Raw genomic sequence first — 55,566 nt, 5'->3', positions numbered from 1 at the left:
CGCGGGCCGACGCGTCGCAGGCCGACGCGCTGCGGGCCGACGTGCTGTTCCCGGTGCGGCAGAAGCACCAGGACCTGCTGACGCAGCTGGCCGTGTGCGCGCAGGGATATCTGGCGATGGACGTGGTCCGGCGCAACAACGACGAGCTGATCAAGGGCGTGGACCGGGCGGCGACGACCACCGTCTCCGCCCTGCGGATCGCGGTGATGCTGGCATCGGCGCTGGACAACCAGCGCAAGGTGGTCGAGCAGGTCAACACCCTGCGCGACACCACGGAGGACCTGATCCGGGGCAATGCGGAGATGCTGGCGACGCAGAGCGGGGAGATCCAGCGGATCGCCGCGGATCCGGCGGTCGGGGCCGAGACGCTGCGGACGGCCTTCGCGCAGATCTACCGGACCCTCGACGCGATCGACACCTTCAAGGTGCGGGCCACCGAGAACATGGCCGTGACGGTGGAGTCCCTGACCGGCGAACTCCGTTCGGCCTCCGCGTACCTGGCCCGTACGCGCACCGCGAGCGCCCTGGAAGGCGGGAACGACCGATGAGCGTGCGGACGGCGCGGATGCGCGGAAACCTGGCGGCGGCGGTGGCGCTCGCCGCGACCCTGCTCGGGGCCTCGGCCTGCACCACCGGCGAGGACCGCTCGGCGGGCCCCGGGGGCTCCTCCGGCGGGCAGGAGAAGCCGGCGTACAAGGAGGGCCGGCTGCGGGTGCTGGCCTCCAGCGAGCTCTCCGACATGGAGCCGGTCCTGAAGGCCGCGAAGGCCGCCACCGGAGTGGGCGTCGATTTCACCTGGTCCGGGACCCTGGACGCGGTCGAGCAGGTCGCCTCGGGGAAGGCCGACGGGGCGTACGACGCGATCTGGCTCTCCTCCAACGACTATCTGCGGCTGCGGCCCGAGGCGGCCGCCAAGCTCGCCAACGAGACCCGCGTGATGTCCTCGCCGGTCGCCATCGGGGTCAAGCCGGAAGCGCTGGCCCGGCTGGGCTGGAAGCCGCAGGAGGTGACGTGGTCGGCGGTCGAGGAGGCCGTCGCCGCCGGGAAGCTGACGTACGGGATGACCGACCCGGTGCGCTCCAACTCCGGTTTCTCCGCGCTGGTGTCGGTGGCCTCCGGCCTGTCGGGGGCGCAGGCGGCGCTGACCGACGCCGATGTGCGCACGGCGCAGCCGAGGCTGAAGGGGTTCTTCGCCGGGCAGAAGCTGACGTCGGGCTCCTCCGGCTGGCTCGCTGCGGCGTACGCCAAGCGCGACGACGTGGACGCGATGGTGAACTACGAGTCGGTGCTGATGGCCATGAACGACCGGGCGAAGGCTCCGCTGACGGTGATCCGCCCGCGCGACGGAGTGGTCACGGCGCACTACCCGCTGACGCTGCTGACCTCGGCTCCGGCCGGGGCGCGCGAGTCGGGCCGGATCCTGACGGAGTACCTGCGGGGCGCCGGCGCGCAGAAGGAGATCACCGAGAAGACGTTCCGGCGCCCGGTGGCGGCCGGGGTGGCGCCGGCGGCCGGGCTGGACGTTTCGGTGCGCCGCGAGCTGCCCTTCCCGGGCTCGCGGTCGGTCGCGGACGGGCTGCTGGCCTCGTACGAGAACGAACTGCGTCGGCCCTCCCGCACGGTGTACGTACTGGACACCTCCGGTTCGATGGCGGAGGGTGACCGGATCGGGCGGCTGAAGTCGGCGCTCAACGACCTGACGGGGACGGCTGGTTCGGGAACCGGTCAGCGGTTTCGGGACCGCGAGGAGGTGACGCTGCTGCCCTTCGGTGACAAGGTGAAGAAGGTGCTGACGCACGTCGTCGAGCCGGGCGATCCGGGGCCTGCCCTGGAGGGGATCCGGAGTGATGTGAAGTCCTTCCGGCCGGAGGGTGGCACGGCCGTGTACGGCAGCCTGAAGGCGGCGTACCAGCACCTGGGGAAGGGGAACGCCGACGCGTTCACCTCGATCGTACTGATGACGGACGGGCAGAGCGGCGACCAGGTGCGGGACTTCGACTCCTTCTACGCCGGACTGCCGGAAGGGCAGAAGCACACGCCGGTCTTCGCGGTGCTGTTCGGCGACTCGGACCGCAAGGAACTCACCCACATCACGGAGCTGACCGGCGGCCGGCTCTTCGACGCGACCGACGGGAACGGCTCGCTGGACGGGGCATTCGAGGAGATCCGTGGCTACCAATAGGGCGCCGGGGCGGGCGCCGGCCGCCCGCGCCCTGGCCTACCTGGAGTCGAAGAAGAACCTGGCCGGCAGCGCCTGCGGCGTGGCCGGGCTGGGCCTGACCCTGGCCGGTGTGGCGGGCGCGTACTGGCCGGTGGTGATCGCGGGCCTGTACGGGGCGGGTGCGCTGATCGCCCCGCCGGAGCGGGTGCCCCCGCCGCCTCCGCCGCCGCCCGCCGAGCAGTTGGGCGTACTGCGGGAGAACCTGGGCGGGCTCAAGGAGTACCTGGCCGGGGTGGAGCTGCCCGCGGCGGCCGTGGGCAAGCTGTCCGAGCTGATGGAGCTGTACGCGGCGCTGCTGGATCCGGGGTGGGTGGCGGACGTACTGGCCACCGAGCCGGAGGCCGTGCACGTGCTGGACCGGGCGATCCGACTGGACGTGCCGGAGTGCGTGGACACGTACAGCCGTACGCGGTGGTGGACGCGGCTCACGCCGGGCGGCCAGTCGCCCGAGCGGCACCTGGAGCGGCAGTTGGCGGTCCTGTCCCAGGAGGCGGAACACGTGACGGCGGGCCTGCGCGAGGTGGAGGCCCGCCGTCAGCAGACGCACACCACCTACCTGGAGGACCGGGGCCGCTCCTGATGGTCCAGCCGGTCCTGATGGTCCAGCCGGGCGGAATGGTCCTGCCGGTCCTCACGGTCCTGCCGGGCGTGATGGTCCTGCCGGTCCTCATGGTCCTGATGGTCCCGACCCGCCCTGATCAGCAGGAAGGCCGGTACGAGCATCAGGATCATCGGCGTGGGTTCCATGATGACCGCCCCTACGAGCCCCCAGGCGCCGAGCGTCCAGCCGACGAACGGCGGCACGGTGACGCCGCGCCGCGCCAGGCCGAGGACGAGCGCCCCGAGCACCATCAACGGGACGGCGAAGCTGCCGAACGAGGCCCAGAAGGCGCCGGCCGCGCCGCCGGGGTGGATGAACTCCTCGCGCGGCAGGTTCCACAGTCCGCCGGTGAACCAGTCGTCGAAGTACTGCGTGTTCTGCGCTCCCAGCACCACCAGATGCAGCGTTCCCAGGAACAGCAGGATGCGTCCAGCCCAGCGTGTCACGACACGCCCCCTTACGAGACCGATAGTTCCGAAACTCTCAGTACCGTAATATAGCCGCATGGCACGCCCCAGAGATACCCGCGTCGACGAGGCGATTTTGAGCGCCACCCGCGAACTGCTGGCGGAGGCCGGATACGCCGGGCTCACCATGGACGCCGTGGCCGAGCGCGCGCGGATCGGGAAAGCCGCGATCTACCGGCGCCACGCCACCAAACAGGAGATGGTCTTCGCGGCGGCCGTGCATGGCACCGACCTGCCCGACCCTCCCGACACCGGCACCCTCCTCGGGGACCTGACCGCCCTGGTCCAGGAGATCGTGGACCACCTGACCAACCCGGCCGCGGCCGCCGCGATCCCCGGGCTGATGGGTGACCTGCGCGGCTCACCGGAGCTGGCCGCCCGCTTCCACGACGTCCTCGTCTCGCGCCAGCAGCTGGGCATCGGGCACCTCCTCGACCGGGCGGTCGCGCGGGGGGAGCTGCGTACGGCGCCGGATGTGGCCCTGGTGCACGCCTTGGTGTCCGGGCCGGTCTTCGCGGTGATCTACGTACAGAACCGCTCGACGGAAGGGCTGCCCGAGCAGCTGGGCGCGGTGATCCACTCGGCGCTGACCGCCGCCGCGTCACGGAACGCGTAACAGCGGGCCTCCGCGCAAGCAGAGGCCCGCTGTCAGCAGACGCACACGACCCTGTTGAGGCCGCTGAGGAATCCTTGGTCGGGAACTCCCGCGTCAGTTCACGGGGGTGTGGGTTCAGCCCAGGCGCTCGACCAGCGCGTGGTACTGGTCCCACAGCTCCTTGGGGGTGTGGTCGCCGTAGGTGTTCAGGTGCTCGGGGACCAGGGCGGCCTCCTCGCGCCAGACCTCCTTGTCGACCCTGAGGAGGAAGTCGAGGTCCTCGGCCGGGAGGTCCAGGCCGTCGGTGTCCAGGGACGCGACGGTCGGCAGGATGCCGATGGGGGTCAGGGCGCCCTCGGCGGTGCCTTCGAGGCGCCCGACGATCCACTTCAGGACGCGGCTGTTCTCACCGAAGCCGGGCCACACGAACTTGCCCGCGTCGTTCTTGCGGAACCAGTTCACGTAGTAGATCTTCGGGAGCTTCGACTGGTCCTTGTCTGCGGCCACCTTGACCCAGTGGGCCATGTAGTCGCCCATGTTGTAGCCGCAGAACGGCAGCATGGCGAAGGGGTCGCGGCGCAGCTCGCCGACCTTGCCCTCGGCGGCGGCGGTCTTCTCGGAGGCGATGTTCGAGCCGATGAAGACGCCGTGGTTCCAGTCGAAGGACTCGGTGACCAGCGGCACGGCGGAGGCGCGGCGACCGCCGAAGAGGATCGCGGAGATCGGGACGCCCTTGGGGTCCTCCCACTCGGGGGCGATCGTCGGGCACTGGGAGGCCGGGACGGCGAAGCGGGCGTTGGGGTGGGCGGCCGGCGTCCCGCTCTGCGGGGTCCAGTCGTTGCCCTTCCAGTCGGTGAGGTGGGCGGGCGCCTCCTGGGTCATGCCCTCCCACCACACGTCGCCGTCGTCGGTGAGCGCGACGTTGGTGAAGACGGTGTTGGCGTACATCGTCTTCATGGCGTTGGCGTTGGTGTGCTCGCCGGTGCCGGGGGCCACGCCGAAGAAGCCGGCCTCGGGGTTGATCGCGTAGAGGCGGCCGTCCTCGCCGAAGCGCATCCAGGCGATGTCGTCGCCGACGGTCTCGACGGTCCAGCCGGGGATCGTGGGCTCCAGCATGGCCAGGTTCGTCTTGCCGCAGGCGCTCGGGAAGGCGGCGGCGATGTACTTCGCCTCACCCTCGCCCTGCGGCGGGGTGAGCTTGAGGATCAGCATGTGCTCGGCGAGCCAGCCCTCGTCGCGGGCCATGACGGACGCGATGCGCAGGGCGTAGCACTTCTTGCCGAGCAGGGCGTTGCCGCCGTAGCCGGAACCGTAGGACCAGATCTCGCGGGACTCCGGGAAGTGCGAGATGTACTTGGTGGTGTTGCACGGCCACGGGACGTCGGCCTGGCCCTCGGCGAGCGGAGCGCCGAGGGTGTGGACGGCCTTGACGAAGAAGCCGTCGGTGCCGAGTTCGTCGAGGACGGCCTTGCCCATGCGGGTCATGGTGCGCATGGCGACCGCGACGTAGGCGGAGTCGGTGATCTCGACGCCGATCGCGGAGAGCTCGGAGCCGAGGGGGCCCATGCAGAAGGGGACGACGTACATCGTCCGGCCCTTCATCGAGCCGCGGAAGATGCCGTCCTGGCCCGAGAAGACGGCCTTCATCTCGGCCGGGGCCTTCCAGTGGTTCGTCGGGCCCGCGTCCTCCTCCCTCTCGGAGCAGATGAAGGTCCGGTCCTCGACGCGCGCGACGTCGGAGGGGTCGGAGGCGGCGTAGTACGAGTTCGGGCGCTTCGCCTCGTCCAGCTTCTTGAACGTGCCCTTCTCGACGAGCTCCTCGCACAGCCGCTCGTACTCGGCCTCGGAGCCGTCGCACCAGACGACGCGGTCCGGCTGCGTGAGGGCTGCGATCTCGTCCACCCAGGAGATCAGCTCCTGGTGGGTCGTCGGCAGGGTGGTGGGAGCCTTGTCGTTCCCGGTGAGCACAGCGTCGCGCGCCACGATTGCTCCTTGTTGAGGGGTTTGTTTGGTGTATGCCCCGTGGGGGCTGCGACCCGGACGCTTCGCGCTCCGCTCATCCGGTGCCGACCGCACTCATCTGATCATCCGGTGCGTGTGCGCATATGTCCAGAGGGCCTCTCACGTGAGCATTGCCACGTCCGTCAATCTTCCGTAAAGAGGACTAACGGAAACCTACGGACCCGTAGATAGCATGTCGGTCATGACTTCTGACGCCGCCGCCGTACCGGCTGCTCCGGAGGCCAAGCCGCTGATGCGCGGCTGGCTGCACACCGGAATGTTCCCCGCCGTGGTGGTCGCGGGCCTGGTGCTGATGACATTCACCCACTCGACCAGGGCGCGGGTCGCCTGCGGGGTGTACATCCTCACCGCCTGCCTGCTCTTCGGCGTCAGCGCCGTCTACCACCGCGGCACCTGGGGACCGCGCGGCGAGGCCATCCTGCGGCGGCTCGACCACGCGAACATCTTCCTGATCATCGCGGGCACCTACACCCCCCTGACGGTCCTGCTGCTCCCCGACTCCACCGGGCGGACCCTGCTGTGGGCGGTGTGGATAGCGGCCGCGGCCGGCATCGCCTTCCGCGTCTTCTGGGTCGGCGCCCCGCGCTGGCTCTACACCCCCTGCTACATCGCCATGGGCTGGGCCGCCGTCTTCTTCCTGCCCGACTTCATGCGCACCGGCGGCATCGCCGTGCTGGTGCTCGTGATCGTCGGCGGTCTGCTCTACAGCGTGGGAGGGGTCATCTACGGAATGAAGCGACCCGACCCCTCCCCGCGCTTCTTCGGCTTCCACGAGGTCTTCCACTCCCTGACGCTCGCCGCCTTCGTGGCGCACTACGTCGGCATCTCGCTCGCCGCCTACTCGCACTGACGAAACGGGGAGGGGGGTACGGCCGCAGCCACGGCCGTACCCCCCTCCCCGTCTTTCTTCAGCAGGTGTAGCCGTCGCCGTCCGGGTCCAGACGGAGGGGGTCGCTGCCGTTGACCTTCATGCGCTTCGGGTACTGGTGGGCGGCCAGCCAGTCGCAGCGGGCTTTGGTGGTCTTCTTCACCTCCGCCGGGAAGTTCGTCGGTACGCAGAGGCTCGCCGAGCCGTAGTGGCGGTCGCAGCCGGCCACCGTGGGGGCGACCGGGGCCGAGTCCCGCGGCGCCGGATTCCGCTTCGGGGCGGCGAGCTCGTTCGCGAAGGTGTGCTCGTGCGCGGCCGGCTGCTCCTGGGCGGCGGCGAGCGCCGGGGCTCCGCCGAGGTGGATCCAGGTCGCGAGCGACGGGATGCCGTTCGCGTCGACCCCGAAGAGCATGTACCAGCCGGGCGGCGCCAGGTTCGGGTTGCTGGTGACGTTGAGGTCGATGGTGGTGCCGTTGACCACCGTCATCGGCAGGTCCACGAAGCGCTGGTTGGGGTCGGAGGAGTGGGTGACCGCCGCCGGGCGGATCAGTTCCGCCTTGGCGATCGGCCGGTTGACGGTGATCCGCTGCGTGTCGCCGTACACCCACCGCGTGTCGAGCACCGAAGTGAGCTGCGGGCGCGCGCCCTTGAAGAGGTAGGGCGGGCTGTAGATCGACACCGCGTGGTTGTACGTGCCGTTGCCGGGGTTGTCGCCGACCGACATGACCCGGCCGTCGGGCAGCAGGAACGATCCGGAGTGGTACGTACGCGGGATCGGGTCGGCCGCGAGGCCCGCCTGGTACGTGTTGCTGACGGGGTCGAAGAGGGAGGCCTCGAAGACCGGGTCGGCGCGGTCGTGCAGGGCGCCGCCGGTCTCCAGCACCTTCCCGTCGGGCAGCAGCACGGCCGAGACGTACATCTTGCCCTCGGCGCCGGTCTGCGGGCGTTTGCCCGCGCCCTGGTCGACCAGGCCCTGCGGGAGGTCGGGTCCGGCCGTGTAGGCGGGGCTCGGCTGCTTCAGGTCGATGATGTCGGTGAGCCGGTGCGCCGCCGGGTTGGACTCGTTGTTGCCGCCGCCGACGGTGAGGACCCGCTGGTCCTGGGCGGGGGGCAGCAGCACGCTCGCCGACTCGTCGCGCTCGTCCTTCTTGCGCAGGCCGGGCACGTCGGTGATGGTGTTGGCGTCGTAGTCGTAGACGGACGCGCCGGTGCCGGGCGTGCCGTTGCCGAAGGTGTGGCTGCCGGAGTAGAAGAGCCGGCCGTCCTGCATGAGGATCATCGAGGGGTAGAGGCCCCAGTACGACCAGGTCTGGTTGACCTGGTTCATCGGCAGCCAGGCGCCCTGCGCCGCCGAGAACTTCTCCGCGGTGACGTTGCCGGTGGAGTCCTCCTTCAGCCCGCCGAAGGAGATGACGTCGCCGTTGCCGAGGACGGTGGCCGACGGATACCAGTGCCCGCCGTTCATGTCGTTGGTCTTCGTGTACTTCTCGGTGGCCGGGTCGAAGATGTACGAGTCCTTCAGGCCCTGGTAGCCGACCGTGCCGTCGGCGGACGGATAGCCCTTGTTGCCGCTCATGACCAGCACCCGGCCGTCGGCCAGCTGCACATGACCGGAGCAGAACATGTCCACGGGCGTCGGGATCGTCTTGAAGCTGCCGCCGGCGGGGTCGTAGACGGCGGAGGTGAAGGTGCCCGCGTTGAACTGGGCGATGTCGTTGCCCGAGCCCGCGATCAGCAGCACCTTGCTGTTCTTCAGGACGACGGCGTGCATCGAGCGGACCGGGTTCTGGGCGGGTATGACCTGCCACTTTCCCTTGGCGCACTCCTCGGCGGTTCCCGTGCAGGTGGGCTGCGGCGGGAGCGCCCCCACTTCCTCCAGCGCGTAGTCGTCGCTGGTGACGGTGCCCACCCCGTACACCGACAGGCCCCACGCGATCTTGTCGGTGTTGGGCGGGACGGCGGGCGTACGGACCTCCGTACGCGCCCACGCGGCGCTGACCGGCGGATTCTGCAGGTCGGTCCAGTACTGCCAGCCCGCCGTGGTGTCGTGGCGGAAGACGGTCACCGACACGTCGGGGGTGTTCGACTTGTACCAGGCGGACAGGTCGTACTGCTTGCCCGGTACGACGGTCGGGGCGCAGGAGGCCGTCTCGGTGACCAGGGCCTTGCGGTCGCCGTCGACCCGGCGGGTGAGGGAGACCTTCATGGCCTTGGTGCCGCTGTGCGCGTCGGGGACGGTGGCGAAGGTGAAGTCGTTGTCGCCCCAGCCGGACTTGGACCAGCAGGACGGCATGTCGGAGCCGGCGGCGCCGGCGGTCTCGAAACCGGGATTGGTGAGCAGGTTGGGCGGTCCGGCCGTGGCCTGCTGCGGTGCGGTGAACAGCAGGCCGGCGGTCATCGCCCCGACGGCCAGCAGGGCGGCCCGGCGCCCTGTCCTCCGTCGGATGGTCCTTCGCATACGGGGGTCCTTTCGGTGCGGCTCAACTCCTGGCGGTGGGCGCCGCGCGGGATCCGTGCGGCAGGTAGACGAGGGTCTCGGTCGCGACGAAGCGCAGGACGAAGGTGGTGACCAGCGCGAGGGCCGTGGCGGGCAGTACGTCCAGGCCGAGCTTGCCGACGAACAGCGCGATGAGCGGGATGCGCAGCAGCAGATCGGCGTTGGCGAGCAGCGCGAAGCGGCCGAGGCGGTCCGCCCAGTGGCGGTGGCGGCGGCGGTCGCGGAAGAGGAGGGTCTCGATGAGGAGGAAGTTCCACAGCACCCCGGCCTGGTTGGCGAGGACCTCGGCGGGGAGGTAGTGCATTCCGGCGTGGGTGAGCAGCCAGAGCGCGAGCAGGTTGGGGACGAACCCGGTGAGCCCGATGAGGCCGAAGCCGATGAGCCGGGCGAGCCGGGTCGCCGAGCGCAGGGCGGCCAGGTGGGTGAGGAAGCGCAGCCCCTCGCGGGCCGTGGACTTCGACTCGCCCGCGTACCGGTCCTGGAAGACGAAGGGCACCTCGGCGACGCGCGCCGGGCGGCAGCGGACGGTCAGCTCCAGAAGGATCTTGTAGCCGAGGGGCCTCAGGGCCTCGGCCGTCACCGCCGAGCGGCGCATCGCGAAGAAGCCGCTCATGGGGTCGCTGATGCCGCGCAGGGCGCGCGGGAAGAGCCCCTTGGCCAGCCAGGTCGCGCCGCGGGAGGCGACGACCCGGTAGTTCCCGGCGAGCCCGGCCCTGCTGCCGCCGGGAAGGTAGCGGGAGGCGACGACGAGGTCCGCGCCGGTGCGTGTCCCCTCTGCGACGAGTGCGGGGACCAGGTGCGGCGGGTGCTGGAGGTCGGCGTCCATGACGACGATCCACTCGGACGCGGCCCTCCTCGCCGACGAACAGCGCACCCCTTCGACGACCGCCCCGCCGAGGCCGCCGTCCGCGCTCTCACGGTGCAGGACGGTCACCGGGAAGGGGCAGCCGGCGGCCGCCTTCTCGATCACGGCCGGGGTGTCGTCGGTGGAGTCGTCGACGAACAGCACCTCGACGGGCAGCCGGGCGGGCAGGGAGCCGGTGAGCCGGACCAGCAGCTCCCCCACGTTCCCCGCCTCGTTGAAGGTGGGGATGATCAGGGTGACACTGCCGGACCCCGGGGCCGGCGCGGGGGCGGCCTCCGGATCGTCCAGGGCATGCGGAGGCCACTGGTCCTCGCTCATCGTGGTTCAGCTCCCACTCTCGCGGTCGGTGCGTCGGATCTCGATGCGGTCCTCGCCCGTCCCGAAGACGGCCACCGCGGTCGAATGCTCCAGTGCAGCCTTCACGTTGGGCAGGTTCGCCGCATCGCGACGCACGGTGGGCGAGGAGACGACGTAGTCGATGTCCCGCCAGCCGCGCGGCAGGGTCTGGGTGACGGCCGGGTCGAGGTCCGCCTTGTAGAACCAGATGGCGCCCCTTCCCGGTTCGAAACCGTGGTGGACGGCGTCCAGCCACAGCGCGTCGTCGACGAGGACGCGCGTCCTCGCCGGGTCGGCGACCTCACTGCCGAGCCAGGCCGCGGCCTGCCGGTAGGGGCCGTTGGCGTCGACGGTCAGCGCGGTGCGGTTGCCGTCGTACCAGCGCGGCAGGACGTACACGGCGGCGGCCACGGCGAGTACGCCGACCAGCGCCCGGCGCCCGTGGACCAGCCCCCGCCGCTCCCCCGGCGTACGGCGGCGGCGCAGGACGGCGTGGGTGACGCTCGCCGCGGCGGCGGCGAGGACCAGGGCGAGGAAGGGCAGGGCCTGGATCACGTACATCGCCGGGAGGTAGCCGGAGGGCCGCATCGCGACGAGGGCGAGGATGACGGCGGCCAGCGCCGGTCCGGCGAGCGCGCGGGCGGTGACGGACCAGCGGATGGTGGCCAGCAGCAGCACGGCTCCGGCCAGGCCGCCGAGCGGCAGGACGGTGTCGTAGTACAGCCAGGACCGCAGGACGCCGTGCGAGCCGGAGCCGGGGTCGAGGATGAAGCCGGAGCCGGGGCGGCCCATCTGGTAGGTGATGCCGTCGACGAGGGAGACGTGCCCGGCGCCGGGCAGCAGCTCGCCGTTGAGCAGGGCGAACAGCGGGTACGACAGGCCTATCAGGGTGCAGGCGGTGACGGCTCCGGTGACGGCGAACTTGCGGGTGTCGGGGTGGCTGTGACGCCACATCGTCACCAGCAGCGCCGGGAGCACCACCAGCATCGTCTCCTTGGTCAGGACGGCGGTGGCCGCCGCCAGCCCGGACGCGAAGTGGTGCCACAGGTGGCGGCTGGGGGACGCGGCGAGGCAGAAGGCCAGCAGCATCCACATCACGGCGAGGTTGTCGAGGAAGATCTCCCGCTGGAGCACCACGGACAGCGGGGACAGGCCGAAGAGGCCCATCGCCAGCCCGGCCGCCCAGCGCGGCAGCCACAGCCGGCGCGCGAGGACGTAGATCAGCACGGAACTGGCGGCCGAGACGGCGAGCATCGAGAACCGCATCGGCGCCACGGTCATCGACTCGGGCACGAAGAGGGAGGGCAGGTACGTCAGACCCGCGACCTGTATCCAGCCGAGCGGCGGGTGGTCGTACCAGTACGTGTAGTGCGCCAGGCCGTCGCCCTGCTGGACGGCCCACGCCTGGGCGAGGTAGGTGCCCTCGTCGTCGCTCAGGGTCGGGAAGTTGGTGATGTTCCAGCCCTGGACGAGGACGATCACCAGCAGCAGGACTCCGCAGAGCAGCAGGTCGGGGCGCGAGGAGCGGAACCGGACGAGGGGGCGGGCGGGCGCGGGCGGCCGGACACCGAGGCCGCCGGGGCCGCGCGGGGCGGGGACGGGGGCCGTCGCCGCGGCCGTCTCGGCCGCGGTCGCGGCCTGCGGGTCAGTGGCCGTGGGCGTGGCCGTGGCCGTGGCCGTGGGCAGGGTGGCGGTCACGGGCGGCTGTCCTCTCGGATCGCGGTGGAAGCCGTCGCCCCGGTGAGGTGGGCGCCGGTGTGGCTGGTCAGTTCCCACTCGCCCTGGCCGCGCTGCTCGCGCCAGACCGCGCGGATCGCGGCGCCGGCCAGCATCACCTGGTAGAAGGGGCCGCCGACGACGAGCTTGAGGTAGTGCACGAACCGCACGCGCAGCCCGTACTGGCGGCCGAAGTCGTGCAGGCCGACGATCTCGAAGACGAAGGTCACCATCGCCGTGATCATGGGCAGGAAGGTGATGATCGCGATGCCGACCGGCACGTCGAGGAAGACGGCGACGGCGAAGTTGACCGGGATGATCACCCCGGAGGTCGCCTGCAGGAACGGCGTCATCAGGGTGTAGCGGGCCAGCCAGCGCTGGCCGCGGCCGGGCAGCCGCTGCCAGTCCTTCTTGCGGTAGACCTGGAGGAAGCCCTGGTTCCACCGGGTGCGCTGCTTGAGCAGGCTGATCAGCGAGCCCGGCGTCTCCTCCCGGGTCACCATGTCCGAGTCGTACGCGACGACCACCTTCTTGCCGACCGACGAGAGCCGTACGCCCAGGTCACAGTCCTCGGCGAGGCAGTTCCCGTCCCAGCCGCCGGCCTCGCGCAGCACCTCGGTGCGTACGAAGACGGTGTTGCCGCCGAGCGGGATGAAGCCCTTCTCGGCGTGCAGGTGCAGCCGGGAGCGGAACCAGAAGAAGTACTCCAGGCAGTTGCGCAGGCTGTACCAGCTGGAGTGGAAGTTGATGAGCTGGACGCCGCCCTGCACCACGTCCGCCTCGGTGGCGCGGAAGGCGTGGTCCACGTGGGAGAGCAGCTCCGGGTGGACCTGGTCCTCGGCGTCGAAGACCCCGACGATGTCGCCCCGGCAGTACGGGAGCGCGGTGTTGAGCGCCTTGGGCTTGTTCTTCTTCTCGTGGTGGTCGACGACGACGCGTACGCGGTCCGGCGCCCCGGCGGCGGCGCGCTCGGCCACCGCCGTCGTCTCCGGGTCGTCGTGCCCGACGATCACGATGATCTCGTAATCGCTGTGGCTCGATTCGAGCAGCCGGTCGATCGTGTGCTCCAGGACGGCCTGTTCGTGACGGGCCGGCAGGAGCAGCGAGAAGGCCAGCCGGCCGCCGCCGTCGGGGCGGTCGAAGCGGGTCGAGGCCAGCGTCTCCGGCGTGCGCCACGCGTGCATCTGCCACCACAGCGTGAAGGCGGCCATCCAGAAGAGCGCAAACGAAATGGCAGAAATCAGCACAGGAATGAACACAGAAGTGAACAAACTGTCCCCCACAGACATGCCGCAACCCCAGGCGGCGGTCGGCAAACCCCCGGAGGCGAACAGCGGGCCCCCCGGCCCGCCGCCTCCGCTTCCCCCCTCGCGCGCACCCCCCAGTGCGCCGCGTCTCTGTCAGTGCGCTGTGTCTCCGTCTCGGCGCAGCTCCCGAGGACATGAGACTAGGCAGCGAAAATGAAGCTGAGGCGCCGACCGGATAAAAACCACGTTTCCGAGTTGGTGTGCGACAACCGGAATTGACGGCACTCCGGCCGAATCAGGGACGAACCGCCCCCAACTGCTCCGCCAGCTCGATCGGTTCCGTCGTAGGCCGCGCGCAGACGAAGTGACGGCACACGTACGCCGTCGGAAGGTCGCGCACCAGTGTGCGCTCGGCCAGAAGGGGGAACTCCCCTCCACTGCCGTCCTCCGCACGCGGCAGACCGACCGCCACCACCGCCCCGGGAGCCGTCGCCAGCAACGCCGTCCGGTGCAGAGCAGCCAGCGCCGGATCCTCCGGATGGCCGACGACGGCCACCTCGCGCGGCCCGTCGACGAGCGCCTCGGCCACCGCCAGACCGTGCCCGATGAAGCGCGGAGCGCGCGGCCCGAGCGCGTGTACCACCCCGAGCGCCCGCTCCGCCGCCGTCCGGTGGGCCTCCGAGCCGGTGTGCGCGGCGTACGAGAGCAACGCGCCGGCCGCGGCGGTCCAGCCGGACGGCGCGGCGGTGTCGGTGGGGTCCTGCGGGCGCCGGATCAGCTGCTCGGCGTCGTGCGCGGTGTCGTAGAGGGAACCGTCCTCGGCGGTGAACCGGTCCAGGACCAGGTCGACGAGGAACCCGGCGAACTCCAGCCACACCCCCTCGCCGGTCACGGCCGCCAGCGCCAGGAACCCCTCGGCGACATCGCCGTAGTCCTCCAGCACGCCCGCGTTGGCGCCGACCCGCCCGTCCTTGCTGGTCCGCGCCAGCCGGGCCCGCCCGTCCATATGAACCCGTACGAGCAGATCGGCGGCCTCCGTCGCCCGCTCGATCAGATCCGGCCGCTCGAAGTACGCCCCGCACTCGGCGAGCGCGGCGATGGCCAGCCCGTTCCAGGCGGCGACGACCTTGTCGTCCCGCCCGGGCGCGGGCCGCCCGGCCCGCGCGGCGAGCAGCCGCGCCTTGATGCCGGCGATCCGCGCCTCGTCGGCGACGGGCCCCTCCTGCGGCAGCTGGAGCACGGACTTGTTGTGCTCGAAGGTCCCCTCCTCGGTCACCCCGAAGTACGCGACGGCCAGCTCCCCGTCGGCGTCCCCCAGCACCTCCCGCAGCTCGGCCGGGGTCCAGGCGTAGTACGCCCCCTCGACGTGCTTGCCGCTCAGCGGGTCCTCACTGTCGGCGTCGAGCGCGGAGGCGAAACCGCCGTGCTCGGTACGCAGCTCCCGGACCATGAAGTCGGCGGTCTCCAGGGCGACCCGGCGGGCGAGTTCCGCGAGGTCATCAGCGACTCCGTCGCGGGCGATGGCCCGCCACAGGTGCGCGTACACCCGGCAGAGCAGGGCGTTGTCGTAGAGCATCTTCTCGAAGTGCGGTACGACCCACTCCCGGTCCACGGAGTACCGGGCGAACCCGCCGCCGAGCTGGTCGTAGATCCCGCCCCGGGCCATGGCCTCACAGGTGTCGGCGGCCATCTGGAGCGCACCCTCCGACCCGGTGCGGGCGTGGTGGCGCAGCAGGAACTCCAGCACCATGGACGGCGGGAACTTCGGCGCCCCGCCGAATCCGCCGCGCGTGGCGTCGTACTCCCGCGTCAGCGCGAGCAGCGCCTGCGCCAGCTCCTCGGGACCGGGGGCGCCGGCCTTGCCGTAGTCGAGCTGCCGCCCGGCCAGGTCCCGCACGATCTTCTGCGCGACATCGGCGACCTCCTCGCGCCGCCCGACCCAGGCGGTCCGCACGCCTTCGAGGACCTGCATGAAGGAGGGCATCCCGTGCCGGGGCTCCGGCGGGAAGTAGGTGCCGAAGTAGAAGGGCTCGGCGTCGGGCGTGAGGAAGACGGTCATGGGCCATCCACCCTGCCCGGTGGCGGCCTGCACGGCCTCCATGTACACGGCATCGACATCGGGCCGCTCCTCGCGGTCCACCTTGACGTTGACGAAGTGGTCGTTCATGTACGCGGCGGTCAACTCGTCTTCGAAGCTCTCGATCGCGAGTACATGACACCAGTGACAACTGCTGTACCCTACACTCAATAGGACCGGCACGTCGCGTTCTCGCGCCTCAGCAAAGGCCTCGGGCGACCACGGCCACCAGTCGACAGGGTTGTCGGCGTGCTGGAGCAGATACGGCGAGGTCTCGTTCGCGAGGCGGTTCGACATGGACCCATCCTGCCGCACCGCTGTACGTACGGCTCATGACCGGGCCATCAGGCCGCCGGTTCGGCGGCCCGGATCCGATCAGCCCATTTCCATACCGGAACCACGCGCGAGTGGTCCCAGGTACTGCAGCCCTTCCTCCCCGGCTGGATCACGAGGTGGGTGAAGACCGAAGCAATGACCTTGCGCTTCTCGTCGAAGCCCATCCCGCCCGACAGCCACCGCAGCCGGATCGGCGCGGGAAGTCGGATCTTCCCTTGGCCGTCGGCCGGAAACAGCAGCCGCTCGATGGCCTCCTCGACCAGCGGTCCGCTAATGGCACACCGACCGCAGCCACGCCCGGCGGCGCCGTTGCAGATGTAGTTGTATGGGCTCTTATGGCTCCGGGCGCTCTTGCTGCCGCCCATGGGCCGGCCACACTCGCCGCCACCCTGGAACTCTCCCCCACAGCGCAGAAATCCGCTGGCGAGGTACTTCGGGCCGGCCTTGCGGTCGGTCAGTCGCGGGCTGAGGGGACCCCGGTGCATGTACAGGCTCCCGGCCGAGAACGTTGCGCAGACCTCCGTCCACCGCTCAGGCGTGACGATAGCCTGCCATGCCCCGACCAACGGCCTTCCCGTGGCCGGATCGATCAGCAGCTCTCCCCGGTTCGCGCGGAAACCGCACACCCTCGGAGCCGTGATGATCTGTGTGACCACCTGCGGGTTCGGGCGCCCCCCGCGCGTTCCCGTGATGCCCAGCTCGTCCCACTGTCGCGCAACCTGTCCTGCGGACATACCGGCAATGCGGTCCTCGATCGCCTTCCGTACCAGCTCGGACTCGACCGGGTGGAGCGTCCGACGGTCCTCCTGCCACCCAAACGGCCTCGGCCCGCTGTGCGGTCGGCCGTCCATCGCCCGCGACCAGTGCCAGTCCTGGACTCTGCGGCTTCGCATCTTCCCCTCGGCGACAGCCCCCTGAAGGGATTCGACACCCTGCAATACGCCGGCCTTGCTGTACGGATCGCGCAGGCCGTCCCGGTCCACGTACACCCTCCCCGGCGCGGCGGTGAGTGCCGCCATGAAACGGATGAAGTCCTCCGGCCGGCGATAGAGGCGGTCGTCCGCGACGGCGACGACACCCCGCAGCGGTCCGGCGGTGAAGGCGTGGCCGCGGTGGAGGTCGGTGAGCAGGTGGTCGAAGCCCGGACGCTCCCGGTCGTCCTTCGAGGCGCCGCGTGCATTGTCCGTGTACGTGGCGACGACGACGCAGCCGTGTTCGTGCGCGGCGCGTTCGTTGATGCGGTGCTGGTGGCGCACGCCGCGCGCGTCGCGCTGCGTCGAGTCCTGTGAGGTACGTGCGTACGAGGCGACCGGAATGAGGCGGTCCCTAGTGGCGTCTGACGTGGTGTCCATGACGCGCTCCCCCCTTCGAGAATTCGTCCTATGTCCGCCTTAACTGTCGACACGACAATGTGGTTACGCCTCGCGGCCGCATCGACCGGACAACGAAATCCGAAGCAACCGAGTGTTGAAATAGAGGATCTCAACACATGGACGAGGGGTGGTGCGAAGGAAACCGAAGCGGTAAGCCTTGTGTCCCCGCGCTGGCATGGGCAACGTCCAGGCGGTACGCGGCCAGAGAGGGCAGTCAGTGGGCAAGAGGGCCGGGAATGGTGGGGGCGGTCTGCGGGCCGGGGCTGTGGGGACGTTCGATTCCGTCGTCATGGCGGTCGCCGGATGCGGGCCGGCGTACACCGTCGCCGCGATGATCCCCGTGCTCGTCGCCACCGTCGGGGTCGCCAGCCCGGCCGTGCTGTTGTACTGCGCGATTCCGATGATCGGCATCGCGCTGGCCTTCCGTCATCTGGGACGGCTCGACGTCAACGCCGGTGCCAGTTACGCCTGGGTGGCGCGCGCCCTGCACCCCTTCCTCGGGTTCCTCAGCGGCTGGGCCCTCGTCGTCGCCGCCACCGCCTTCCTCGTCTCCGCCACGCTGCCCGCCGGCAGCGCGACGCTCGCCTTGATCGACCCCCGACTCGCCCAGAACGCCCCCTTGGCCACGACCGTCGGCGTCGGCTGGTTCCTGCTCATGGCCGTCGTGGTGGCTCAGGGCGCGCGGATCAGCCCGTACGCCCGGCGGATCATCACCGGCGCGCAGCTCGCGCTGCTCCTGGTATTCGCCGTCGCCGCCCTGGCCAAGGACGGGAACGCGGCCGAGTTCTCGATGTCCTGGTTCGGTTTCGGACACTTCGACGCGTCGCACAGTTTCGTCTCCGGAGCGCTGATCGCCGGGGTCGCCTACTGGGGCTGGGACGTGTCCAGCAACCTCAACGAGGAGACGCGCGGCAGCCGCCGCTCCTTCGGTCTCGGCGGGCTGATCGGCGTACTGACGTCCTTCGCGATCTTCGTCGTCTTCACCATCGCCACCAACGTCCTCATCGGTGCGGAATTCGTACGGAACAACCCCGACGGTTTTCTGTCCGTCCTCGGTGAGGCGGTCTGGCCGGGCTGGGGCGGCCGGCTGCTCGTGCTGGCCGTGATGCTGTCCATGGTCGCCACGCTGGAGACCAGCCTCCTCCAGGCCACCCGCACGCTCTTCGCCATGGGCCGCGACCCCACCATCCCCGCCGCGTTCGGCCGGATCCACCGGACCTGGCAGACACCCGCCGTCGCCACCGCCTCCGTGGCGGCCGTGGCGCTGGTGCTGGTCGTCGCTTCCGTCTGGGCGGGCTCCGGCGCGCAGTTCGTACGGGACGCCGTCAGCGGGATCGGCCTGCACATCGCCTTCTACTACGCCCTCGCCGGTCTGTCGGTGGTCGTCGCCCACCGCAAGGTGCTGTTCGCGTCCGCGGGAAACTTCGTCTTCATCGGGCTGTGGCCGCTCGGTGGTGCGCTCTTCATGGTCTGGATCTTCGCCATGTCGATTCCGGAGCTGACGGGCAGCGCCCTGGCCATCGGTCTGGGGGCCCTCGCCCTCGGTGTCGTGCCGATGCTGCTGTCCTGGTGGCGGGGCGTGTCGTACTTCCGGCCCCGGCCACTGGATCCCGAACAGGCCGGTGAGATCGAGGGGGCGTACGGCCGACCGGGCCTCGCGGCGGCCGGACGCCGGGACGGCGTCCTCACCGATTTCTGACGTACCGCGTCCCCGCCCGACCGAGGAGAGTCCATGTCAGCCTGGCTGCGCCGTCGTTCCGGAGAGCCGCTCTACGACCGGTCCTACGGCGACCGGGACCTGGAGGCGAGCTGCCAGGACATGGTGATGGGCCGTTGGGAGGGCGCCCGCGACCTCCTCGCCCAGCACCCGCGCGAGGACTGGGACCGGCGCGCGCACCGCGTCCGGCTCCTCGCGGACGCGGCGGCGGACCGGCGGACCGTGGACGTCTGGCACGCGTCGGATCCCGACGACCCGGACGCGGCCGTCCTGCGCGCCGACACCGAGGTGATGCGGATGTTCGCCGCCGCGCGCGGCGGGGCGATGCCCGCGCCCGACAGCCTGGATCACGTGGCGCGGCTCTGTCTGCGGGCCGGCGACCTCGCGCCGGCGGACCCGCATCCGTACGTCTGCCTGGTGACGCTCGCGCGGCTGTACGAGGGTGGCGACCCGAACATGGGCCACTGGTGGCGGGAGCTGCGGGCCCGGGATCCGTACCACCGCGAAGGCCATCACCAGACGCTGCGCTATTTCTCGGCCCGCTGGCACGGCTCCAACGGGGAGGCGTACAACTTCGCCTGGGACGCGGCCGCGTACGCCCCGCCCGGTTCGCCGCTCGCCGTGCTGCCGCAGGTGGCGCGGGCGGAGCAGTACCGGCACCAGCGGGAGACGGAGCGGCGTTCGGCGATCGGGCTGGCCACGCACTGGAGCGGTGAGCGGGCGCGCTGGGACCTGCGGGCGGCGCTGGCGCGCTGGATCGCCGAGCGCACCAAGGCGTACGCGCAGGATGTGGCCGATCTCAACTACCTGGCGCACGGCCTGGTCCACGCGGGGATGGAGCGCGAGTCGGCCGCGGTGTTCGCGCTGCTGGGCAACCGGGCCACCCTGGTCCCGTGGTCGTACAGCGGGGACGCGGAGGAGCTGTTCGTGCGGTGGCGGGACAAGGTGGCCGCCCTTACTTGAGCAGCGGGGCCCTGAGCAGCGGGGTGAGGTGGCGGGTCCAGGTGTCGCGGGTGCGGGTCCAGGTGGTGGCGCAGTCGGCGCGGGCGGCGGTGGCGAGGTCGGGGTGGCGGCCGGGGGCGGCTCCGTGGACGGCGCAGCGGTGGGATTCGGCGCGGGCGGTGTCCGGGGCGTGCGCGTCGGTGGGGTCCGGGACGGGGTCGGCGGCGGCTGCGAGGTCGTAGGCGCGGGCGGCGGTCAGGAGGGTCCGCTCGCCGTCCGGGCGGCCGTGTCGCAGCAGCATGAGCTGGGCGAAGCGGTCGGCGGCGTCCTCCTCGGCGCGGTCCCCGTCGTCGGGCAGGTCCAGCGCGTCGATGAGGGCGTGGCCGGCCTCGTGGTAGAGCGTCTCCTGTACGACGTCGGCCAGTTGTTCGTCGGTGGGGCGCTCGTCGGCGAGCTGTTCGTCGACGGGTTGTTCGTCAGCCCGGTGCTCTGCGGCGCGGGTGAGGAGTTCGCGTTCGTCGGTCAGGTCGTCGTAGCAGAGTTCGATGCGGTCGGTGTCCGGGTCGTAGCCGCTGCCCTCGCCGGCGCAGGAGCGGGCGACGACGATGACGCGGTGGGGCAGGCGGAGGTACGCGTTGAGGTCGAGGAGGGTCTGCTCGGCGGGCTCGCGGTCCCTGAGGAAGCGGTGGTCGTCGCGGTCGGCGGCCACCGGCTTCTCGTAGCGCAGGACGAACCCCTGTGCGGTTGGCTCCTGTTGGCAGCCGGTCGCGGTCAGCGACAGCAGTGCCGCGCAGAGTCCCCAGGTCCACCGATGTATGGTCACCGCTCCACCGTATGTGACCGTTTGGCCGCCAACTCCCTCTGATCTAGCTCAGATTGCCTCGCGCTCGCGGCTGTCCCGCAGGACACTTGGCGCACGTTGCCGGAGCTCTCCGAGGAGGATGCCGATGCGGGACAGCCATCGTGTCGAGGCCGAGCGGCTGCTGGCCCGGGCCGTCGAGGAGGAGGCCCGGCGCACGGGGGCGGGCGCACCGGTCGTGGTCGACGAGGAGGCGCTGCTGGCGCGCGGGCGCGAGGCCCTGGAAGGGCTGGCGGCTGCCGCGTCCGAGGAGTACGAGGCGTACGTGCGCGCCCTGGACGAGGTGGCGGCCGGGGGCCAGTCCCTGGGGGAGGCCTTCCGGCGCGGGAACACCTCGACGGCGTTGCTGGTGACGGCGGTCGCCGCCGTCGCGGCGGCGGGAGCGGACCTGGCCTTCGGTGTCGCTCCGGGGACGGCGATCAGCGCGGGCGTGGTGGTGGGCGTCGCGGGGGCGGCGACGACGGTGGCCAAGGTGACCGCCCTGCACCTGCCGGCCGCGAACCGGCGGGCCGGGGCGGCGGGCCGCCCGGGCGGGCCGGAACAGCTGAGGCTCCAGTGGCTGACGGCATTGGAGGTGCGCGGGATACGTCCCTTCCTGGAGCAGCAGCGCGTGGTGGCGGCGGCGGTACGGGTGCCACCGCGCGGCCGTACGGCGGTCAGCGGCGGGCTCGCGGGCGCGGGCGGGGCCGGGACGGGGGCCGGAGCCCCGGCCGGTGGGGTCGTGGTTCCTCGGCTGCGTGGCAGCGACCGAAGCGCGCAGGCCCGCCGTCGCAGCATGCTGGAGCAGTCCTTCGGTCAGCTCCCGGACGCGGGCGAGGCGTTCACGGGCCGACGCGCGGAGCTGACCCGTATCGCGCAGTGGGTCCAGGCGGCTCGGGCCAGTACCGAGACCCGGCCGGTGGTCGTGGTGCTGCACGGCGAGCCCGGCGTGGGCCGCACCGCGCTGGCGCTGCGGGCGGCGCACGCGCTGCGGGACCAGTTCCGCGGGGCGTGCGTGGTGGACCTGCGGGGCGGCTCCTCCCCGGTGGAGGCCCCGCTGTCGACGAGGGAGGCGCTGCTGCACCTGCTGAACCGGCTGGGCGCCCCGCGCGAGCAGTTGCTGTTCCGCGAGGGGGCGACGGCCGAGCAGCAGGTGCGGCGCCTGGGCGAGCTGTACCACCAGCACCTCCAGGGGCTGCCGGTGACGGTGGTGCTGGACGACGCGGTGGACGCGGCGCAGGTGCGGATGCTGGTGCCGGAGCGCTCCGAGAGCCTGGTGCTGGTGACGGCCCGGGAGCCGCTGGAACTGCCTGCGGACCTGGCGGCCTGGGTGTACCAGCTGCCGGTGGTGCGGCTGGCGGAGGCGGAGGCGGCGCAGGTCCTGCGGGCGGGAGCGGGCGCGGGGGTCGGGGCAGGGCCCGGGGCAGGCGCCGGGGCTGGGGCAGGCGCGGGGGTCGGGGCAGGCGCCGGGGCCGGTGCGGGGACGGGGGCTGGGGCGGCGGGCGGGACCCGGGAGGCCGGGCTGCTGGAGCTGGGCGCCGGGCTGCCCCTCGCGCTGCGCGTGCTGGCCCCGCTCGGCGACGGCACCCCGGCCGCCCCGGCCGCCGCCCCGGCTTCGGCGGATGAGGGCCCCGCCGGTTCCCTGGAGCACGTCCTGGACCTGGCCTACGTACGCCTTCCCGAGGAGCGCCGCCGGCTGCTGCGGCGGCTCACCCTGGCGGGCCGGGCCTCGCTCGGCGCTGCCGCCGCGGCGGCCCTGTGCGACGCCGACCAGGTCGAGGCCGGGCGGCTGCTGCGCGAGCTGGCGCAGGCGGGCCTGCTGGACCTCGTACGCGGGGAGCGGTACCGGATGCACGACGCGGTGCGCGCGTACGCGGCGGCGCGGCTGGCGGCGGACGAGGACCGGGCGGAGGCGGCGGCGGCGCACGAGCGGCTGATCCGCGACTACGCCCAGCTCGCGGACTCGGTGATCCGGCTGGTCGACGGGAAGATGTCCACCCGCGCGAACCACTTCGGGGGTCACGGCTTCGCCTCCCTCGACGCGGCGCTGCGCTGGCTGGACGACGAGTCGAGCTTCATCACGGCGGCGCTGCGGCACTCGGAGGGGGTGGACCAGCAGGCGGTGCTGGACCTGCTGGGCGCGCTGTGCGACTTCTGTCTGCTGCGCGGGGACCTGTACCGGCTCGGTGAGATCAACGAGCTGACGCGGGCCGTGGACCAGGGGCGCCTGGCGCGCTCGGTGCAGTGGCGTACGGGCATCGCGGCGCGCCAGCTGGGCGAGCTGGACAAGGCGCGCACCACCTTGTCCTCGGTGGTGGACCAGTACCGGGAGGCCGAGCAGGACGCGGGCGCGGGGATGGCCCTGGTCTCGCTCGGCATCACGCTGCACCACCAGGGGAACCTGCCCGAGGCCGCGGCCCGCATCCGTGAGGCGCTGGTGCTCCAGGAGCCGCAGGAGCTGGCGGGCGACCGGGCGTGGGGGCTGCACGCGCTGGCGGCGGTGGAGCGCGACCGGGCGCACCTGGGGGAGGCGATGGCGCTGCTGGAGCGGTCGCTGGCCCTGCACCGGGAGAACGAGAGCGTGCACGGCGAGGCGTGGGCGCACTTCCAGCTGGGCCAGGTGTACCTGCGGCTCGGCGAGGTGCCGCGCGCCGAGGCGGAACTGAACCGGGCCCTGGACCTGTACGGGCGCACGCGCGACGACCGGGGCCAGGCGTGGGCGCTGACCCAGCTGGGGCGGGCGCGGGTCGTCGACCGGGATCCGGGTCCGGCGCTGGAACGGCTGGGCGACGCCCTGGCCCGCCACCGGCTGGCGGAGGACGCGCGCGGCGAGGCGTGGACGCTGTACTACCTCGGGCAGGCGCTGGAGGAGGGCGGCGAGCGCGACAAGGCGGTACGGGAGCTGGAGCGCGCCCGGACGATGTTCTCGCGGATGCGGGACGTGTACGGGCTGGCGCACGCCCGCTGCCACTCGGGCCGGGTCACCCGCGACCAGCGGGCGGCGCAGACGGGCAACCTGCGCAACTCCGGCTTCGCCCGGCAGCTGCTGATGGACGCGCGGGCGGACTTCCGGCGCATCGGGCTGGCGCACGGCGAGGCGTGGACCTGCCTGGAGCTGGCGGTGGTGGACGCGGGCAACGGGCGGGTGGCGCAGGCGCTGGGGCTGTGCGAGGAGGCGGCGCGGCTGTTCGTCTCGTACGAGGACCGGCGCGGGGAGGACTGGGCGCGTTTCCTGCGCTGCACGCTGCTGCCGTACGCCGATGTCGCCGTCCCGGGGGACGCGCAGGAGGCGCGGGCCGAGCTGGCCCGGCTGGCGGCGGCACCGCATCCGCTGCGGGACGGGCGGCTGGAGGACTGCCTGGAGACGTACGGGGTGATCCTGGCGCGGGGCGTGGACCCGGCGGAGGGCTGGCAGGCGTGGCGGCTGGGGATGGTCCCGAACCTGCACTCGCGGGAGATCATGGGCGTCCCGGTGCCGGTGGCTCCGCCGGCGTGAGCCGGAACCGCCCGCGCGGAAGCCGCCGCCCGACCCCTGTACGGGTGGGCGGCGGTGTCGCGGCGGGCCCTAGGAGGCGGCCGTGGTGCCGTCGGCGGTCGGGGCCGCGGGCTTCGCCGGGGCCTCCTCGAAGTTCACCCGGCCCATGTGCCGGCTCATCGACTTCATCAGGCCCCACACCCCGAGGGCGAGGGCCGCGAACACCAGGAACCCCAGGATTCCGGGGGTCACCTTGTTCTTGTCGAAGGTGTCGGCGGCCAGGGGAAGGAGCTGGGTGACTGCTGCCTGCGTAGCGCTCATGACTACGCATTCTCCCGGATGCCCGCGAAGAGGTCGGACTCGGGGAGGGAAGTGTCCACGAGCGACTTCGCCAGTTCGTACTCCTCCGTGGGCCAGACCTCCCGCTGGACGGCCATCGGCACGCGGAACCAGCCGCCGTCCGGGTCGATCTGCGTGGCGTGCGCGATGAGCGCCTTGTCGCGGATCTCGAAGAAGTCCGCGCAGGGCACGTGCGTGGTCAGGGTCCGCTCGGTGCGCTCGAACTCCTTCCAGCGGTCCAGCCACTCCCCGTACGGGGACTCCATGCCGCGTTCCAGGAGCGCCTCGTGCAGGGCGACGGTGCGCGGCTTGTTGAAGCCCTGGTTGTAGTAGAGCTTCTGCGGCTGGTACGCCGGGCCGAAGTCGGCCTCCGGGTACTTCACGGTGTCGGCCGCTCCGTCGAAGGCCACCATCGAGATCTTGTGGGTCATGATGTGGTCGGGGTGCGGGTAGCCGCCGTTCTCGTCGTACGTGGTGATGACCTGCGGCTTGAAGGCGCGGATCTTCTTCACCAGCTTGCCGGCGGCCTCGTCGACGTCCGCGAGGGCGAAGCAGCCCTCGGGCAGCGGCGGCAGCGGGTCGCCCTCCGGCAGGCCGGAGTCGACGTAGCCGAGCCACTCCTGCTGGACGCCCAGGATCTCGCGCGCCTCGTCCATCTCGCGGGCGCGCACCTCGTGGATGTTCTCCTCGATGTACTTGTCGCCCTGGAGCTTGGGATTGAGGATCGATCCCCGTTCGCCGCCGGTGCAGGTCACGACGAGCACGGGCACCCCCTCGGACACGTACTTGGCCATGGTGGCCGCGCCCTTGCTCGACTCGTCGTCGGGGTGGGCGTGGACGGCCATCAGTCGAAGCTGCTCGGTCAAGACAGGATCCTCTGCGATTCGGCGCGACGGGCGGTTTCTATACTGACCGAACCGGGGGGCGGAAAATTCCAGGGGCCTCTGTCTTTCCCCCAGTGAAAGGAACGATCATGGGCGCGGTGCGCGAAGGGGTCCCCGAGGGCCGGTACGGCCGGGCGGCGGACGAGCGTGCCGACCGGAAGCTCAAGATCGTCGGGTCTGTGCTCGGGGTCGGGCTGCTGGCCGTGGTCGGGTGGATCGGCTGGGGCTACGTCGGCGGGAAGAGCGTCAGCGCCGAGGTGATCAAGTTCCAGGTCGTCTCGGACACCGAGGTCAAGGTGCACCTGGAGGTCCGCAAGGAGCCCTCGGTCACCGGTGTGTGCACCCTGAGCTCCCAGGACGAGGAGCACGGCGAGGTGGGCCGCGCCGACTTCACCTTCGCCCAGCCCGAGCAGCGGGTGGACGAGGTCGTCGTCCTGAAGACGACCGGCCGCGCCACGGCGGTCGAGCTGGTCGGCTGCCAGGAGGCCGGCTCGGCGCGCTGAGCCGCGGCGCGGGCGGCCTTCCCGGCCGGGCGACTTGGGTCGTGATCATGGCGGTGTCTAGCATGTGCACGCCACCTGCCCGTGTACTGCTCAGCCGACGGAAGCCACCCATGCGCCTCAAGCGGACACTCGCCGCGACCGCCGTCCTCGCCTCGCTCACGACGCTCGCCACGGCCTGCGAGGACCCCGCCGGGGCCCGCCCGCCCGCCCCGGGGCCCACGGCGGCGGCCTCGGGGCAGGACGGAGCCGCGAGCGCCACCCCGACCGCGACCGCGACCGGCAACGGCGCCGCGCCGGCCTCGCTGGCCGAGGCGCAGACGTACGTGCAGAAGTTCGCCTCGTGCGCGGACATGAGCACGGACCCCAAGGACGGTCGGCTGCCGCTGAGCGACTTCACGACCGTCGGGAAGTGGTCCGTCACCGAGCGCGGCGTGTGCTCGGACAAGAACGAGCGCGGCGAGATCATCTTCTACATGGCCTCGGACATGAAGGCCTTCCAGCAGGGTTACAAGGACCACACCATGGCGCGGATCACGGCCGGCGAGGGGGCCTACGGCCTCTCCAGCCGCGTGATCGTCGGCAGGAACTTCGCGATCACCCCGACGAAGACCAGGACGGCCGTCGCCCTCGTCGACTCGGACCTGCGCATCCTCACGTGCAACCCGTCCGCCCGTGTGCCGGACGGCTACAAGCGGGAGAAGGCGCTGGTCGACGACTGTACGCTCACCGACTTCGTCAGCAGCGAGGACGGCCGGGGCAGCACGAACCACGAGGCTCCCAGCGACCCCGCCACGGAGGGGCCCGAGAAGGCGGGCCAGCCCGCCACGGGCAGCCTGGGGCTCCCGAGCGCGGGCAGCCTCGCCGAACTGAAGAAGCTCGTCCACCCGCACACCGTCGACTGCACGAACATGTCCACCGCCGACGCCGACGTCTCGTCGATCGACTACCAGCCGGTCGTCAAGGGCGACCACCGCGCCTGGGGCGTCAAGGACCGCGCGGTCTGCGGCACCCTCGGCGGGGCTCAGCGCGCGCACGACCTGAACTGGTTGGACGTCGTCACCGACATGAGGACCCTGCAGCTCAGGGCCAAGGAGGCGCAGCTGGCCGACCTGAAGGACGACGGCCGCCTCAAGGCCACCGCGAGCAAGCTGCTGGTCGGCACGAACATCGCCGTGGAGACCAACGACAAGTCCGCCCGGCACGGTCTGTACCAGCTGCAGTTCCTGTACCTGAACTGCGAAACGGCCTTCACCGCCCCGGCGGGCTACCGGCTGGAGAAGTCGCTGGTCGAGGGCTGCGTCCTCACCAATTTCGAGCGCTGAGCGACGGGCGCGGCGCGGGATGGCGCATGGGGAGCCGGGATGCAATGACACACTTCATACACAGGGTGTCCTCCCCCTTTTCTTCCCGAATTGTTAGGCTCGTGGTTTCGCCCGCCGCTGGCGGCTTTGTAGTCCCTGTACCGACGAGGAGCACCCGTGACCCAGACGAGCGAGAGCGTCACCTGGCTGACCCAGGCGGCGTACGACCAGCTGAAGGCGGAGCTGGACTACCTCTCTGGTCCCGCACGCACGGAGATCGCCACGAAGATCGCAGCCGCCCGCGAAGAGGGCGACCTGCGTGAGAACGGCGGTTACCACGCGGCCAAGGAGGAGCAGGGCAAGCAGGAGCTCCGGGTGCGCCAGCTCACCCAGCTCCTGGAGAACGCGAAGGTCGGCACGGCGCCCGCGTCCGCCGGCGTGGTCGCCCCCGGCACGCTCGTCACGATCGCCTTCGACGGCGACGAGGACGACACGCTGGAGTTCCTGCTGGCCTCGCGCGAGTACGCGTCCTCGGACTTCGAGACCTACTCCCCGCAGTCCCCGCTGGGCAGCGGTGTGATGGGCAAGAAGATCGGCGAGGACGCCGAGTACGAGCTCCCGAACGGCAAGAAGGCCGCGGTCAAGGTCCTGGCCGTCAAGCCGTTCACCGGCTGATCACCCCTGCGGGCAGACCGGCTCGCGTGAGCCCCCGTCCGGACGAGATCCGGGCGGGGGCTCACGCGTAGGCGGGTCGGGCCGGGGGTCAGGCCGACGGGTCGGGCCGGGGGTCAGGCCGACGGGTCAGGCGGTCGCCGAGCGGTACTTGCGGACCGCGAGGGTGCGGAAGACCACGATGATCAGCAGCGACCACAGGACGGACGCGAGGACCGGGTGCTGCATGGGCCAGGCCTCGGGGACCGGGTAGCCCTGCGGGAGGTTGCCGAAGAGCTCGCGGGCCGCCTGGACGGTGGCGCTGAAGGGGTTCCACTCCGCGATGTGCCGCAGGAAGGCCGGCATGTTCTCGGAGGGGACGAAGGCGTTCGAGATGAACGTCAGCGGGAAGAGCCAGATCAGCCCGCCGGAGGTGGCCGCCTCGGGGGTCCGTACGGAGAGCCCGATCAGGGCGCCGATCCAGGAGAACGCGTAGCCGAGCAGGAGCAGCAGGCCGAAGCCGGCGAGCACCTTGCCGAGGTTCTCGTGGGTGCGCCAGCCGACGATCAGGGCCACGACCGCGAGGACGACCACCGTCAGCGCGGTCTGGACGAGGTCGGCGAGGGTGCGGCCGGTCAGGACGGCGCCGCGGGCCATGGGCAGCGAGCGGAAGCGGTCGATCAGGCCCTTGTGCATGTCGTCGGCGATGCCCGCGCCCGCTCCGGCCGTGGCGAAGGTGACGGTCTGGGCGAAGATGCCCGCCATCAGGAACTCGCGGTAGTCGGCGGGCGAGGTGCTGCCGCCGACGCTGATCGAGCCGCCGAAGACGTAGCTGAAGAGGACGACGAACATCACCGGCTGGATGACGCCGAAGATGATCATCTCGGGGATCCGGGACATCCGGATCAGGTTGCGCTTGGCGATCACCAGGGAGTCCTTGACGCCTTGGGTGACGCCGCCGCGCGGCCGGGGTGCCGCGAGCTGCGGGACCGGAGAGGACGGAGAGGTCGTGGTGGTCACTTCGCCGCCTCCTTGCGCGCGCCCTTGCGGCCCTTGGGCCCGCCGTCGCCCTCGCCGTTCTCCTGCGCCTCCTGCTCGGCCGTGTGGCCGGTGAGGGAGATGAACACGTCGTCGAGGGTGGGGCGGCGCAGGCCGATGTCGTCGATCTCGATGCCCCGCGCGTCCAGCTCGCGGATGACCTCGGCGAGCAGCTTGGCGCCGCCCGCCACCGGGACGGTGAGCTTGCGGGTGTGCTCCTCGACCGTGGTCCCGCCCTTGCCGAATCCGGCGAGCACCTCGCGCGCGGTGGCGATGTGCTCCCGCTCGTGGACGACGACCTCGACGCGTTCGCCTCCCGTCTGCGCCTTGAGCTGGTCGGAGGTGCCGCGGGCGATGACCTTGCCGTGGTCGACGACGCAGATGTCGTGCGCGAGGTGGTCGGCCTCCTCCAGGTACTGGGTGGTGAGCAGCAAGGTGGTGCCGCCCGCGACGAGTTCCTGGATGATCCCCCACAGCTGCTGGCGGTTGCGCGGGTCGAGTCCGGTGGTCGGCTCGTCCATGAACATCACGGGCGGGCTGACGACCAGGGCGGCCGCGAGGTCGAGGCGCCTGCGCATGCCGCCGGAGTAGGTCTTGGCGATGCGGTCGGCGGCGTCGCCGAGGTTGAAGCGCTCCAGGAGTTCCGCGGCCCGGGCCTTGGCCGCCTTGGCGTTCATCTGGTAGAGCTGGCCGACCATCTGGAGGTTCTCGCGGCCGGTGAGGTACTCGTCGACCGCGGCGAACTGGCCGGAGAGGCCTATGGAGCGGCGGACCTCGTTGGGGTGCTTGAGCACGTCGATGCCGGCGACGACGGCCCGGCCGCTGTCGGGCTGGAGGAGGGTGGTCAGGACGCGCACGGTCGTGGTCTTGCCCGCGCCGTTGGGGCCGAGGAGGCCCAGCACGGTGCCTTCGGGGACATCGAGGTCCACGCCGTCCAGAGCCCGTACGTCGCCGAAGGTCTTGACCAGACCTTCGGCGTAGATGGCGCCTGGCATATGGGTTCTCCCAGTGCGGATCGGGCCAGCAGAAACTGGACTTTCCTACGCAAATCCTAGGGTTGCCGGGCAGGCCGCACCCGACACTGGGCACGGTAACGCGCTATATCGCGTCGCGCCACGCAGTTTCGGGAACCGGCCCTGCCCGCGAGCCCGTCCGGGAACCCCGGCTCGCAACCCCGGCCGGGACGGACCGTCAGCTCATCACCCTGTACCCCGCGCTGTGCAGCGAACGCGCGACCTCCGCACAGTGTTCCGGCCCCTTCGTCTCCAAGTGCAGCTCCACCTCGACCTCCGTGAGCCCCAGGCGCGGGTCGGTCCGTACGTGGCTCACGTCCAGCACGTTGGCGTCCACCAGGGACAGCACCCCGAGCAGGCCCGCCAGCGCCCCCGGCCGGTCCGCGACGCGCAGCCGCAGCGACAGGTAGCGGCCCGCGGCCGCCATGCCGTGGCGCAGGATCCGCTGGAGCAGCAGCGGATCGACGTTCCCGCCGGACAGGACGGCCACCACCGGGCCGCCGCCGTACAGTTCAGGCTCGCTCAGCAGGGCGGCCACCGGGCTGCACCCGGCCGGCTCGACCACCAGCTTGGCCCGCTCCATGCACAGCAGCAGGGCGCTGGACAGGGCGTCCTCCGACACCGTCCGTACGTCGTCCAGCAGTTCGCCGATGATGGCGAAGGGGATGTCGCCGGGGCGGCCGACCTTGATGCCGTCCGCCATCGTGTTCGGGTTGTCGATGGACACCGGGTGGCCGACCTTGAGCGAGGGCGGGTACGCGGCCGCGCCCGCCGCCTGCACGCCGACGACCCGCACGTCCGGGCGCAGCGCCTTCACCGCGACCGCGATGCCTGCGGCGAGCCCGCCCCCGCCGATGCCGACGAGGATCGTGCGCACCTCCGGGCACTGCTCCAGGATCTCCAGACCCACCGTGCCCTGGCCGGCGATGATGTCGCGGTGGTCGAAGGGATGGATGAACACCGCCCCGGTACGGTCCGCGTAGTCCTGGGCGGCGGCGAGCGTCTCGTCCACGACCTGCCCGTGCATGCGCACCTCGGCGCCGTACTCCTGGGTCGCGGCCACCTTCGGCAGCGGCGCCCCGACGGGCATGAACACCGTCGAGCGGACCCCGAGGAGCGAGGAGGCCAGGGCCACGCCCTGCGCGTGGTTGCCCGCGCTCGCCGCCACCACACCGGCCGCGCGCTGCTCGGGGCGCAGGCCCGCGATGCGTACGTAGGCCCCGCGCAGCTTGAAGGAGCCGGTGCGCTGGAGGTTCTCGCACTTGAAGTGGACCGGGGAGCCGGTGAGGGAGGAGAGGTGACGGCTGCCTTCCATCGCGGTGACCCGGGAGACTCCGGACAGCATCTTCTGGGCTCCCCGGACGTCGTCGAGGATGACCTGCGGGACGGGCTGGGGCACGCGGTAGTTCATGCCGCCAGTCTCGCAGCCCACGGGGATCGGGGCTCGGGCCGTCCGCGGGCCGGGCGCGGACCCGGGGACGGGCGTCGGGCGGGCATCGGGCGGGCGTCGGACAGGCCCGGGGTCGGCCCGGGGTCGGCCCGGGGTCGGCTCGTGGGCGGCTCGTGGGCGACTGCCGCACGGGGCGAAATCTCGCCATCCGGGACAGCCCCGGGGCGGCCGGACGCATGGGCCGTACCAGTTCTCGTACGCGGCGTACGAGCCGCCCCACGGCCGCGTACTGTGTCCCCCATCCTTGTCGGCCCCACGCGAAGAGAGCCCACGGCCATGCCCTCCATCCCGGCCAGTTCCGACCTGCCCCCGGCGGCCGAAGCGCCCGCCGGAGCCGGTCTCCTCGACGCGCTCCAGCACCAGGTGGCGGTGTTCGCCCGCCGGGCGGAGCAGACCCGCCTGGGCGGCGTCGGCCAGGCCCGCAACTCGATGGACCGCGCCGCCTACCTCCTGCTGAACCGGCTCGATCTGGAGGGCCCGATGGGCGTCAAGGCGCTCGCGGGCGGGATGGGCATCGACTCGTCCACCGTGACCCGCCAGGTCGCCCCGCTCGTCGACAGCGGTCTCGTCAAGCGCACCTCGCACCCCGAGGACGGCCGGGCCGTGGTCCTCGCGCTGTCCCCGCGCGGGCTGGCGCGGCTGGAGGAGGTCCGCGCGTCGCGGCGCGAGCTGATGGCCCGGGTGACCGACGGCTGGACGCCGCAGGAGCGCGAGGTCTTCACCGAGCTGCTGACCCGGTTCAACGTTTCGCTGTCCGAGCTGATGTCCGCCGCCGCCGAGGGCGGCCCGGCTTCCTGATTACGCCGCGTCCCGAGGTGTCCGACCCCTTGACCGGGGTGGTGCCACCGGCCGCACCATGTGGACTGTGGACCGGCGTTCGGGGCGCTACCCGGAGTTCGAGGCCTTCGTCGCGGGTGCGGCGGGGCGGCTCCTGCACGTCGCGGTGCTGCTGACGGCCGAACCGCCGTCCGAGGCGGCCGCCGCGCGCCGGCTGCTCGCGGGCGCGCTGGCCCGTACGTACGCCCACTGGCACCGGCTGCGCGGCGACGACCCGTACGACCACACCCGCCACGAGCTGTGCTCCGCGTACGCCCGCACCGCCTGGCGCCACGGCGGCGGTACGGGCGTCCTCGCGCGGCTGAGCCCGCAGGAACGCCTCGTCCTGGTCATGCGGGTCTACGAGGGCGTCGCCGAGGAGGTCACGGCCGCGCAGCTGGGGCTGGCGCCCGAGCGGGTCGAGGCGCTGTGCAACCGGGCCGTGGCCGCGATGCGTTCCGACCCCGCGGCCGGGCCTGAGGGGCGTGCCGGGCGTGCCGGGCGCGCCGGGTATGACGGGCGTGCCGGGCGGGATGCCGCATGAACCCCCTCGACCGTAAGGAAGCCCAGGTCAAGCAGCTGCTGGAAGGCCCGCACCCGGTGGTCCCGGCCGGTCTGGCGGTCACGGCCGCCACGCACGGCAGGCGGCTGCTGCGCCGCCGCCGGGCCCTGCGCCGGATCGGCTGGACGCTGCTGTTCGCGGCGGCGGTGGCCTTCACGGTGTGGGCCTCGCTGACCCGGCCGTGGGCGACTCCGCCGAGCGGCGTCTCCCCGCCCCTGGAGGGCTGGTAGGGAGGGCGCCGCCCGGCGAGCCGGCGTCCTAACCCAGGGCCTGGGTGAGGTCCGCGAGGAGGTCGTCGACGTTCTCGATGCCGACCGAGAGGCGGACCAGGTCCGCCGGGACCTCCAGGGCCGAGCCGGCCACCGAGGCGTGGGTCATCCGGCCCGGGTGCTCGATGAGGGACTCGACGCCGCCCAGGGACTCGCCCAGGGTGAAGAGCTTGGCGCGGTTGCAGACCTCGACCGCCGCGGCCTCGCCGCCGGCGACCTGGAAGGAGACCATGCCGCCGAAGGAGCGCATCTGCTTGGCGGCGATCTCGTGGCCGGGGTGCTCGGGCAGGCCCGGGTAGAGGACCTTGGTGACCTTGGGGTGGCGGGTCAGCAGGTCGACGACCTTCGCCGCGTTCTCCGAGTGCCGGTCCATGCGCACGGCCAGGGTCTTGATGCCGCGCAGCACGAGCCAGGAGTCGAAGGGCCCGGCCACGGCGCCCATCGCGTTCTGGTGGTAGGCCAGTTCCTCGCCGAGCGCCGCGTCCGCGGTGACCAGGGCGCCGCCGACGACGTCGGAGTGGCCGCCCATGTACTTCGTCAGCGAGTGCACGACCACGTCCGCGCCGAGCGCGAGCGGCTGCTGGAGGTAGGGGGAGGCGAAGGTGTTGTCCACGACCAGCTTGGCGCCGGCCGTCCGCGCGATGTCGGCGACCGCGGCGATGTCGGTGATGCCGAGCAGCGGGTTGGAGGGGGTCTCGACCCAGATGACCTTGGTCTTCGGGGTGAGGGCTGCCCGTACGGACGCCGCGTCGGAGGTGTCGGCGACCGACCACTCCACGCCCCAGCGGGAGACGACCTTCGCGAAGAGGCGGAAGGTGCCGCCGTAGGCGTCGTTCGGGATGACCACGTGGTCGCCCGGCGCGAGCAGCGTGCGCAGCAGGCAGTCCTCGGCGGCGAGCCCCGACGCGAAGGCGAGGCCGCGCCGGCCGCCCTCCAGCGCCGCGAGGTTCTCCTCCAGCGCGGTACGCGTGGGGTTGGCGCTGCGGCTGTACTCGTAGCCGCCGCGCAGTCCGCCCACGCCGTCCTGCTTGTACGTGGACACCTGGTAGATCGGGGGTACGACGGCTCCCGTCAGCGGGTCCGCCGTATTGCCCGCGTGGATCGCGCGGGTCTCGAAGCTCTGGTGCTCGTGGCTGTCGTCGCTCATGGGCAGATGCTATGCCCCGGCCCGGCCGCGGTCCTCTCCTGGCCTGACAGAGCACTGGCCGGGCGCTGACCTGCCCCTCCCCGGGGACAGGGAGGTCCTGCCATTGGCCTTTCCCCCTCCCCGTCTGGTTCGCTTGGCCGCATGGAGATTCTGTGGGTCCTGATGATGCTGGTCATGGTCGGCGTCATGGTCGCCTCGTTCGTACGGGCCAGGCGCGGGGGTGGCGGCGTCCGCCAGGTCGCGCCCGGCAGCCCCGACGCCGCCGACCCGGCGGACTACGGGTTCATACGGGAGGAGCAGCTGGACATCCGGGTGCCCGGCCCCGACCAGGACCTGATGGACGCGCTCGGCAACGTCCAGCGCAGCGGGCAGTGGCAGGCCGCGTCCCAGCTGCTCGCGGGAACCCCGAAGGAGGGCGAGCAGCGCTGGCAGCGCGTGCAGTCCTTCGGCGGTGCGGCGGCGCTCGAGCTCGTGCAGCAGCCGAGAGCGGGCGCGCAGTGGCTGAAGGCGTGGCGGCTGGAGGCGGAGAAGGACGCGGGCGGCGCGCAGGTGCACGCCGAGCTGCTGGTGCAGCAGGCGTGGCGGCACTCGGGCGGCGTGGGCTCCGAGGACCACCGGATCATCCTGGAGGAGGCCCGGGAGGCCTGCCGCAAGGCGGCGCTGCTGGCGCCGGGCGATCCGGTCCCCTTCATCACGGAGCTGGCGATCGCGCGGGCGCTGGGCTACTCGGAGGCGGAGTTCGACGCGCTCTGGGCGAAGATCATCGACGTGGCGCCGCAGCACATGGGCGCGCACCTGGCTGCCCTGCACTACTGGTGCGAGAAGTGGCACGGTTCGCGGCAGAAGGCCGACGTCTTCGCCCACGCGGCGGCCGCCCGGGCCCCGCGGGGTTCGCTGCTGGCCGCGCTGCCGCTGTTCGCGGTGTACGAGCACCTGCCCGAGGTCAATCTGGTGCGGAGCTTCTACCAGAGCGCGGTCGTGACGCGGGCGGTGGAGGGCGCGCTGTACGCGGTGAACTCCGCGCGGGCGGACGACCCGATGCTGGCGCACGTACGGCACCTGCTGCTGGTCTTCCTGGTGAACATGGAGCGGTGGGCGGAGGCGATGGAGCAGGTCCGGCACGTGGACGGGTACGTCGGCGCGCTGCCGTGGTCGACCACGCCGGACCCGGCGGCGGCGTACGCGGTGTACCGGGCGCTGGCGGTGGCGGGGTACGAGGCGAACGGCGGCTCCCCGGCGACGCTGCCCCGCTGACGGGCCCACCAGTGGGCCGGGGCACGGGAATCCCTGCCCGCCCCCGTCCGTTGAGAGTCCTACAAGGAGGGAATCCATGTTCTCGTACCGCCGCACGCCCGAGCTGCCCACCCGCGAGGAGGCCCTGAAGGGCCGCCTGGAAGCGCAGTTCACCCTGCCCGAGCGCCACACGGTCCTCGGCAACCCCCTGGCCGGCCCTTACCCGGAGGACCTGGAGGTCGCGGACTTCGGCCTGGGCTGTTTCTGGGGCGCGGAGCGCAAGTTCTGGCAGACCCCCGGAGTCTGGACCACCGTGGCCGGCTACCAGGGCGGCTTCACCGAGAACCCGGCGTACGAGGAGGTGTGCTCGGGCCGGACCGGCCACACGGAGGTCGTCCGCGTGGTCTACGACCCCTCGCTCGTCTCCTACGAGACCCTCCTGAAGCTCTTCTGGGAGTCCCACGACCCCACCCAGGGCTTCCGCCAGGGCAACGACGTCGGCACCCAGTACCGCTCGGCGATCTACACCCACTCCCCCGCCCAGCAGGCGACGGCCGAAGCCTCCCGCGCGGCGTACCAGCGCGTCCTGGCCGCCTCGGGCTACGGCGAGATCACCACGGCCGTCCTCCCGGCCTCGGACCGCCCCTTCTGGCCGGCGGAGCCGTACCACCAGCAGTACCTCGACAAGAACCCGGGCGGCTACTGCGGCATCGGCGGCACGGGCGTCTCCTGCCCGATCGGCGTGGCCGCCGCCGAGTGACCTCCCCGCTCACCGACCCCGCGCACGCGCGGCTGACCCGGCTCTGGGAGGCCCTGCGGCCTCCCGGGCCGATGGAACCGTACGAGCTGAGGTCGGCGTACCGCGACCGGTGGGTGCGCTTCCACAGCCTGCCGGATTCGAAGCGCTACGCGGAGGACGAAGGGGAGTACGCGATCCTCCTCGACCGGTACAACACAGTCCTCGACGAGCTCTTCGCGGGCGGCGAGATCTACGTGGTGACCACCGGCTGGTCCGACCCCTCGGAGCACGAGGCCGGCCCGGCGCAACGCCGCGCCCTCCACCCGGAGGGCACGCTGTGGACGACTCTGGACGACACCGAAGACGCGGACCCGGACTTCCACACACGCTGGTACTTCTACGCCGACCGCCGCCGCTGGCAGCCCGGCTGCCTCGACGAACTGCTCCGCGCGGTCGCGGAGGACGAACTGCCGGGCATCTTCGTGACGGACCCCGACCTCACCCGCATGTACCACCCGTACGACGGGGGCGCGGACGTCATCCTCGCCACCCCCGCGGAACGGGACCGCATCCTCGTCCGCCACCCCGGCTGGCTCCCGCCGGCCACCGTGACCGCGCTGCGGCGAGATGTGGCGCAGATCTTCCCGGCGGCCCTGCCCGCGTTCACCCGGGAGCTGGACCAGGCGGCGGACCAGTCGCGGGAGACGTGCGACCAGGCCCCGCTGCGACGGTTCATCGCCCAGTGGGCGGCCTACGTGCACATCCAGCGCCAGCCGCACCTCGCCTCGGAGCTGCGGCGCTGGGAAGACACCGCCGCCACCGGTGACGCCGACCGGGCGCGGCGGGCCGCCTCCGAGATCGGCAGGATCCTCGACACGGCCCACACCGCCCTCGGCGGTCCGCCCCTGTGACACCGCACGGGCCTTCGCCGCCGGTGGTGACCGGGTGGTCGTCGTCGGGCGGCGGGCCCGAGCGGATCGTCCTCGACGCCCACGGCCGCGCGCGACCGGCTGCGCGGCTCACTCGCGCGGCTCGACCGGCTCGACCGGCGGACGGATCAGATCGTGGAGGTGTCGATGACGAAGCGGTAGCGGACGTCGCTCGCCAGGACGCGATCGTAGGCCTCGTTGATCTGTTCGGCGGCGATGACCTCGATCTCCGAGCCCAGGCCGTGCTCGGCGCAGAAGTCCAGCATCTCCTGGGTCTCGGCGATGCCGCCGATCATCGAGCCGGCGAGGGTCTTGCGGCCGCGGATGACGGAGAACAGGTTCAGCGAGACCGGCTCCTCGGGGGCGCCGACGTTCACCAGCGCGCCGTCGACCTTCAGCAGGTTCAGGTACGCGTCCAGGCCCAGCGGCGCGGAGACGGTGGAGAGGATCAGGTCGAAGCTGCCGGCCAGCTCCTCGAAGGTGGTCTCGTCGTTCGTGGCGTAGTAGTGGGAGGCGCCCAGCTTCAGGCCGTCCTCCCGCTTGCGCAGGGACTGGGACAGGACGGTGACCTCCGCGCCCAGGGCTGCCGCGATCTTCACGCCCATGTGGCCGAGGCCGCCGAGGCCGACGATCGCGACCTTCTTGCCCGGGCCCGCCTTCCAGTGCTTGAGGGGGGAGTACAGGGTGATGCCGGCGCACAGCAGGGGCGCGGCGACGTCGAGGGCGAGGCCGTCGGGGATGCGGACGGTGTAGTTCTCGTCGACGACGACGTGGCTGGAGTAGCCGCCGTACGTGGGCTCGCCGTTCTTGTCGAGGGCGTTGTAGGTGCCGGTCATGCCCTTGACGCAGAACTGCTCCTGGCCGCTCAGGCAGTACGCGCAACGGCGGCAGGAGTCGACGAAGCAGCCGACGCCCACCCGGTCGCCGACCGCGAACTTCGTGACGCTCGGGCCGACTTCGGTGACGACACCGGCGATCTCGTGGCCGGGGACCATCGGGAAGATGCCCCCGCCCCAGCCGTCGCGCGCCTGGTGGATGTCGGAGTGGCAGATGCCGGCGTACTTGATGTCGATGAGGACGTCGTGCTCGCCGACCGGGCGGCGCGGGACGGTGGTGCGCTCCAGCGGGGCCTTGGGGGCGGGGACGGCGTAGGCGGCGACCTGAGTGACCTGGGGGGCCTGGGGGGCCTGGGTGACAGACATGGGGGGCTCTCCTCGGACGAGGACGTCATGCGTGACGTCACACGGTGATGACGTACGTCGGGTCATGACGTCCGTGCTGCGATGACCGCAACGATGCCAAGCACGCGGCCGGGCACCCAGCCCCCTGCCGTACCTAGGACTGCTGGACCTACCCCTGGCGGGGTCAGGCTCGGGCCCGCGCCGGGCACCCCCGCGCGGGGATACTGGCGCTATGGACCACCTTGATCAGCATGCCGAGCTGGGCGAGTTCCTGCGCTCCCGCCGCGGACGGCTGCGCCCCGAGGACGTGGGTCTGCCGGACTACGGCCGCCACCGCCGGGTACCGGGGCTGCGCCGCGAGGAGCTGGCGCAGCTGGCCGGGGTGTCGGTGGCGTACTACACGCGTCTGGAGCAGGGGCACGGGCACAACGTGTCGGCGGACGTACTGGACGCCATCGCGCGGGCGCTGCGCCTGGACGGCACGGAAATGGCGCACCTGACCCACCTGGCGAGCCCGCGCACCCGCAAGCGGCGCCAGCCCCGGCGCCCGCAGCAGGTCCGCCCGGAGCTGCGCACGCTGCTGGAGGCGATGGACGGCGTACCGGCGTACCTGGTGGGGCGGCGGCAGGACGTCATCGGCTGGAACCGGCTGGCGGCGGCCGTCTTCGGCGACTTCGGTGCGCTGCCCCCGGCCGAGCGGAACCTGGTGCGGCTGGTGTTCCTCGACGCGGCGACCGCCGATCTGTACGCGGACTGGGAGTGCCGGGCGTGCGAGGTGGTGAGCAACCTGCGCATGTACGCGGGCCAGCACCCGGACGACGAGCAGCTGTCGGCGCTGGTCGGGGAGCTGTCGGTGAAGAACGAGGAGTTCCGGCGGCTGTGGGCGGCGCACACGGTGGCGGACAAGACCCACGGGGTGAAGCGGCTGAGGCATCCGCTGGTGGGTGAGCTGCTGCTGTCCTTCGAGACGCTGACCCTGCCGGACGACCCGGCCCAGTTCCTGGTCACCTTCCACGCCGAGCCGGGCTCCCCTTCGGCGGACGCCCTGCGGATGCTGTCCTCCTGGTCGGCGCCGTCGCCCGTGCCCGCCTCCGCGCCGGCCCCGGCCGAGGAGTCGGCCTGACGCCTTGACGGGGTTACGGGCGGCTCAGACCTTCCGCTGGAAGACCGCCACCGGGCGTTCCCGCCGGTATCCCAGGGCCTCGTTCACGGCCAGCATCGGGGTGTTCTCGTCGGCCACCGTCGTGCCGATGCGGCGCAGCGCCGGGTGGCGCTCGGCGGCTGCCGCCTGCATGTGCAGTTTGACGGCGCGGCCGAGGCCGTGGCCCCGGTGGGCGGGGACGACCACCGTGTCGTACTGGAGGCCGCGCGGGCCCGCCGGGTCGGGCAGCACCAGAACCGTGTACGCCGCCACCTCGCCGGCCGGTGTGACCGCCGCGACCATGGTGTGCTCGCCCCCGCGGTCCACGACCAGGCGCTGCGCCGCTTGGACGCGCTCCGGCGTCCAGGCCTGGATCCGCTCGTCCATGTCCCCGCTCGGGGCGTCCTCCATGGCCATGTGGGCCTCGGCGGCGGCGGGCGCCCACGCGTCGGGCAGCACGCCGTGCCAGGTGTGGATCTCGTAGCCGGGTGTGGCGGGCACCGGCGCCGGCTCCCGCGGCAGCTCCCGCACGTACCAGGCCAGGGCCAGTACGTTCTCGAACCCCAGGCTCTCGGCGAATGCCTGTCCGGCGCCGCCGAGTTCGGTCACCGTGGCGACCGAGGTCCGGTCCTCGGCGAGGAGTTCCTCGTGGACCCGCCGCCACAGGGCCGTGCCCACGCCCCGGCGGCGCGCGTGCGGGCGTACGGCCAGGACGTCGAGGAAGGCGGTGTGGGTGTTTCCCTCGTCGGAGGGCAGGATCAGCGCGGCGACGCCCTCGTCCGTCCGCGCGGTCCAGTGCGCGATCCGCCCCCGTACCGACGGCACCCGCAGCCGCCCCGCGATTTCGTCGCGGGTCGGCGCGGGTACGTCGGGCAGGTGGGGCAGGTCGGCGGCCTGGGCCGCGGCCAGGACCTGCCACCAGGCGGTGATTTCGGCGTCGGAGGCGGGTTCGGAGAGCGCGTTGACCATCGTCATGCTCCGGACCCTAGAGCGCGCCACGGCCGATTCGCTCAGGGATTTTCCGTCACTGCCACCTTGCCGCGCCGGATCGTCGCGACGCGCGGCGCGCGCTTCGCCAGTGCACTGTCATGTGTGACCATCACGAAGGTCAGCCCGTGGTCCTTCCACAGCCCTTCCAGCACCTCCATGATCTCGTCCCGCATCGACTCGTCGAGATTGCCGGTGGGCTCGTCGGCCAGCAGCACCTTGGGCCGCTTCACCACGGCCCGCGCGATCGCGACGCGCTGCTGCTGCCCGCCGGACATCTCGTCCGGCAGGTGGCCCATGCGCTCGCCCAGGCCTACGGACTCCAGGGCCTCGGCGGCCCGTTCGCGCCGCTCGCGCGCCTTCAGGCCGAGGGGGACGAGGGCCGTCTCGACGTTCTCCTGGGCGGTCAGCGTCGGGATCAGGTTGAAGGACTGGAAGACGAAGCCGATGTTCTCCGCCCGGACGCGGGTGAGCCGGGCCTCGGACACCGACGCCAGGTCCAGGCCGTCGAACACGACCTGCCCGGCCGTCGGCCGGTCGAGCGCGCCGAGCATCTGGAGCAGCGTCGACTTGCCGCCGCCGGTGGGGCCCTGGATGACGAGCCGGCCGCCGTCCTCGATGGTCAGGTCGACCCCGGCGAGGGCGTCGACCGATTTCTTGCCGCGCTGGTAGCGCTTGGTGACTCCGCTGAGTTCGTACATGTCGTTCGTTCCTCGCTTGCGTGGCCGTGGTGGGGAGTCGGTGGGCGACTGGGGGCTATTCGACGCGGCGCAGCGCGTCCGCCGGCCGGAGCCGGGAGGCCCGCCAGCCGCCGAAGCCGCCCGCGACGAGTCCGCCGGCGACCGCGAGGGCGACGGCCAGGCCGATGGTGGAGAGCGAGACGGGTGCGGTGAGGGCCACGTCCAGGGCCTTGCCGGCGGCCTGGCGGGCGCCGGGGCCCATCATCCGGACCCCTCCCGCGCCACCGCCGGGTCCGCCGCCGCCCGCGAGCTGTGCGGTGAGGCTGGGGCTCAGGGCGGTGATCAGGTACGCGGCCCCGAGGCCGATGCCGATGCCGAGGGCGCCGCCGATGAGGCCGTTGACCAGGGCTTCGCCGACGACCTGGCCGGTGACGCGGCCGCTCTTCCAGCCCAGTGCCTTGAGGGTGCCGAACTCCCGCACCCGCCGGGAGACGGCGGAGGAGGTGAGGAGGCCGGCGACGAGGAACGCGGCGGCGAGGACGGCGTACGAGAGCCAGGTGCCGACGGTGGAGGCGAGCGAGGAGGCCGTGGACAGCGAGCCGGAGACGGTGTCGGCGAGGTCGGCGGAGGTGGTGACCGTGGTGTCGGGGACGTTCTTCTGGATGGCCTGCTTGACGTCGGCGAGGCCCTGGGAGTCCTCGGCCTGGACGTAGACGGTGGTGATCTTGTCGGGGGTCCCGGCGAGGGTCTGGGCCTGCTTGAGCGGGACGTAGACGTTGGCGGCGGCGTCCCCGCTGTCGGCGGTGGCGATGCCGACGACCTTGAACCTGGTGTTCTTGACGGTGACTTCGGAGCCGATCTCCAGCTTGCTCTTCTTGGCGTAGGCGCTGTCGACGACGGCGACGGCCGCGTCGGTCTCGTCGGCCTCGAAGCCCCGGCCCGAGGTGATCTTGGAGGTGGTCAGCGGGCCGAGCTTCGGCTGGGTGACGTCCGTGCCGTACACGGAGAAGGAGTTGACGTCGAAGTCGGCGCCGCCGCCCTGGACCGTGTCGCCGGGACCGCCCGTGCCGCCCGCCGTGGCGCCGGGCTTGGCCGCCGTACCGCCCTCGGCGCGCTTGACCTCGCCGCGCTTGAACTGCCCGTTGACCTTCATCACCTGGAGGCTGAGGCCGCCGACGGCCTGGGCGACCCCGTCCTGACCGGCGACCTTGCCGACGGTGGCGGCGTCGAGGGTCTCGAAGCCCTGCGGCAGCACCATGTCACTGCTCTGCTCGGCGTCGGATCCCGCCTCCCCCTCGCCCTTCGCGTCGAACTTGAAGCGCGGGCGGGCGGCTGCGGACCCTTCCCCCGGCGGGGCCTGGGCCTTGGTGACGGTCATGTCCGTGCCCAGTCCGTAGAGCGACTGGAGGACCTTGCCCTGGGCTGCCGTCATACCGGCCGAGACGGAGCTGACGACGATGACGAGGGCGATGCCCAGGGCGAGTCCGGAGGCGACGACGAGCGCCGCCTTCCTGCGACGGCGCAACTCGCGCCGGAGGTAGGTGAAGAACATGCGGCCGAAACTAGGCAGCCCTGGTGATCGCCGGATAAGCCGCGGGTAAGAGTCCGATGAGAAGCCCGGCCGAGGAGACCTGCCGGACCTGCCGAGGAGACCTGCGAAAAGACGGACGGCGGGGAGCCCGTGCAGGGCTGCCCGCCGTCCGTCGGCGTTCTCAGAGGGGGGTTCAGGAGGCCGCGCCGGCCTTCCACTCCGCCCAGTTCATGTTCCAGCCGTTGAGGCCGTTGTCCGCCTTGATGACCTTGTCCGGGGAGTTCACCACGGTGACCACGTCGCCGATGAGCGAGTTGTCGAAGAACCACGCACCGGGCTGGTTCGGGTCGTTGGCGCCCTTGGCGTCGTTCAGCCCGACACAGCCGTGGCTGGTGTTCACGCTGCCGAAGACCGAGTCGGCTCCCCAGTAGTTGCCGTGGATGAAGGTGCCGGAGGTGGACAGCCGCATCGCGTGCGGGACGTCCTTGATGTCGTACTCGCCCTTGCCGTCGCTGTCCTTGAAGCCGACGGTGGCGCCGTCCATCCGGGTCTCCTTGAACTTCTCGGAGATCACCATCTGGCCGTTGTACGTCGGGTTCTCCGGGGAGCCCGCCGAGATCGGGATGGTCTTGAGGACCGCGCCGTCGCGGGTGACGACCATCGTCTTCGCCTTCACGTCGACGGTGGAGACCTGGCTCCGGCCGACCTTGAAGGTGACGGTCTTGTTCTGGACGCCCTGGATGCCGGGCGCGCCCTGCACGCCTTCCAGCGCCAGCTTCAGCGTGACGGTGGAGTTCGCCTGCCAGTACTGCTCCGGGCGGAAGTCGAGCCGCTGCGAGCCGAACCAGTGGCCGACGACTTCCTGGCCACTGCTGGAGGTGACGTTGATGGCCGCCTGGACGGCCTTCTGGTCCTTGATCGGCTTGTTGAAGGTGATCGAGACTGGCATGCCGACGCCGACCGTCTGGCCGTCGTCCGGGATGAACGAGCCGACGAAGCTGTTCTCCGGGGAGACGGTGGTGAAGGAGGCGTTCTCGTGCGCCTCGCGGCCGGCCTCGTCCTTCGCCGTCGCCGACAGGGCGTACTTGGTGGAGCGCTTCAGCGCGCCGTCCGGCTTCCAGCTCTTGCCGTCGGCGGCGATCTTGCCCGCCACGGCCGTGCCCTCGGTGCTCTTCAGCTCGACCTTCGTCAGCGTGCCGTCACTGACCGTCACGTTCGCCGCGTCGTTGAGACCGACGTTGGTGGCGCCGTCCTTGGGCGCGATGGCTATTCGGGCCTTGGACGTGTCCTTGGCCGCCGCCGCGTCGACATCCGCCTGCGACTTGCCGGCCTCCGCGCTGCCCTGCGGCTTCTCGGTGCCCCCGTCGTTGCAGGCCGAGAGCATCAGTACGCCACCGAGCACGGCGGATATGGCCACCATGGACCTCGTCCGCCGTTTGCTGTACGTCCTCACACGTCACTCCATCGTTGCCGTCGCAGTCCCAAGGACACCGGCCCGAGGGTGCCTTCCCGGGACGGGCGCGGGCAGGGGGCGAACCCCCTGCTCGTCACTGACAACGCGTTGACGACGCGGTTCGGTTCCACATTCCCTTCGAATGTGGGCAACCCCACGGTCAGGCGTTGTCGGCCTCTTCTTCGAAGTCCCCATCTTCCTCGTCCATGTCCCACTCCAGGGACTCGGGGTCGTATTCGACCGGTTCACTGCTCCACGAGGCCTGCGCCAGTTCCAGTCCCGGCAGCTCCGCGACCAGGTCAGTGGGGTCGACGAGGTAGGCCAGCGCCTCCGACTCGTCCTCCCGCACGGCCGATTCGGCGTGTCCGCGCTCCTCGTCCGGCATGAACTCGTCGGCCTTGATGTGCTCGAGCGCGGCGCTGATGAGCGCCTCGGAGTCGGACACCTCCAGCACCAAATCAACCCGAAGCCGTACGTATCGTGATGTCTCAGAAGGGTTCATACGACGGAGAGTAAGCCCGCGACAGCCTCGACTTTCCCGCGACCCGCCCCTTTCACTAGCATCTGCGCACACGGCCAATTCGCTGCTGCCCCAAGGGGGATCGCACCGTGTCCGCACGTCGACCGCTGTTCACCGCTCTCGGAGCGACCACCCTCCTCGCCGCCCTCTGGTTCGTCCCCTCGGCGAACGCCACCGCACCCGGGCACTCCGCGAGCCCTTCCGCCGCGCCCGCAGCCGCCAACACGGGCAACACCGGCACGGTCACCGGCGTCGGTACGGGTTCGACCCCGGCCGTCGTCCCCCTCACGCTCGCCGACACCGGCAGCACCGACACCGCCCCGTACGTCATGGCCGGCACGCTCTTCCTCGGCCTCGGGGCGGGCTTCGTGACCTTCTCCGTACGCCGCTCCCGCACCCTGTGAACGACTGTGCCCCCGGAGGATCGGATCCTCCGGGGGCACGGCCTCACACGGCGCCGCTCGGCCGCGTGACGCCCGTCAGGCGAGCGGTCCCGTCACCGGCTCCACCGCCGCGACCAGCGCGCCGGCCCGCACGAACGCGTCGGCGGCGGCCAGGTCGGGGGCGAGGAAACGATCCGGCCCGGGCCCCTGCACACCCGCCGCCCGCGCCGCCGCGATGGCGGCCTGGCTGGCCGGCGCGGGGGTCAGCCCGTGGCGCAGCTCGATGGCCCGGGTGGCGGCGTAGAGCTCGATCGCGATGATCCGGGTGAGGTTGTCGATCGCCGTACGCAGCTTGCGCGCGGCCGACCACCCCATGGAGACGTGGTCCTCCTGCATGGCCGAGGACGGGATCGAGTCGGCGGACGCCGGCACGGCGAGCCGCTTCATCTCGCTGACCAGGGCGGCCTGCGTGTACTGGGCGATCATGAGGCCGGAGTCGACGCCGGCGTCGTCCGCGAGGAACGGCGGCAGGCCGTGGCTGCGGTTCTTGTCGAGCAGCCGGTCGGTGCGGCGCTCGGCGATGGAGCCGAGGTCGGCGGCGGCGATGGCCAGGAAGTCGAGCACGTAGGCGACCGGGGCGCCGTGGAAGTTGCCGTTGGACTCGACGCGCCCGTCGGGCAGCACCACCGGGTTGTCGACGGCGGCGGCCAGTTCGCGGGAGGCCACCAGCGCGGCGTGCGCCATGGTGTCGCGGCCCGCGCCGGCGACCTGCGGGGCGCAGCGCACCGAGTAGGCGTCCTGCACGCGCGGCGCGGACTCCTCCTGGAAGTGCCCGGTGAGCCCGGAGCCCTTGAGCACGGCGGCCATGTTGGCGGCGGAGGCGCCCTGGCCGGGGTGCGGCCGGATGGCGTGCAGCTCGGGCGCGAGCACCTTCTCGGTGCCGAGCAGCGCCTCCAGGGTGAGGGCGGCGGTGATGTCGGCGGAGGTGTAGAGCTTGCGGAGGTCGGCGAGGGCCATGACGAGCATGCCGAGCATGCCGTCGGTGCCGTTGAGGAGGGCGAGGCCCTCCTTCTCGCGGAGCTCCACGGGCTCGATCCCGGCCTCGGCGAGCAGCTCGCCGGCCGGGCGGACGGCGCCGTCCGGGCCTTCGGCGTCGCCTTCACCCATCAGCGCGAGCGCGCAGTGGGAGAGCGGCGCGAGGTCGCCGGAGCAGCCGAGGGAGCCGTACTCGTGGACGACGGGGGTGATCCCGGCGTTCAGCACGTCGGCCATGGTCTGGGCGACGGAGGGCCGTACGCCGGTGTGCCCGGAGGCGACGGTCTTCAGGCGCAGGAACATCAGGGCGCGCACGACCTCGCGCTCGACGCGCGGGCCCATGCCGGCGGCGTGCGAGCGGACGATGTTGCGCTGGAGCTGCGCGCGCAGCTCGGGGCTGATGTGCCGGGAGGCGAGGGCGCCGAAGCCGGTGGAGACTCCGTAGACGGGCTCGGGCTTGGCGGCCAGGGCGTCGACGATCTCGCGGGCGCGGCCGAGCGCTTCCAGCGCCTCGCCGGACAGCTCGACCCGCGCGTTGCCGCGGGCGACGGCGATGACGTCCTCGGCGGTGGTCCCGGACGTTCCCACCACGACAGTGTGCATATCCATATTCAGCACCCTACGGACTGAATCCCTTCATGTCACTAGCCAACGTGTCACGATCAAGTCCTACGAGTAACCCTTACGAGTCAGCTTCCCGAGCATCATCACGAGCCATCCTCACGGCGACCCCGGAAGCGACGGCGTTCACCCGGGACCTCCTGCGCCGCGGCGTCCGCGAGCCGCACCACGGCGGTGTCCCGTCCGGCCACCACGGGCTTCGGCAGGCGCGCCGCCTTGGCCTTGTACTGGGCGGCGTCCGCCAGCCGGAACAGTCGCCGCGAGGAGGTCACCGGCCCGATCGAGTCCCCGGTGGAGGCCACCCCGCAGGCCGCCCCCTCGCCCAGCTCCAGCTCGGCGGCCCGCAGGCAGACCTCCTCGGTGACCCGTACGACCTCGTCCGCCGGCGGGCCCACGCTCACCAGGCAGAACTCGTCACCGCCCAGCCGCGCCACCAGCGAGCCCGGCAGCATGGCCCCGCACAGGCTCAGCACGGACCCGAACCGCTCCAGCAGCCGGTCGCCGGTGGCGTGGCCGAGGGTGTCGTTGACCTTCTTGAGCCCGTTCAGGTCGCACACCACCAGGCTCACCACCGCCCCGGTCCGCCGGTGCTCCTCCAGCGCCTCGTCGAGCCGCATGTCCACGGCCCGCCGGTTGGCCAGGCCGGTCAGCGGATCGGTGAAGGCGAGGCGCCGGGCCTCCTCCAGCCGGTCGCTCTGCGCCAGCCCGGCGGCCACGACGGCCGCCAGCACGGTCGCGAACTCGGCGTCGTCGTCGTCGAAGTCCGGGAGGCCCTCGTCCCGGGCGACGTACAGCTCGCCCCAGGCCCGGCCGCTGAGCACGATCGGCGCGACCACGCAGGTTCCGCGCCCGCGCAGGCGCAGGGCCTCGCCCCGCCGCCCCGGCCGGTCGCCCACGGCGCTCTCGACCCAGGCGTGCGGTCCGCCGCCACCGGCCCACAGCTCGTGCAGGAACTCGGTGATCTCCGGGAAGTCGTGCACGGGATAGGACTCGTCCTCGGGGAACTCCTCCTCCCCGGCCCGCCGCTCCCCCTCGTTCACCAGGACCCGCAGCCGCCCGCGCTCGCGCTCCCACGCGGAGACGGCGGCGAACGACCCGTCCATCGCCACCCGCGCCCCGCGCGCGGCCGCCCGCAGGCTGTCCCGCGGCGCGCACGCCGCCGCCATGGCCTGCGCGAGGCCCACGACGGCTCGCAGCCGCCCATCAACTCCCATCACCCCAGATTAGGGAGTTTTATCCGATTTAGTGACAATGGGCGCGACTTTCGGTACAACCAAGATCACGAACGGTGACGGCGTGACGCCCCGGCCCGAGTCGGCCCTGCTCGCCCCTACTCCCCCGGCCCCTACTCCCCGGGCCACTGCGGACGGCGCTTCTCGTTGAACGCGGCGACGCCCTCGGCCCGGTCCCCCGAGAAGGCCACCGCCCGCCACGCCGCGTCCTCGATCTCCAGCCCGGCCGCCAGGTCCATCCCGTGCCCCAGCCGCAGCGCCCGCTTCGCCGCGCGCAGCCCGACCGGGGAGTTCGCCGCCATCTGCCCGGCCAGGGCAAGGGCCTGCGTACGGTCCTCGCCCGCCGGAGCCACCGAGTCCACCAGCCCCAGGGCAAGCGCCTCGGCGGCCTCCACCCGGCGCGCCGTGAAGATCAGCTCGGCGGCCCGCGCCGCCCCGACCCGGCGCGGAAGCAGCTGCGTACCGCCACCGCCCGGGATCACGCCGACCGACACCTCCGGCAGCCCGACCACCGCCGTCTCGTCGGCCACGATCACATCGCAGGCCAGCGCCAGCTCGAAGCCGCCGCCCAGCGCGAAGCCGTGCACCGCCGCGATCGTGGGCATCGGCAGCTCCAGCACGCCGCCGTAGGCCGCCCGGGCGGTCGGCCGCTGCCGCACCAGCTCGGCGTCCGACAGCGCGTTGCGTTCCTTGAGGTCGGCACCGACACAGAACGCCCGCTCGTGCGTGGAGGACAGGACGACCACCCGCGCCGAAGCGTCGGCGGCCAGCGCCGCGCACGCCGACCCGATCGAGCGGGCCATCTCCGTGGAGACCGCGTTCATCGCCTTCGGGCGGTCCAGGACCAGCTCCGCGACGGCCCCGTCGTCACCGTGCCGCCGCACCGCCACGAATTCCCCGAAACGGACCTCGTCCACAGCCACGGCACTCTCCCCGGAAAAACGGTTAACGAACGTTACCCGGGATCTTAGGCGTCCGCCGCGTCAGCGACCAGGGCTCCACGACACCCAGCCCGCGCACGGGCCGCTGCCACATCGGCTGGAGCGCGAAGCGGTACGCGCCGCCGCCCTCCTCCAGCTCCGCCGACTTCTCCGACACCGGCGCGGCCCCGGACCGGCCGAGCTCCTCGGCCATCGCCCCGTCCACCAGCACCGCGTCCTTCGGCGCTATCGACGTCAGCCGGCTCGCCAGGTTCACCGTCGTGCCGAAGACGTCGCCCATCCGCGTCGTCACCGTGCCGAAGGCGATCCCGACCCGCAGCTCGGGCATCTGCGGATCCGCCCCCATCGTCTCGATCAGCCGCAGCGCGATCTCCGCCGCCGTGGCCGCTTCGTCCGCCGCGTACAGCACCTCGTCGCCGAGCGTCTTGATCAGCCGCCCGCCGTGCGCGGCCACCAGGTCCGCCGCCGTCGTCTCGAAGGCCTCGACCAGTTCGCCGAGCTCCTCCTCCTCCAGCCGCCGCGTGAGCCGCGTGAAGCCGACCAGGTCCGCGAAGCCCACCGCGAGCCGCCGGTCGACCATCTCCTCGTCGTCCGCGACCTGCACCACCCGCCCGGTGGCGGCCGCCAGCTGGCGCCGCCACACGTAGACGAGGAACTCCTCCAGCTCCGGCAGCAGCAGCTCGACCAGCGGGTACGTGACCTCCGTACGGGTCATGCCCGGCTCCGGCGGCTCCGTCAGACCCTCCAGGAAGGAGTCGATCTGCCATTCCGCCAGCCGGGCGGTCGTCTGCCCGGTCGACCGCGCCACCTGCACCGCCATCGGCTCGGACAGCAGCCCGGCCTCCACCAGACCGGCCAGCCGGCGCAGCGCCAGGACGTCCGCCTCCGTCAGGGCCTTGGCCTGGCCGATGTCGGCGAAGCCCATGGCCCGCCAGAAGCGGGAGGCCAGCTCCATCGAGACGCCGGCGCTGCGGGCGGCCTGGAAGGGCGTGTACCGGCGCTCGGCGCCCAGGATCAGCTGCTCGAGCCGGATGGCGAGCGGATCGGCCGTCGGCTGGGCCGTGTGGTCGACCTCGTGGTGCGGAGTGTGCTGGTCCCGCCCGATCGGAGTACCGGGACCGGTCGCGGAGCCGGACCCGGCCGCGCTGGACGTAGAGTCGTCGACGGTCAAGGGCCGCCTCCTGTCCATTCCGTGCGCACTTCCGAATCGGGTGATCACCGGCAGTACCGGATCGCCTAAACCATACGGCAGGTGTGCCGTAGCTCACTCCCCTTGCCGGAGCCCGGTTCGCCTCCGGGTCAGTGGAGCGACCTCAGGTGGACCACGTCGCCCGCGCCCACCGCCTCCCGCTCCCCCGCGACCGTACGGATCACCAGGCGGCCGTCCGCGTCCACCGCTTCGGCCGAACCGGTGAGGGTCCGCCCACCCGGCAGGTCCGCCCGGACGTGCTTGCCGAGGGTCGCGCAGTGCGCCGCGTACGTCTCCTGCAGCCCGCTGGCCCCCGGGTCTCCGCCCGCCTCGCGCCAGTTCCCGTACCACTGCTCCAGCGACCGCAGCACGGCCTTGAGCAGCGGCTCCCGGTCCGTCACGATCGCCCCGGCCAGGGCGAGGGACCCGGCGGTCGGTACGGGGAGCTCGTCCTCGGTGAGGGTGACGTTGAGGCCGATCCCCATGACGACACCCCCGGGCACCCGCTCGGCCAGGATGCCGCCGGTCTTGCGCTCGTGGCCCTGGACGCTGACCAGCAGGTCATTGGGCCACTTGAGGTGCGTGTCCACGCCCGCCGCCCGGGACAGCCCGGTCGCGGTGGCCACCCCGGCCAGCAGGGTCAGCCACCCCCACCGCTCCTCGGGCACGCCGGCGCCCGGCTTGAGCAGCACCGAGAAGAACAGCCCGGACCGGGCCGGCGCGACCCAGCTGCGCTCCAGCCGCCCGCGCCCGGCGGTCTGCTCCTCGGCGACGAGCACGGCCCCCTCGGGCAGCCGCTCGGCGCGCGCCGCGAGATCGGTATTGGTGGACCCGGTGGAGCCGACCACCTCCAGGGAGGTCCACAGCCCACCGTCGACGACGAGGGCCCGCTGAAGCGCGGCGGTGTTCAGGGGCGGCCGGTCCAAGCTGGACCAACGACCTGCGGAAGCTCCGCCTGAAGCATCTGATGGAGTCATGCAAGCCAGACTAGGTGTGTCATACGCCGCACTGCCGAGCGCCATGCCCGCCGATACGCTACGCACCAGTAGCCAGCCGCAGTCAATCAATTGACCAGGCAGTTGACACCACACAGGGAGCCGCGCCCCGATGTCACAACCCTCAGAGCCGATCGACATGCACACGACCGCGGGCAAGCTCGCGGATCTGCGGCGCCGAGTCGAGGAAGCCACCCATGCGGGCTCCGAGCGCGCCGTGGAGAAGCAGCACGCCAAGGGCAAGCTCACCGCGCGTGAGCGGGTGGCGCTGCTGCTGGACGAGGGGTCCTTCGTAGAGCTGGACGAGTTCGCCCGGCACCGGTCGACCAGCTTCGGGCTGGAGAAGACCCGCCCCTACGGCGACGGCGTCGTCACCGGCTACGGCACGGTGGACGGCCGGCCCGTGGCCGTGTTCTCGCAGGACTTCACCGTCTTCGGCGGAGCCCTCGGCGAGGTCTACGGCCAGAAGATCATGAAGGTGATGGACTTCGCGCTGAAGACGGGCTGCCCGCTCGTCGGCATCAACGACTCCGGCGGCGCCCGCATCCAGGAGGGCGTCAGCGCGCTCGGGATGTACGGCGAGATCTTCCGCCGCAACGTGCACGCCTCCGGCGTGATCCCGCAGATCAGCCTCGTCGTCGGGCCCTGCGCGGGCGGCGCGGTGTACTCCCCCGCCATCACCGACTTCACGGTGATGGTCGACCAGACCTCGCACATGTTCATCACCGGCCCGGACGTCATCAAGACGGTCACCGGCGAGGACGTCGGTTTCGAGGAGCTGGGCGGGGCGCGCACCCACAACAGCACCTCCGGCGTGGCGCACCACATGGCGGGTGACGAGAAGGACGCGATCGAGTACGTCAAGTCACTGCTGGCGTACCTGCCGTCGAACAACCTCTCCGAGCCGCCCGCGTTCCCGGAGGAGGCGAGCACCGAGGTCTCCGGAGCCGATCTCGAACTCGACACGCTGATCCCCGACAGCGCCAACCAGCCGTACGACATGCACACCGTGATCGAGCACGTAGTGGACGACGCGGAGTTCCTGGAGACGCAGTCGCTCTTCGCGCCGAACATCCTGACCGGCTTCGGCCGGGTCGAGGGCCACCCGGTGGGCATCGTCGCCAACCAGCCGATGCAGTTCGCCGGCTGCCTGGACATCGACGCCTCGGAGAAGGCGGCGCGGTTCGTCCGTACGTGCGATGCCTTCAACATCCCGGTGCTGACGTTCGTCGACGTTCCGGGCTTCCTGCCCGGCACCGACCAGGAGTACAACGGAATCATCCGGCGCGGCGCGAAGCTGATCTACGCGTACGCCGAGGCCACCGTCCCCCTGATCACGGTCATCACCCGCAAGGCCTTCGGCGGCGCCTACGACGTCATGGGCTCCAAGCACCTGGGCGCCGACCTCAACCTGGCCTGGCCCACCGCGCAGATCGCCGTGATGGGCGCACAGGGCGCGGTGAACATCCTGCACCGCAGGACCATCGCGGAGGCGGACGATGCGGAGGAGACGCGCGCGCGGCTGATCACCGAGTACGAGGACGCGCTGCTCAACCCGTACACGGCCGCCGAGCGCGGTTACATCGACGCGGTGACCATGCCGTCCGAGACCCGGGCCCACGTGGTGAAGGGGCTGAGGCAGCTGCGGACCAAGCGGGAGTCCCTGCCGCCGAAGAAGCACGGCAACATCCCCCTCTAGCCCCATCCAGACCCGCCAGGAGGTCTCTGTGGTGATCAAGGTCGTCAAGGGCAATCCGACCCCCGAGGAGCTGGCCGCCGCACTGGCGGTGGTCCAAGCGCGCGCGGCGGCGCTGGCCTCGGCTCCGTCGGGCGCGCCCCGGGTACGGGACGAATGGGCCTCGCCGGCCCGGGTCGCCGGGCGGCGGATGCCGCAGCCCGGGCCGCGCGCGTGGGGCCGTACGTACTGGCCCGGCCAGGGCTGAAGATGGCGTGAACGGACGGTGGCGCTTGAGTACTCGTACTCAGGCGCCACTCCCGTCCCCGGGGCCAGGATCGGAGCATGCTCTGGTCAGACCCGAAGAACGAGCCGCCGAAGGACATGCGCGCCGCCCAGGCCATGCTGCGGCGGCTGGTCGTCGTGCTCGCCCTCGCGATGGTGGTGGGGGTGTACGTGCTCGGCGTGCCCCCCTTCTGAGAGCGGCGCGGGGGTGGGGCGGGGGCCGGCGGGGCCCGCCCTACGATGGCCCCCATGACCGAAACCCCTCTGCCTGAAAGCGGGCGACGCACGCTCGTCCTCGCCTCCGCCTCCCCCGCCCGCCTGAACCTGCTGCGGCAGGCCGGACTCGCCCCGCACGTGATCGTCAGCGGGGTCGACGAGGACGCGCTGGACGCGGACACGCCGGCCGAGCTGGCGCTGCTGCTGGCCGAGGCGAAGGCGGCCGTCGTGGCGGCCCTGGACGAGGCCAAGGGCGCGCTGGTGATCGGCTGCGACTCGGTGCTGGAGCTGGACGGCGAGGCGCTGGGCAAGCCGGCGGACGCGGCGGAGGCCACCGCCCGCTGGAAGTCGATGCGCGGGCGGTCCGGCGTACTGCGCACCGGGCACTGCGTGATCGACACGGCGAACGGCCGTCAGGTCTCGGCGACGGCGTCCACGACGGTCCGCTTCGGCGAGCCGACGGACGCGGAAGTGGCCGCGTACGTGGCGAGCGGCGAGCCGCTGCACGTGGCGGGGGCGTTCACCCTGGACGGGCTTTCGGCGCCGTTCATCGACGGCATCGACGGCGATCACGGCAATGTGATCGGGCTCTCGATGCCGCTGCTGCGCTCCCTGCTGGGGGAACTGGATGTGTCCATCACGGATTTGTGGGCTTGAGCTTTCCGAGCGGCACGGGCGGGGCGGGCGGCGCGGGCGGGGCGTCCTGAGGTGCTGCGGGCGGGGCGGCGTAGAGCATCAGGCTCAGGACGAGCAGGCACAGGATCACCATCAGCGCCGCGAAGACGGCCCAGCCCGCGAGGCCGACGGCGAGCGTGCCGAGCAGTCCGTGGGTGACGGCCGCGGTGATGAGCACGACGCGGGCGAAGCGGCCGGGCGCGCGGTCCCGTACGGCGGCGACGGCGAGGAGTGCGGCGCACAGCAGGAGGAAGGCGCCCATGGCCGCCCCCAGGCCGTACGTCGCCTTGGACATGACGTCCGGGTCGCTGCCGGCGATGGACATCGACTGGTTCGCGGTCGTCGCGCCCAGCACGACATGGACGAGTACGAGCACCGCCGCTTCCGCGACGAGCACGAGCGCGGTCAGCCCGGCCACGAGTCTGCGCAGCACGACGCCCCCATCCCCACACGCCACAAGCATGTTCGACGCCCTGGAGGCTACTAACGAGTAAACCTGTGGACAAGGGGCGAGGGCCGCTTCGTTACGGGAGCGCACCGTGACGGCTCTCACGCAAAGAATGCATAGGCCGTTCGTAGGGACTCCACAAAGAATCAGCGGGGGCCGCTGACCGGGGGAACAGAGACCTCCGCCGTACAACGGGGTTACTGTGCAGTCGGGGATCTCCCTGACCTGGGGCGACACACGGGCTTTTGGAGTCGAGCCTGCATCGAATCACGCTCCGTGTGGGCAAGCTCACCACCGGAGAAGGGTCGAAAGGCCGTGTCGGCTGTCCCTAAACTCAGCTTGTTTCAAGGAGGGAGCCATCGTGCGCAAGGTGCTCATCGCCAACCGTGGCGAAATCGCTGTCCGCGTTGCCCGGGCCTGTCGGGATGCCGGGATCGCGAGCGTAGCCGTCTACGCCGATCCGGACCGGGACGCTCTGCATGTCCGCGCGGCAGACGAAGCTTTCGCGTTGGGCGGTGACACCCCGGCCGCCAGCTACCTCGACTTCGCGAAGGTCCTGCAGGCAGCGGCCGACTCCGGAGCGGACGCCGTCCACCCCGGATACGGCTTCCTGTCGGAGAACGCCGAATTCGCCCAGGCCGTCATCGACGCCGGCCTGACCTGGATCGGCCCGCCCCCGCAGGCCATCCGCGACCTCGGCGACAAGGTCGCCGCCCGCCACATCGCCCAAAGGGCCGGAGCCCCCCTGGTCGCCGGCACCCCCGACCCCGTCAGCGGGGCCGACGAGGTCGTCACCTTCGCCCGGGAACACGGCCTGCCCATCGCCATCAAGGCCGCCTTCGGCGGCGGCGGCCGCGGCCTCAAGGTCGCCCGCACCCTCGAAGAGGTCCCCGAGCTCTACGACTCCGCCGTCCGCGAGGCCGTCGCCGCCTTCGGCCGCGGCGAGTGCTTCGTCGAGCGCTACCTCGACAAGCCCCGCCACGTCGAGACCCAGTGCCTGGCCGACACCCACGGCAACGTCGTGGTCGTCTCCACCCGCGACTGCTCCCTCCAGCGCCGCCACCAAAAGCTGGTGGAGGAGGCTCCCGCCCCGTTCCTGAGCGAGGCCCAGAACGCCGAGCTGTACGCCGCCTCCAAGGCGATCCTGAAGGAAGCCGGCTACGTCGGCGCCGGCACCGTCGAGTTCCTCGTCGGAACCGACGGGACGATCTCCTTCCTGGAGGTCAACACCCGCCTCCAGGTCGAGCACCCGGTCACCGAAGAGGTCGCCGGCATCGACCTGGTGCGCGAGATGTTCCGCATCGCCGACGG

51 protein-coding genes and 1 pseudogene (1 of these 52 only partly in view) are annotated in these 55,566 nt (G+C 71.8%); 25 read left to right on the top strand and 27 right to left on the bottom strand.

What is annotated here, in order from left to right:
* The 3 genes in view from ACWDYJ_RS20790 to ACWDYJ_RS20780 are tightly spaced (each overlapping or abutting the next) and all read left to right on the top strand, a layout consistent with a single transcriptional unit that may run on beyond the window.
* Positions 1-548 carry the end of a toxic anion resistance protein gene (locus ACWDYJ_RS20790; RefSeq protein ID WP_451567050.1) on the top strand. It extends 652 nt beyond the left edge of the window, so only the last 548 of its 1,200 coding nucleotides appear in the window; its start codon lies beyond the left edge, outside the window; its stop codon occupies positions 546-548.
* Positions 545-2,182 carry a substrate-binding and vWA domain-containing protein gene (locus tag ACWDYJ_RS20785; RefSeq protein WP_451567049.1) on the top strand — a complete coding sequence of 546 codons (1,638 nt, stop codon included), beginning with the start codon at positions 545-547 and terminating at the stop codon, positions 2,180-2,182. Before ACWDYJ_RS20790 ends, ACWDYJ_RS20785 begins: the two co-directional genes overlap by 4 nt.
* Positions 2,169-2,801 carry a hypothetical protein gene (locus ACWDYJ_RS20780; protein ID WP_451567048.1) on the top strand — a complete coding sequence of 211 codons (633 nt, stop codon included), beginning with the start codon at positions 2,169-2,171 and terminating at the stop codon, positions 2,799-2,801. The genes ACWDYJ_RS20785 and ACWDYJ_RS20780 overlap by 14 nt, the downstream gene beginning before the upstream one ends.
* On the opposite strand, the gene ACWDYJ_RS20775 is transcribed toward ACWDYJ_RS20780, so the two are convergent.
* Positions 2,774-3,268 (bottom strand): DUF6463 family protein, encoded by a 495-nt coding sequence (locus ACWDYJ_RS20775; RefSeq protein ID WP_451567047.1) that lies wholly within the window; start codon positions 3,266-3,268, stop codon positions 2,774-2,776. The genes ACWDYJ_RS20780 and ACWDYJ_RS20775 overlap by 28 nt on opposite strands.
* A gap of 58 nt (positions 3,269-3,326) precedes the next feature.
* On the opposite strand from ACWDYJ_RS20775, the gene ACWDYJ_RS20770 reads away from it, so the two are divergent.
* Positions 3,327-3,905, top strand: coding sequence for a TetR/AcrR family transcriptional regulator (locus tag ACWDYJ_RS20770; RefSeq protein WP_451567046.1), 579 nt, complete (start codon positions 3,327-3,329; stop codon positions 3,903-3,905).
* 114 nt (positions 3,906-4,019) lie between these two features.
* On the opposite strand, the gene ACWDYJ_RS20765 is transcribed toward ACWDYJ_RS20770, so the two are convergent.
* Positions 4,020-5,867, bottom strand: a complete 1,848-nt coding sequence (locus ACWDYJ_RS20765; protein ID WP_451567045.1) for a phosphoenolpyruvate carboxykinase (GTP) — start codon at positions 5,865-5,867, stop codon at positions 4,020-4,022.
* 211 nt (positions 5,868-6,078) lie between these two features.
* Here ACWDYJ_RS20765 and trhA point away from each other — a divergent pair, with 211 nt between their 5' ends.
* Positions 6,079-6,756, top strand: coding sequence for a PAQR family membrane homeostasis protein TrhA (trhA, locus tag ACWDYJ_RS20760; RefSeq protein ID WP_451567044.1), 678 nt, complete (start codon positions 6,079-6,081; stop codon positions 6,754-6,756).
* Positions 6,757-6,814: 58 nt separating this feature from the next.
* Here the strand turns inward: trhA and ACWDYJ_RS20755 are convergent, their stop codons facing one another.
* The 6 genes from ACWDYJ_RS20755 to ACWDYJ_RS20730 all read right to left on the bottom strand — a co-directional run bounded on the left by ACWDYJ_RS20755 (position 6,815) and on the right by ACWDYJ_RS20730 (position 17,200).
* Positions 6,815-9,232 (bottom strand): galactose oxidase-like domain-containing protein, encoded by a 2,418-nt coding sequence (locus ACWDYJ_RS20755; RefSeq protein ID WP_451567043.1) that lies wholly within the window; start codon positions 9,230-9,232, stop codon positions 6,815-6,817.
* 22 nt (positions 9,233-9,254) lie between these two features.
* Positions 9,255-10,454 (bottom strand): glycosyltransferase, encoded by a 1,200-nt coding sequence (locus ACWDYJ_RS20750; RefSeq protein WP_451567042.1) that lies wholly within the window; start codon positions 10,452-10,454, stop codon positions 9,255-9,257.
* Positions 10,455-10,460: 6 nt separating this feature from the next.
* A complete protein-coding gene (locus ACWDYJ_RS20745; protein ID WP_451567041.1) occupies positions 10,461-12,170 on the bottom strand; it encodes an ArnT family glycosyltransferase in 1,710 nt (569 codons plus the stop codon).
* Positions 12,167-13,477: a glycosyltransferase gene (locus ACWDYJ_RS20740; RefSeq protein WP_451567040.1), complete on the bottom strand. Its 1,311-nt coding sequence runs from the start codon at positions 13,475-13,477 to the stop codon at positions 12,167-12,169. Before ACWDYJ_RS20740 ends, ACWDYJ_RS20745 begins: the two co-directional genes overlap by 4 nt.
* A 253-nt stretch (positions 13,478-13,730) precedes the next feature.
* A complete protein-coding gene (locus ACWDYJ_RS20735) occupies positions 13,731-15,809 on the bottom strand; it encodes a thioredoxin domain-containing protein (protein ID WP_451567039.1) in 2,079 nt (692 codons plus the stop codon).
* A 47-nt stretch (positions 15,810-15,856) separates the two neighbouring features.
* Positions 15,857-17,200 carry a recombinase family protein gene (locus tag ACWDYJ_RS20730; RefSeq protein WP_451567038.1) on the bottom strand — a complete coding sequence of 448 codons (1,344 nt, stop codon included), beginning with the start codon at positions 17,198-17,200 and terminating at the stop codon, positions 15,857-15,859.
* Between the two features lie 196 nt (positions 17,201-17,396).
* Here ACWDYJ_RS20730 and ACWDYJ_RS20725 point away from each other — a divergent pair, with 196 nt between their 5' ends.
* Both ACWDYJ_RS20725 and ACWDYJ_RS20720 read left to right on the top strand, forming a co-directional pair.
* Positions 17,397-18,920, top strand: coding sequence for an APC family permease (locus ACWDYJ_RS20725; protein WP_451567037.1), 1,524 nt, complete (start codon positions 17,397-17,399; stop codon positions 18,918-18,920).
* Positions 18,921-18,953: 33 nt separating this feature from the next.
* Positions 18,954-19,901: a hypothetical protein gene (locus tag ACWDYJ_RS20720; protein ID WP_451567036.1), complete on the top strand. Its 948-nt coding sequence runs from the start codon at positions 18,954-18,956 to the stop codon at positions 19,899-19,901.
* Here ACWDYJ_RS20720 and ACWDYJ_RS20715 read toward each other — a convergent pair.
* Positions 19,894-20,703, bottom strand: coding sequence for a DUF4344 domain-containing metallopeptidase (locus ACWDYJ_RS20715; RefSeq protein ID WP_451567035.1), 810 nt, complete (start codon positions 20,701-20,703; stop codon positions 19,894-19,896). The genes ACWDYJ_RS20720 and ACWDYJ_RS20715 overlap by 8 nt on opposite strands.
* 124 nt (positions 20,704-20,827) lie before the next feature.
* Here ACWDYJ_RS20715 and ACWDYJ_RS20710 point away from each other — a divergent pair, with 124 nt between their 5' ends.
* Positions 20,828-24,214 carry a tetratricopeptide repeat protein gene (locus tag ACWDYJ_RS20710; RefSeq protein ID WP_451567034.1) on the top strand — a complete coding sequence of 1,129 codons (3,387 nt, stop codon included), beginning with the start codon at positions 20,828-20,830 and terminating at the stop codon, positions 24,212-24,214.
* A gap of 69 nt (positions 24,215-24,283) precedes the next feature.
* On the opposite strand, the gene ACWDYJ_RS20705 is transcribed toward ACWDYJ_RS20710, so the two are convergent.
* A complete protein-coding gene (locus ACWDYJ_RS20705) occupies positions 24,284-24,514 on the bottom strand; it encodes a hypothetical protein (protein ID WP_451567033.1) in 231 nt (76 codons plus the stop codon).
* A 2-nt stretch (positions 24,515-24,516) separates the two neighbouring features.
* Positions 24,517-25,398 carry a mycothiol conjugate amidase Mca gene (mca, locus tag ACWDYJ_RS20700; protein ID WP_451567032.1) on the bottom strand — a complete coding sequence of 294 codons (882 nt, stop codon included), beginning with the start codon at positions 25,396-25,398 and terminating at the stop codon, positions 24,517-24,519.
* A 107-nt stretch (positions 25,399-25,505) separates the two neighbouring features.
* On the opposite strand from mca, the gene ACWDYJ_RS20695 reads away from it, so the two are divergent.
* The 3 genes from ACWDYJ_RS20695 (at position 25,506) to greA (ending at position 27,895) form a co-directional block, all read left to right on the top strand.
* Positions 25,506-25,919 (top strand): DUF4307 domain-containing protein, encoded by a 414-nt coding sequence (locus ACWDYJ_RS20695; RefSeq protein WP_451567031.1) that lies wholly within the window; start codon positions 25,506-25,508, stop codon positions 25,917-25,919.
* A gap of 110 nt (positions 25,920-26,029) precedes the next feature.
* On the top strand, positions 26,030-27,241 hold the full coding sequence (locus tag ACWDYJ_RS20690) for a hypothetical protein (RefSeq protein ID WP_451567030.1): 1,212 nt from the start codon (positions 26,030-26,032) through the stop codon (positions 27,239-27,241).
* A gap of 156 nt (positions 27,242-27,397) precedes the next feature.
* Positions 27,398-27,895 carry a transcription elongation factor GreA gene (gene greA / locus ACWDYJ_RS20685; RefSeq protein WP_451567029.1) on the top strand — a complete coding sequence of 166 codons (498 nt, stop codon included), beginning with the start codon at positions 27,398-27,400 and terminating at the stop codon, positions 27,893-27,895.
* Positions 27,896-28,021: 126 nt separating this feature from the next.
* Here greA and ACWDYJ_RS20680 read toward each other — a convergent pair whose 3' ends face one another.
* The 3 genes from ACWDYJ_RS20680 to ilvA all read right to left on the bottom strand — a co-directional run bounded on the left by ACWDYJ_RS20680 (position 28,022) and on the right by ilvA (position 31,333).
* Positions 28,022-28,891 (bottom strand): ABC transporter permease, encoded by an 870-nt coding sequence (locus tag ACWDYJ_RS20680; RefSeq protein WP_451567028.1) that lies wholly within the window; start codon positions 28,889-28,891, stop codon positions 28,022-28,024.
* On the bottom strand, positions 28,888-29,904 hold the full coding sequence (locus tag ACWDYJ_RS20675) for an ATP-binding cassette domain-containing protein (RefSeq protein WP_451567027.1): 1,017 nt from the start codon (positions 29,902-29,904) through the stop codon (positions 28,888-28,890). Before ACWDYJ_RS20675 ends, ACWDYJ_RS20680 begins: the two co-directional genes overlap by 4 nt.
* Before the next feature lie 196 nt (positions 29,905-30,100).
* Positions 30,101-31,333 (bottom strand): threonine ammonia-lyase, encoded by a 1,233-nt coding sequence (gene ilvA / locus ACWDYJ_RS20670; protein ID WP_451567026.1) that lies wholly within the window; start codon positions 31,331-31,333, stop codon positions 30,101-30,103.
* A 315-nt stretch (positions 31,334-31,648) separates the two neighbouring features.
* On the opposite strand from ilvA, the gene ACWDYJ_RS20665 reads away from it, so the two are divergent.
* Genes ACWDYJ_RS20665 through ACWDYJ_RS20655 form a run of 3 tightly spaced genes read left to right on the top strand, consistent with a single transcriptional unit; the run spans position 31,649 to position 32,980 of the window.
* The gene (locus ACWDYJ_RS20665; RefSeq protein WP_451567025.1) at positions 31,649-32,170 is read left to right on the top strand and encodes a MarR family winged helix-turn-helix transcriptional regulator; all 522 of its coding nucleotides are present in this window, start codon (positions 31,649-31,651) and stop codon (positions 32,168-32,170) included.
* 58 nt (positions 32,171-32,228) lie between these two features.
* On the top strand, positions 32,229-32,732 hold the full coding sequence (locus ACWDYJ_RS20660; RefSeq protein WP_451567024.1) for a sigma factor-like helix-turn-helix DNA-binding protein: 504 nt from the start codon (positions 32,229-32,231) through the stop codon (positions 32,730-32,732).
* Complete coding sequence (locus tag ACWDYJ_RS20655; protein ID WP_451567023.1) at positions 32,729-32,980, top strand: hypothetical protein; 252 nt, start codon at positions 32,729-32,731, stop codon at positions 32,978-32,980. The genes ACWDYJ_RS20660 and ACWDYJ_RS20655 overlap by 4 nt, the downstream gene beginning before the upstream one ends.
* A 28-nt stretch (positions 32,981-33,008) precedes the next feature.
* Here ACWDYJ_RS20655 and ACWDYJ_RS20650 read toward each other — a convergent pair whose 3' ends face one another.
* The gene (locus ACWDYJ_RS20650) at positions 33,009-34,166 is read right to left on the bottom strand and encodes a cystathionine gamma-synthase (protein ID WP_451567022.1); all 1,158 of its coding nucleotides are present in this window, start codon (positions 34,164-34,166) and stop codon (positions 33,009-33,011) included.
* 141 nt (positions 34,167-34,307) lie between these two features.
* Between ACWDYJ_RS20650 and ACWDYJ_RS20645 the strand changes: the two genes are divergently transcribed.
* The 4 genes and pseudogenes from ACWDYJ_RS20645 to ACWDYJ_RS20630 all read left to right on the top strand — a co-directional run bounded on the left by ACWDYJ_RS20645 (position 34,308) and on the right by ACWDYJ_RS20630 (position 37,049).
* Positions 34,308-35,420: a hypothetical protein gene (locus ACWDYJ_RS20645; protein WP_451567021.1), complete on the top strand. Its 1,113-nt coding sequence runs from the start codon at positions 34,308-34,310 to the stop codon at positions 35,418-35,420.
* A gap of 76 nt (positions 35,421-35,496) precedes the next feature.
* A complete protein-coding gene (gene msrA / locus ACWDYJ_RS20640; RefSeq protein WP_451567020.1) occupies positions 35,497-36,159 on the top strand; it encodes a peptide-methionine (S)-S-oxide reductase MsrA in 663 nt (220 codons plus the stop codon).
* A gap of 71 nt (positions 36,160-36,230) precedes the next feature.
* Positions 36,231-36,725, top strand: a pseudogene (locus ACWDYJ_RS20635) (DUF3885 domain-containing protein); the annotation flags it as partial.
* Positions 36,708-37,049 (top strand): DUF6247 family protein, encoded by a 342-nt coding sequence (locus tag ACWDYJ_RS20630; protein ID WP_451567059.1) that lies wholly within the window; start codon positions 36,708-36,710, stop codon positions 37,047-37,049. The pseudogene ACWDYJ_RS20635 and the gene ACWDYJ_RS20630, both read left to right, overlap by 18 nt.
* Positions 37,050-37,195: 146 nt before the next feature.
* Here ACWDYJ_RS20630 and ACWDYJ_RS20625 read toward each other — a convergent pair whose 3' ends face one another.
* Positions 37,196-38,269, bottom strand: a complete 1,074-nt coding sequence (locus ACWDYJ_RS20625; protein ID WP_451567019.1) for an NAD(P)-dependent alcohol dehydrogenase — start codon at positions 38,267-38,269, stop codon at positions 37,196-37,198.
* A 211-nt stretch (positions 38,270-38,480) separates the two neighbouring features.
* Here ACWDYJ_RS20625 and ACWDYJ_RS20620 point away from each other — a divergent pair, with 211 nt between their 5' ends.
* Entirely contained in the window at positions 38,481-39,371 is an 891-nt protein-coding gene (locus ACWDYJ_RS20620; protein ID WP_451567018.1) for a helix-turn-helix domain-containing protein, read from the top strand.
* 24 nt (positions 39,372-39,395) lie between these two features.
* Here the strand turns inward: ACWDYJ_RS20620 and ACWDYJ_RS20615 are convergent, their stop codons facing one another.
* The 5 genes from ACWDYJ_RS20615 to ACWDYJ_RS20595 all read right to left on the bottom strand — a co-directional run bounded on the left by ACWDYJ_RS20615 (position 39,396) and on the right by ACWDYJ_RS20595 (position 44,485).
* Positions 39,396-40,364 carry a GNAT family N-acetyltransferase gene (locus tag ACWDYJ_RS20615; RefSeq protein WP_451567017.1) on the bottom strand — a complete coding sequence of 323 codons (969 nt, stop codon included), beginning with the start codon at positions 40,362-40,364 and terminating at the stop codon, positions 39,396-39,398.
* A 35-nt stretch (positions 40,365-40,399) separates the two neighbouring features.
* Entirely contained in the window at positions 40,400-41,077 is a 678-nt protein-coding gene (locus ACWDYJ_RS20610) for an ABC transporter ATP-binding protein (protein WP_451567016.1), read from the bottom strand.
* Between the two features lie 55 nt (positions 41,078-41,132).
* Entirely contained in the window at positions 41,133-42,608 is a 1,476-nt protein-coding gene (locus tag ACWDYJ_RS20605) for an ABC transporter permease (protein ID WP_451567015.1), read from the bottom strand.
* A 172-nt stretch (positions 42,609-42,780) separates the two neighbouring features.
* Positions 42,781-44,007, bottom strand: coding sequence for a L,D-transpeptidase (locus ACWDYJ_RS20600; protein WP_451567014.1), 1,227 nt, complete (start codon positions 44,005-44,007; stop codon positions 42,781-42,783).
* 193 nt (positions 44,008-44,200) lie between these two features.
* Positions 44,201-44,485, bottom strand: a complete 285-nt coding sequence (locus ACWDYJ_RS20595; protein ID WP_451567013.1) for a hypothetical protein — start codon at positions 44,483-44,485, stop codon at positions 44,201-44,203.
* A gap of 164 nt (positions 44,486-44,649) precedes the next feature.
* On the opposite strand from ACWDYJ_RS20595, the gene ACWDYJ_RS20590 reads away from it, so the two are divergent.
* Positions 44,650-44,964 carry an LPXTG cell wall anchor domain-containing protein gene (locus ACWDYJ_RS20590; RefSeq protein ID WP_451567012.1) on the top strand — a complete coding sequence of 105 codons (315 nt, stop codon included), beginning with the start codon at positions 44,650-44,652 and terminating at the stop codon, positions 44,962-44,964.
* A 75-nt stretch (positions 44,965-45,039) separates the two neighbouring features.
* Here ACWDYJ_RS20590 and hutH read toward each other — a convergent pair whose 3' ends face one another.
* The 5 genes from hutH to ACWDYJ_RS20565 form a co-directional block, all read right to left on the bottom strand.
* A complete protein-coding gene (gene hutH, locus ACWDYJ_RS20585; protein WP_451567058.1) occupies positions 45,040-46,581 on the bottom strand; it encodes a histidine ammonia-lyase in 1,542 nt (513 codons plus the stop codon).
* 104 nt (positions 46,582-46,685) lie between these two features.
* Complete coding sequence (locus tag ACWDYJ_RS20580; protein WP_451567011.1) at positions 46,686-47,813, bottom strand: diguanylate cyclase domain-containing protein; 1,128 nt, start codon at positions 47,811-47,813, stop codon at positions 46,686-46,688.
* 131 nt (positions 47,814-47,944) lie between these two features.
* Positions 47,945-48,748, bottom strand: coding sequence for an enoyl-CoA hydratase-related protein (locus ACWDYJ_RS20575; protein ID WP_451567057.1), 804 nt, complete (start codon positions 48,746-48,748; stop codon positions 47,945-47,947).
* Between the two features lie 28 nt (positions 48,749-48,776).
* Complete coding sequence (locus tag ACWDYJ_RS20570) at positions 48,777-49,943, bottom strand: adenylate/guanylate cyclase domain-containing protein (RefSeq protein WP_451567010.1); 1,167 nt, start codon at positions 49,941-49,943, stop codon at positions 48,777-48,779.
* Between the two features lie 128 nt (positions 49,944-50,071).
* Positions 50,072-50,938, bottom strand: a complete 867-nt coding sequence (locus ACWDYJ_RS20565) for a biotin--[acetyl-CoA-carboxylase] ligase (RefSeq protein ID WP_451567009.1) — start codon at positions 50,936-50,938, stop codon at positions 50,072-50,074.
* A 130-nt stretch (positions 50,939-51,068) separates the two neighbouring features.
* Between ACWDYJ_RS20565 and ACWDYJ_RS20560 the strand changes: the two genes are divergently transcribed.
* The 4 genes from ACWDYJ_RS20560 to ACWDYJ_RS20545 all read left to right on the top strand — a co-directional run bounded on the left by ACWDYJ_RS20560 (position 51,069) and on the right by ACWDYJ_RS20545 (position 53,789).
* Positions 51,069-52,655: an acyl-CoA carboxylase subunit beta gene (locus tag ACWDYJ_RS20560; RefSeq protein WP_451567008.1), complete on the top strand. Its 1,587-nt coding sequence runs from the start codon at positions 51,069-51,071 to the stop codon at positions 52,653-52,655.
* A 28-nt stretch (positions 52,656-52,683) separates the two neighbouring features.
* Positions 52,684-52,899, top strand: a complete 216-nt coding sequence (locus ACWDYJ_RS20555) for an acyl-CoA carboxylase epsilon subunit (RefSeq protein ID WP_451567007.1) — start codon at positions 52,684-52,686, stop codon at positions 52,897-52,899.
* Positions 52,900-52,976: 77 nt separating this feature from the next.
* Complete coding sequence (gene mmpB / locus ACWDYJ_RS20550) at positions 52,977-53,111, top strand: morphogenic membrane protein MmpB (protein WP_451567006.1); 135 nt, start codon at positions 52,977-52,979, stop codon at positions 53,109-53,111.
* A gap of 45 nt (positions 53,112-53,156) precedes the next feature.
* Complete coding sequence (locus ACWDYJ_RS20545) at positions 53,157-53,789, top strand: Maf family protein (protein ID WP_451567005.1); 633 nt, start codon at positions 53,157-53,159, stop codon at positions 53,787-53,789.
* Here ACWDYJ_RS20545 and ACWDYJ_RS20540 read toward each other — a convergent pair.
* Entirely contained in the window at positions 53,770-54,240 is a 471-nt protein-coding gene (locus ACWDYJ_RS20540; RefSeq protein ID WP_451567004.1) for a hypothetical protein, read from the bottom strand. The two genes, ACWDYJ_RS20545 and ACWDYJ_RS20540, sit on opposite strands and share 20 nt — an antisense overlap.
* Positions 54,241-54,616: 376 nt before the next feature.
* On the opposite strand from ACWDYJ_RS20540, the gene ACWDYJ_RS20535 reads away from it, so the two are divergent.
* The coding region (locus ACWDYJ_RS20535) for an acetyl-CoA carboxylase biotin carboxylase subunit (RefSeq protein WP_451567003.1) at positions 54,617-55,566 on the top strand (950 nt) is incomplete at its 3' end.

This window comes from Streptomyces sp. NPDC003042 (assembly GCF_053591315.1).
This window is presented reverse-complemented; position numbering and strand designations above follow the sequence as displayed.

What these genes read in the sequence shown, in the direction of transcription:
- ACWDYJ_RS20650 (WP_451567022.1), bottom strand. Translation starts at nt 34,166, where the DNA reads ATGAGCGACGACAGCCACGAGCACCAGAGCTTCGAGACCCGCGCGATC.
- ACWDYJ_RS20695 (WP_451567031.1), top strand. Translation starts at nt 25,506, where the DNA reads ATGGGCGCGGTGCGCGAAGGGGTCCCCGAGGGCCGGTACGGCCGGGCG.
- ACWDYJ_RS20660 (WP_451567024.1), top strand. Translation starts at nt 32,229, where the DNA reads ATGTGGACTGTGGACCGGCGTTCGGGGCGCTACCCGGAGTTCGAGGCC.
- ACWDYJ_RS20720 (WP_451567036.1), top strand. Translation starts at nt 18,954, where the DNA reads ATGTCAGCCTGGCTGCGCCGTCGTTCCGGAGAGCCGCTCTACGACCGG.
- ACWDYJ_RS20740 (WP_451567040.1), bottom strand. Translation starts at nt 13,477, where the DNA reads ATGTCTGTGGGGGACAGTTTGTTCACTTCTGTGTTCATTCCTGTGCTG.
- ACWDYJ_RS20580 (WP_451567011.1), bottom strand. Translation starts at nt 47,813, where the DNA reads ATGGGAGTTGATGGGCGGCTGCGAGCCGTCGTGGGCCTCGCGCAGGCC.
- ACWDYJ_RS20645 (WP_451567021.1), top strand. Translation starts at nt 34,308, where the DNA reads ATGGAGATTCTGTGGGTCCTGATGATGCTGGTCATGGTCGGCGTCATG.
- ACWDYJ_RS20770 (WP_451567046.1), top strand. Translation starts at nt 3,327, where the DNA reads ATGGCACGCCCCAGAGATACCCGCGTCGACGAGGCGATTTTGAGCGCC.
- ACWDYJ_RS20655 (WP_451567023.1), top strand. Translation starts at nt 32,729, where the DNA reads ATGAACCCCCTCGACCGTAAGGAAGCCCAGGTCAAGCAGCTGCTGGAA.
- ACWDYJ_RS20690 (WP_451567030.1), top strand. Translation starts at nt 26,030, where the DNA reads ATGCGCCTCAAGCGGACACTCGCCGCGACCGCCGTCCTCGCCTCGCTC.
- ACWDYJ_RS20665 (WP_451567025.1), top strand. Translation starts at nt 31,649, where the DNA reads ATGCCCTCCATCCCGGCCAGTTCCGACCTGCCCCCGGCGGCCGAAGCG.
- ACWDYJ_RS20730 (WP_451567038.1), bottom strand. Translation starts at nt 17,200, where the DNA reads ATGGACACCACGTCAGACGCCACTAGGGACCGCCTCATTCCGGTCGCC.
- ACWDYJ_RS20625 (WP_451567019.1), bottom strand. Translation starts at nt 38,269, where the DNA reads ATGTCTGTCACCCAGGCCCCCCAGGCCCCCCAGGTCACTCAGGTCGCC.
- ACWDYJ_RS20545 (WP_451567005.1), top strand. Translation starts at nt 53,157, where the DNA reads ATGGCCCCCATGACCGAAACCCCTCTGCCTGAAAGCGGGCGACGCACG.
- ACWDYJ_RS20755 (WP_451567043.1), bottom strand. Translation starts at nt 9,232, where the DNA reads ATGCGAAGGACCATCCGACGGAGGACAGGGCGCCGGGCCGCCCTGCTG.
- ACWDYJ_RS20750 (WP_451567042.1), bottom strand. Translation starts at nt 10,454, where the DNA reads ATGAGCGAGGACCAGTGGCCTCCGCATGCCCTGGACGATCCGGAGGCC.
- ACWDYJ_RS20710 (WP_451567034.1), top strand. Translation starts at nt 20,828, where the DNA reads ATGCGGGACAGCCATCGTGTCGAGGCCGAGCGGCTGCTGGCCCGGGCC.
- ACWDYJ_RS20615 (WP_451567017.1), bottom strand. Translation starts at nt 40,364, where the DNA reads ATGACGATGGTCAACGCGCTCTCCGAACCCGCCTCCGACGCCGAAATC.
- ACWDYJ_RS20565 (WP_451567009.1), bottom strand. Translation starts at nt 50,938, where the DNA reads ATGACTCCATCAGATGCTTCAGGCGGAGCTTCCGCAGGTCGTTGGTCC.
- trhA (WP_451567044.1), top strand. Translation starts at nt 6,079, where the DNA reads ATGTCGGTCATGACTTCTGACGCCGCCGCCGTACCGGCTGCTCCGGAG.
- ACWDYJ_RS20605 (WP_451567015.1), bottom strand. Translation starts at nt 42,608, where the DNA reads ATGTTCTTCACCTACCTCCGGCGCGAGTTGCGCCGTCGCAGGAAGGCG.
- ilvA (WP_451567026.1), bottom strand. Translation starts at nt 31,333, where the DNA reads ATGAACTACCGCGTGCCCCAGCCCGTCCCGCAGGTCATCCTCGACGAC.
- ACWDYJ_RS20560 (WP_451567008.1), top strand. Translation starts at nt 51,069, where the DNA reads ATGTCACAACCCTCAGAGCCGATCGACATGCACACGACCGCGGGCAAG.
- ACWDYJ_RS20610 (WP_451567016.1), bottom strand. Translation starts at nt 41,077, where the DNA reads ATGTACGAACTCAGCGGAGTCACCAAGCGCTACCAGCGCGGCAAGAAA.
- ACWDYJ_RS20785 (WP_451567049.1), top strand. Translation starts at nt 545, where the DNA reads ATGAGCGTGCGGACGGCGCGGATGCGCGGAAACCTGGCGGCGGCGGTG.
- msrA (WP_451567020.1), top strand. Translation starts at nt 35,497, where the DNA reads ATGTTCTCGTACCGCCGCACGCCCGAGCTGCCCACCCGCGAGGAGGCC.
- ACWDYJ_RS20620 (WP_451567018.1), top strand. Translation starts at nt 38,481, where the DNA reads ATGGACCACCTTGATCAGCATGCCGAGCTGGGCGAGTTCCTGCGCTCC.
- ACWDYJ_RS20725 (WP_451567037.1), top strand. Translation starts at nt 17,397, where the DNA reads ATGGGCAACGTCCAGGCGGTACGCGGCCAGAGAGGGCAGTCAGTGGGC.
- mmpB (WP_451567006.1), top strand. Translation starts at nt 52,977, where the DNA reads ATGCTCTGGTCAGACCCGAAGAACGAGCCGCCGAAGGACATGCGCGCC.
- ACWDYJ_RS20735 (WP_451567039.1), bottom strand. Translation starts at nt 15,809, where the DNA reads ATGTCGAACCGCCTCGCGAACGAGACCTCGCCGTATCTGCTCCAGCAC.
- ACWDYJ_RS20600 (WP_451567014.1), bottom strand. Translation starts at nt 44,007, where the DNA reads ATGGTGGCCATATCCGCCGTGCTCGGTGGCGTACTGATGCTCTCGGCC.
- ACWDYJ_RS20675 (WP_451567027.1), bottom strand. Translation starts at nt 29,904, where the DNA reads ATGCCAGGCGCCATCTACGCCGAAGGTCTGGTCAAGACCTTCGGCGAC.
- hutH (WP_451567058.1), bottom strand. Translation starts at nt 46,581, where the DNA reads ATGCACACTGTCGTGGTGGGAACGTCCGGGACCACCGCCGAGGACGTC.
- ACWDYJ_RS20705 (WP_451567033.1), bottom strand. Translation starts at nt 24,514, where the DNA reads ATGAGCGCTACGCAGGCAGCAGTCACCCAGCTCCTTCCCCTGGCCGCC.